A 57,671-nucleotide genomic window follows, 5' to 3' on the forward strand; every position below is an offset into this window, starting at 1 on the left:
GATGAACCGCCCATTGCGGACCCGCATGATGGGTGGTGTGGGGGCTGGAGGTTAGAGACCTCCGGCTACCCGATTATAAGCGAAACCATTTTATTTGCATATTTTTTCAACCTCTTCGTATGCAACAACAAAGTCTGGTGAAATTACAACCTTTTTAAGCAAATTATCCTCGCTTAAATAAGACCAAAGTATGTGATTACTGTCTTCAGATTTTTGAGTAATACTATCTTTATTTTCTCTTAAGTCTTCACAAGAGGGAATATTAGAATACTTATTAAGCAAGATTATTTCTCTTTTTATTATATCTTCATTGCGATCGTCAGATATGCTAGTTGCATATAAATATCCAACAGTTCCGCCAAAGAGAACTCCTAGAGTTAGATAAATTAGTGCTTTCATAGATTATAACTCCTAAGCCATATCAACAAATACCGGAGTATTCATAGGTGACCAACTAAATAATTTTTTTGCATCATCTTCACTTAGGCGAACACAACCATGAGATCCTAATGATTCAATACCAACGACTTTTAAAAAGGATGTAACACTTACAGCATTTGATTGATGGATAGCTTTACCATCATTTGTAAAAAACATCGCATAATCCATTTGTGCATTATATGCACGGCTTCTGTATTTTTGATGCTTTCTGAATATATGGTGTAAAGAAGGCTTTATTGCCGTAGGGTGTTTTTTATCGCCAGAGGCGCAATGAAATTCATGTATTTTCTTTTTTCCATCGTAAGCGTAAAGATTTTGATCATCCAAATCAACGATAATATGTTTCCCTGTAAGTCTTACACCACCAAGGTATAAAATAGTAGAGCCACTTGGACTAACTACTCCATCAGCCTTATTTCTTCCCTGTATACTGGCTTGAAAGTCTGAAATACACTGTGTTAACTCCTGAATAATATTTGGGGAGCAGGAGTTTGGAATTTTTAATCGAAGAAGTTTTTCTCGGTAGTACGGATCTTTTTTTCTATTTTCTAATAATGAAATGACACTCCTTAAGTCTGTATTGCTGTTAGTTCCTCCCTTACCAACTTTGTTGAAAATATAGTTAGCTGTTCCTATATCATGTTTTTTTTGGGTGTTGCACAGTTACCTTGTGACACTTTACTTCATCCTTGTATGAGTTAAAAAATAATCGAATGTATACTAACAGTTACATAAAATAATTACAGCCAGTAACGGAGCTTATAACGAGCCTGTAAATTAACTCATTTTTAAATTTATTTTTATTGATAAATAGACCATAGCTGAGTTCCTATTTTGGTTCAATCGATTACTGTGTTTTTCATAGAATATAAAAGCTGGTTTGGTATTGTTTCAATTGGTGTTTTGGAAGAGATTACGGGTGTTTGAGTGGCTTTTATTTAAGGTGAAAAGGCTTGCACTTCTTAATACATCGCTTTTTGCAGCTTTTCTATTTATGAACAAGGCAATACAATTGCCGCAGCGTAAACTAAAGGCATTCACTTTCATTTGACCCCGTAAGGTCAATTTATTCATCCCTTTATTTACTGTAATATTGCACTTTTTACCTAAAGGAAAGCCGCTCCAATACAGCCAAGTCGTTTGCCATTCTTTAATAAACAGCTATCGTCGACCTATGGGGTTGTCTATTTTTACTTTAATTTAACAAACTAACAAAAATATGCCACTAAATTTATTTTTAGGTTCAGAGTCTGTTTCTTTTTGTACAGGGTTAATTCCCCCGACACATTTATAAATAAAATGTTCGTCTCACACGCTTTGGCAATTCAGCGACTACTGATAAAGCCATGTGCATAGCCCAGTAAAATAATCTTTAGCATTACCGAAGGCGGATACGCGGCAGGCCCGTTTTGTCGTTGTTATACCACGTGTCAAATCCCGATAAATCGAGTTTATTTTCGACGATATAACAAAGGGCATATTCAAAGGTACCTGGCAGAATTTGCTCAGCGAAATTGATAGGAATGAATTTGTTTTGACAGGATAAGTCAGGCTTGACTTATCACCAAAAAAAAGTGCCATAACAGTTTACCATGGGTGAATAATATCTATTAGATCACAGCGAACAGAGGGATTAAAGGTTAAAAAACATTCAATTAAAAATAGTGGTATACGTTCCTCAAAAGAGTAACTCTACCACGTCCGATGCAGTAACTTGTTATGTGTTTTTTCAACTAGATAGTCAAGAAATAGCCTTATAATTGGATTTTTATATATACCTTGTTTATATACAGCATAAACGCTACCACTAGACTGCTCATTAAGAAGCGGCTCCCAATCTCGTAAGCAAACCACAAGCTGCCCACTTTTCACATAGTCAGATACTATCCAGTTTGAAAGCTGAACGACACCAAGACCACACAAGGCTGCCTCCAATAATGGTGTGCCGCCTTTTGATTTAAGATTACCACTAACTAAGACCTTAGTATTACGACGATTTTTTTTAAAATGCCAGTAAGTTCTTTGCCTCTCTTGATTGAGTAATAAGCAATTATGTAATGACAAATCTTCAGGTTTTTCAATATTGTCATTTTTTGACAAGTAATCTGGTGACGCACAAACAAAGGTATGATTTGGGATAATGTTACAAAATTTTAAACTCGAATCTTTCGGTGTTCCTATACGAATTGCCAAATCAATATTTTCCCCTGCTAGATCAACCACCTTATTCTCTAGCTCAATTTCAATTGCTATCTTTGGGTATTTTTTCAAGAATTCAGGGATTATGGGACAAACACTTAACCGACCAAAACTCTCAAACACTGAAACCCTCAAATTTCCTTCAGGCTCTTTATGACTGTCAGTCATAGACATAAGTATAGAATCACAATTAGAGACCAGATCAGAGGCTCCCTCTAAAAAAATATAGCCCTTATCTGTCAGTAATAATTGGCGCGTGCTACGTTTAAATAGCTCGGATTTCAGCTCATATTCAAGATTATCAATGGCACGAGTAACTGATGACGGAGCCATATTTAATACTTTGGCAGCTTTAGAAAAGCTACCCAACTCAACGACCTTTAAAAATATACGAACAGACTTTAACATAATAACCTTTGCGTTTTATGCAAGATTGTTTGGCTTATAGCATATATTCTAATCATTATTTGATAGGCATACAATGTATCGCGTCACTCATTTACACAAGCGAGAAAAAATATGCCGAGAGTACCTTTTGAAAATATACCCGAGAATTTAATGAACTGCATGATGCAAACAGAGAAATACATCAAGAGCTTAAACATTATTGATGAGTCTTTTATGGAGGTTTTGAGATACAGGGTCTCAGTGATAAACCAGTGCGCTTACTGCATTGAAATGCACTTTAAAGAAGCTATTGCTGCGGGTGAAAGTGAATTGCGTATTTACTCATCGTCGGCATGGAAAGAAACGAACTTTTATAACGAATCAGAGCAAGCATTACTGGAATGGACTGAGTCTGTCACAAAGCTCAATGACTCTACAGACCAAAGGCAACAATCGTTTACTAACTTGAAAAAATATTTCAGCCAAGATGATATTTCAAATTTAACCTTATCAATCGTACAAATTAATTCTTGGAATCGTTTGGCAAAACCTTTTGGCTTTGAGGCCGGAAATTATCAAGTTGGACAACATTAGTAGATTCACTATTCGGCGTCATTAATCGCTGCCGGACACATAACACTTTAGTATTTATGCAACACGCAGTTTGTGTTGCATAATCGCTTGTTGGGCTAAGGCGCTACCTGCTCGGTGTGTCAGAGTAGGATCTCCGCGTAGCGGCTTAGTTCACAACTCTCTTGAATGACAGGGGTAATCGCTCTAAATCGACCATTAATTACTATACAAAGACACTGATTGTATTGAATGCTAACTTGCTACGCTTAATTGCTTTTACAGTATGTTATTTAAGTAGAACTTGCTGAGTTTATTTTAAAGTGTGTGATGGCATGGGTAATGAAATAAAAAATAAATTTTTATTAATGAGGTTTAGGTTAAATTATATAAGAGGTTTAACACCCAAATGAGGAATTTGGGTGGCAGTCTTACCAGCCACATCTCGGCACACACGTCACAAACTGTGGCTGCTCCCTTCCGGGCCTGACCAGGTTCGCCTGCTAGTGTTGCGAGAGGACCAATAAGACTACCATTGAGGGCCTTGGTTGGCGCGGGGGGATTATCTCTACTTTTGCTCTGTTATTCAAGGGGTAATCTAAAAAGAAAGTGCGATTGCATACTTCATATACAATCGCGATGCATTTAGCTGTTTTAATGCGTATTAATTGCTCTCTAACTGAGTTTTAATATTACGTAATGCTGCTTTTACTTTTTTCATGTTCTCAGGGCCCATGCGTAAAAGTTGTTTTTGTGCAGCTGGTAATTGCTCCCACTCTGAAAATGCGTATTGATATGTTACTGAATTACGAAGTAATGGTAAGTCGCCCTCAGGTTCTGGCGTATCAAGTAACAAATCAATTGCATCGGTTAGGGTTTGATTAAACTCATCATCGCCGTAACCTATTTCAGTGTATGCACTATTAATAAGCGGTTTATATTCTTCGTACATACGCACTGCTTGAGCGGCACTCATACTGGTGAATACTTTTACATACGGTGTATAACGCTCATAGCTATTAGGATCAATCGTTAAAATATCTCCTTCTGTTACGCTAAAACTCTCTTCTGGCTTAATAACAGGTGTATGCTTTTTGGCGATTTTGCCTTGGGCAATGTTATCTATAAATACAACACCACGGCGAATCACATCGTCGGTTACCATTAAGCTCATCACAGAATCACTTAAGTACTCATCCATTTTAGCAACAACCACCGTGTCACTTTCGTCAAGCGTCACTAATGGTTCTACTTTTGGGGCAGGCTCAACAGCGCGTTGTGTTGGCACTTCAAGTTCTTTAGGTTCCTCTGGTTTTACTGCAGAAGGAGTATCAATAATAGGAGCAATTTCTGGTTTAAGCTCCATTATTGGCTGCTCTTTAACTGGCGGCTCTACCTCTGTGCGTGTTACTTTTTCATCACTTGGTTTAAGTAATACGAAGGCAGCCGCGCATGCTACGACTATTAAAATAATAACGGCAAAAAGAAGATTGTTATTAGGTGGACGTTTTTGAACATCTGACACTTCTGGTTTATCTGACATACGAACTCCATAAAAAATTAAAATGCGATATCACTTAGAATACGCTAAGTGGATTAAATTCATTCTGACACACATACTATGACATTTAATAACACGGCAATAATAGCTCAAAGGTTAAGCGCTAAATTGCAAAGTTAAATAATGTAATGAGTATAAGGGCAGTTATCCTTTGATTCTTCTAGCTTAAAGACTTACAGTGAATAAATAAAGCAAAGACGTAGAACAGTTTAACCACCAATATGAAAATCAAGCAAGTTGATCCCAAAAAACCTAAAATAGCCTTGTTACTTACAGGTGGTGGCGCACGTGCTGCTTACCAAGTGGGCGTACTAAAAGCACTCGCTCATAGCATGCCGCGTACAGCTCCATTACCATTTAGGGTAATAAATGGCACCTCAGCTGGGGCAATTAATTCTGCAGCGTTAGCATGTTACGCCTCGTGTGCGCATTTGGCTGTACGAAAGCTCGAATCTGTTTGGAAAAACTTTTCAACCTCTATGGTGTACAAAAGCGACTTTTTAAGTGTGTTTGGTCATATTGCGCGTAATATTTTAACAAGCTTTCAGTCGGAGCATATTAATCACCCGCCTGCTAGCTTGCTAAATAATCGCCCTCTTCGTAGTTTATTAAACGAAATTTTAGATTTACACCGCATTGAACGCAATTTACATCGTAATTATTTAGATGCGCTGTCTATTACGGCCTCAAGTTATACAACGGGTGACTCGGTTGCATTTTTTCAATCTAATACGCAAACATCTTGGCAGCGTGCTAAACGCGAGGGTCGTGCTACGCGCATTAATGTTGAGCATTTAATGGCGTCGAGTGCCATTCCGATGGTATTTCCTAGCGTAAATATTTATAACCATTACTTTGGTGATGGCTCTATACATCAGCTTTCACCGCTTAGTCCGTCGATTCACTTAGGGGCTGAAAAAATATTTATTATTGGGGTCGATCAACCTAAAGAATTACACCCACCGGGTTATTCTGCGCATTACCCAGGGCTTTCTGCTGTTGCAGGGCATTTACTCGACAGTGTATTTACCGACACTATGCAATCGGATTTAGAACGTTTGGACCGTATTAACCGAACCTTAGGGCTATTACCTGCACGCGATAAACATCAAGAGCTTAAACAAATTGATACGTTTGTAATTAACCCTTCGCAAAATTTTAATGCCATTGCAGCGCAGTATTACAACGATATGCCATGGGCTATTAAAGTATTGCTTCGTACCATAGGTGTAAAAAAACATTCGCAATCGAGCTTAACCAGTTATCTATTGTTTGAAAAACGCTACACCCAGCATTTAATGCAAATTGGTTATGAAGACGGTATGAAAAAATTACCGGAGATACGCAAGTTTTTAGAACTAGATTAAGCCCAAACAGAAACGTTATTCTATTCCGTCGAGCAGGTAGTGCTCTACCCGCTCAACGCGCCTTGGTTTTCCTTGCAGTACTAATATATCGTTAGCCAGTAATAAGGTTTGATCCGATGGAGCGTCTATTTCGCGATCTTGCCTGCGTAACGCTTTTATAAACACTCTTCGTTTTGTTAAATTAAGCTCACTAATACTTTTATTTACAGCAAACGCTTTATCGGGCAAAGCTATAACATGCAGGTATTCTAATCTATCGCTATTATTTTCATCGCTATCAATGTGCTCACCGGAAAAAAAGCTTTGCAAAAATTTATAGCGATTACGGCGCTCTTTACTTACACGCCTAACAATTCGGCTCATGGGTACACCCGACATAGATAAAACATGCGACACTAACATTAAACTTGCTTCTAAAGTTTCGGGCACAACTTCGGTTACCCCCAATTCTTTTAACTTTTCGAGCTGACTGTCATCTCGCGTGCGTATAAGTATTTTAACTTCGGGCGCTATTTGCTTTATAGCGTCTATTACTATTTGTGTTTGCTCAAATTCAGTAAAGGTAATAATGACTAAGCGTGCACGCTCTACCCCTGCACATTTTAAAATGTCTTTTTGTTTAACGTGTCCAAATATTACGGGTTCTCCAGCGGCTTTACCTTCTTGAACAAGTATTGGGTTACTCTCAATAGCGACATATTCTATTGCCTCAGGCTTTAAAAACCGCGCAATGGTTTGCCCAACTCTTGAAAAGCCACAAATAACAACATGATTACTATAAAGCGCGCTACTTTTAGGTTCATTTTCCCATCCCATACTTGCGCGTTTTAATACGCCTAAACGTTTTAAAATAAGCGGTGTTTTATCAATTAAAAATGGTGTAAAGGCCATTGAAAGTACACCCAATGCAATTAAAAATGAGGTTTGATCACTCGTTAATAATTGCTGTTGTCCACTTAAGGCAATAAGTACAAAACCAAACTCTCCCATTTGCCAAAGCATAATTGCACAAGCCAATGCATCTTGTCTTCGCTCCCCCATAAGCTGCGCGCTTATTGCAACAACGGTTATTTTTAAAATTAATAAGCCAAGTAACGCACCAATTATAAATAAGCCATTACTAAACACATATAATAAATCAAGCTGCATGCCGACAGTTACAAAAAATAGGCCCATTAAAATATCGCGAAAGGGCCTTATATCAGCCTCTAGTTGGTGTCTGTAATGACTCTCGCCCAACATCATACCGGCTAAAAAAGCGCCAAGAGCCATTGATAGACCAAACATATATGTTAGCAACGCGGCAAATAACGCAACCAGTAATGTTGTAAGCACAAATAACTCATCGGTGCGTACTAGCGCTATTTCGTTAAATACTTTAGGCAGTATCCATTTGCCTATAGCCCATAACAATAAGCAAACAAATGCGCCTTTAGTTAATGCAAAAGCAAGCGCCCAACTAATGCTTTGTGAATCGCTAGATGCTAATAAAGGAAGGATAATAAGCAAGGGAACAACCGCTATATCTTGAAATAACAATACACCAACGGCTAGTTGTCCACGACGCTGGTTTAGCTCGCCGGTTTCTTTTAATAACTTAACCACCACGGCAGTGGATGAAAGCGCCATAATGATACTAATAGCAAAGCTAGTTAATAAGCTGAAATTTAAGCAATATAAAACAACAATAAGTATCAGGCTGGTCACAACGACTTGTAGTGACCCAAGGCCAAACACAATATTGCGCATCGCCATTAAACGTGAAATAGAAAACTCTAACCCTAAACTAAATAACAAAAATACAATACCAAGCTCTGCCACAAAGTCGATTTCGTGCGTGTGTACCATCCAACCAATACCATGGCTGCCAGCTAAAACCCCTGTTGCTAGATACGCCAAAATAGGCGGCAATCCAATGCGCTTAAAAAACCATACAAAAAGTACTGCAACAACTAATAAGCCAAAAAATTGAACATTAATACTCTGCAAACTGAACCTCACGCTTAAATTAAACCAAGGGACTTACATTAAATATAGCAACCATCTGTTTTTCGGCCAGTTTTAAAATATGGCATAGAAATAGCTTAGTAATTGTAAAGCAACACCCTCGGGGGAGAATTTAATGGAAAACGTCCATATTTTGACACAACGTGTATCAGGTCGCGGTGATTTTTTGCCGTTCTCGGCAGAACACACACGTGTAGATGAACCAACTGAAACACACGAACTTGTTACTGAACTACAAACTAGTTTAGTTATTGAAGATGTTTTAGCTATGTATGCTAAGTTCGCAAAACAATTGCTAAACTTTTCGGGTATACAGTTTCAATCGACGCTTGGCACAGCGCAAACATCAGATAGTGATACAAACAATACACCCTATATTTTTGACTTAACAATAGCAGCAGAACACTTAGGACAACTAATTTACTTTAGTAAATATCCTCTTAGTGCTGTAATTGAAAAAAAATTACGCGTTTTACATACCGCATTAATTTACCCACTTCGAAATGCGATGATGTATAGCCGAGTATTAAAACTTGCGACAAAAGATACCTTAACGGGATTAAATAACCGTAGTCAATTTAATGATATTTTGTCGCAAAAACTCGAAAATTGTCGCCGCTATCAACGTCCTTTTAGCTTAATGCTGCTCGACTTAGATAACTTTAAACAAGTTAACGATAACTTTGGTCATAAAGTGGGCGACGATACATTGAAAGAATTCGCTAAAGTTTTATGTAGCAGTATTCGTGGTACAGACTCAGTATTTAGGTTTGGCGGCGATGAGTTCTCAATTTTAATCGAAGACCCTGAGTTTACAACTAACAAAGTAGTTGCTGAACGGATCATGCGCCTTGTTAGAGAATCAAGTTTAATGTCGCAATATGGCGTAACAACCAGCATAGGTTTTACCTTAGCAAGCAGTCAAGATTGTGATAATGAGATATTTGCTCGCGCAGATAAAGGGCTGTATAAAGCAAAGGCCTCGGGCAGAAACTGTGCTAAAGCATATTAAAATTTAAAAATACATTTAAAATAAAAGAGTCTAACTTCCCCCGTTAGGCTTTTTTATTTTGCTGTATTGTCCTGTTTAAAACTCAGGACAACACACTAAAAAGCATGACTTAACGCTCTGGCTTTATTGGTAAAAATTTATATATAACAAGCACTAAGCAAAAACCAAAAAAGAAACCACTCACTAAGTTAAGTAATGCAGCACTCTTTGCAATTGGCGTGAATAAAACTAAAATTAACGGCGTACTCACTCCTAAAACAAAAAACAGCCCACCTTTACCTAACCAATAAGCCAGTAATAATGCACCACATAATATTCCACCAGCAATAGCGTGACCCAAAGTAATTAGGTTAAGCGAAAACAAGGCATTAGCTAATACCGCGACGATAGCTGTAACTAACATCCCCAGTGGTGCTTTGTTTACTAGTGATAAGCCAACATGTGGTTGTTCTGTCATTATTTACACTCCCAAAAAATACCTGTTTCGTCAAGATGATTGGCACTCATAAAGTAGCCAACCACTTGAACCAATTCGTCATTATAAAAAATTAATGGCACATTAGCACGTAACCAAGGGGCTACTTTTGCATCTTTAAACCAATGTTTTAATGTATTACCACCTGGTTTTTTTTCCGGTTTGATCCGCGCATTGTTACAGTTAAAACGCACAGTAACTTGTTCATGCTTAAACGGCGGTCGAATACCCTTGCCATTTTTTTTTATTAGCAAACGGTCATCATTAAATTTAAGCTCATCACTTACAAGCATTTGATCTTGTAAGATTTGATATGGATTCACAAAATACAAATAGCCTTGATGGCGACGTACTTGCCCACCAGCCAAATCAATAAGCATTTGCGAATCGCTCTTAGCGCATATAGCTTGATTAATAATTTGCTCAAGTTGTTTTTGCGATGGCATAATTTGTGTAAATAATGCAAGCCACGCACGCACTATATTTGCAATGCGCGCAGTGCTGTATTCGCTTATTTTATTAATACACAATGCTTGATGCTGGTTAATACACTTATTTAAATCAAGCTGAGTATATTCATCAAGTAATGTTTGTTGTTGCTGCAGTAGCTCAATACTTCGCGCTGTACATTGCTCAAACCCATTAAAGCGTTCGGCTAATAATGGAATAACTTTGGAACGTAAAAAGTTTCGATCAAAGCGCTCATCTGTATTAGAGTCATCAGTGATATGCTTAATATTAAACTGCGCCGCAAAGGCTTCTATATCACTTCGCTTTACATTCAATAACGGCCTGAAACACACACGCCCACTTTGTAGAAAACGCGCTTGGTGCATAGCGCCAAGCCCTTTTAAACCCGAACCACGCTTTAAGCGCAGTAAAAACGTTTCTACTTGGTCGTTTAAATGTTGGCCCAGTAAAATAATGCTGCCTTGTGGGCTTAGTTCATCAAGTACTTTATAACGGGCGTCGCGCGCTTGGGCTTCAAGGCTCGTGCGCGACTGCTGCTCAATTACCACTTTCGCAGCTTCAAAAGGCACATTGAGCTCAACACATACGTTTTTGCAAAAGCGTTGCCAGTCATCAGCATACTGGCTTAAACCATGGTGAACATAAATAGCCGATACATCAATTACAGGGTTATCTTCTTTTAACGCACGCATTAAATGCAGTAACACCACAGAATCAACGCCACCAGATAACGCAACTGTAAAAACAGTCTTACCTTGCTCAATATAGCTACTTAGTGATTTTTTTAATTGTTGATAAATTGCTGATGTATACATGTGTCCGCACTTTAATATAAAAACTCTGAGTATTTTAAAGTAAAAAAGCCGCATAAGCGGCTTTTTTTAACATTTAATGTGCTTAGCAATAGCCAAACGACATTAAACGCTTGTAACGCTGATCAAGCATTTCTTCAAGCGTAAGAGCTTGTAGGTCAGCTAAATCTCGTTTTAGGCGCACTTTTAAGTTACGTGCCATAGCATCGTAATTACGGTGCGCACCACCTAGTGGCTCATCAACTAAGTTGCTGATTAAATCTAGTTCTTTGACGCGCTCTGCGGTTACACCCATTGCTTCTGCTGCAAGGGGTGCTTTGTCGGCGCTTTTCCAAAGAATAGACGCACAACCTTCAGGCGAAATTACAGAATAAGTACTGTACTGCAACATATTAACTCTGTCGCCAACACCAATCGCTAATGCACCGCCTGAACCACCTTCACCAATAACTGTACATATTGTCGGCACTTTAAGTGTCGCCATTACTTTTAAGTTACGTGCGATTGCTTCAGATTGGCCACGCTCTTCAGCGCCTACACCTGGGTATGCACCCGGCGTGTCGATAAAGGTCATGATTGGCATTTTAAAACGCTCAGCCATTTCCATTAAGCGTAATGCTTTACGGTAACCTTCTGGCTTTGGCATACCAAAGTTGCGTTTAATTTTTTCAGCAGTGTCGCGGCCTTTTTGTTGGCCAATAACCATTACTGGTTCGCCATCTAAACGCGCTATACCACCTAAAATAGCCGGATCGTTAGCAAAAGTTCGATCACCAGCAAACTCGTCAAATTCCGTGAAAATACGCTCGATATAATCTCGAGTATAAGGACGCAACGGGTGACGTGCCAACTGTGATACTTGCCAAGCGCCAAGTTCAGAGAATATCTTCCCTTTTAACTGGTCGCTTTTCTCTTTTAATTTGCTGACTTCCTCTTCTAATCCAAGGTCTAATTCGCCAGCGCGGCTTACATTTTGTAATTCTTCAATTTTCGCTTCTAATTCTGCAATCGGAAGCTCAAAATCAAGATAATTGAGGCTCATGCTCTAAACTACCTAATTAGTTAAATTCCAGTTCTACATCTTGCGCCGCCATTAGCGATAACTTATGAATTAAGTCATCACTTGGCGTAACACACCATTCGATCCCAAGAGTTAATTGTGCCAACGCATCTGGACGTTGGTAATAAACCTTGATCGGACACGTTCCCATTTTGTAGGGTTCGAGTACTTTTTGTAATTTATCGAAGAAACCAGCCTCGATTTGCACCATGTTCAGCGTCATTTTAATCGCTTTAATACGCTTTTCACGCGCCTGAGCAATGGTGTTTATTTCTCTGGCGGTCATTGTAATACCACCAGAGAAGTTATCAAAGCTGACCTGTCCAGATATTACCAAGATATTATTAACTTGGAGCATATCTTGATACTTTTCAAACTCGTCTGAATACAAGCGTACATCAATGCGTGCACTCTTGTCATCTAAAGTTACTAAGGCCCAACGATTTCCTTTTTTATTAATTAACACCCTAGAAGCAATCACTAAACCAGCCGCTGTGGCAAACACATCGCGATTAGTAGGCTGTAAATCAACTATTTTCCCACTGGTGTAATGCTTAAGTTCACGGCGGTATTGATTTATCGGATGCCCTGTTAAATAAAGGCCTAGGGTCTCTTTTTCACCATCCAACCATTCGTTATCAGTGAGGCCTATGGCTTTAATAAAAGCTTGTTCAACTTCATCAGGCTCAGTGGCTAATAAACCAAACAAGTCACTTTGCCCTAATAGCTCAGCTTTGTTGTGTTGGTCGGCCGCACGCATTGCACTTTTTAAACTAGCCAATAACGTAGCACGTCCAGGTTGTGTTTTTTCAGGCCCAAGATTATCAAGTGCGCCTGAGTAAATTAATTTTTCGGTCACACGCTTATTTAAGCGTTTTAAGTCAACGCGGGCACAAAAATCAAATAAATCTTTAAATGGGCCGCCTTTTGCACGCGCTTCTAGGATTGCATCAACCGGTGCTTCACCCACACCTTTTATCGCGCCAATGCCGTAAACAATTTCACCTTCAAGGTTTACTGTAAACTTAAACTCACCTGCATTTACGTCTGGCGGTAATAAGGTGAGTTTCATGTTTTCACATTCATCCACCAAAATAACTATTTTGTCGGTGTTATCCATATCGGCCGACATTACCGCAGCCATAAACTCTGCCGGATGATGGGTTTTCATCCACAATGTTTGATACGAAACCAGTGCGTAAGCTGCCGAGTGAGATTTATTAAATCCGTAACCTGCGAACTTTTCTACCAAGTCGAAGATTTTTATCGCAAGCTCGCCGTCGATGCCGTTATTTCTTGCGCCATCTTCAAACGTTGAACGCTGCTTTGCCATTTCTTCGGGTTTTTTCTTACCCATTGCACGGCGCAGCATATCGGCGCCACCTAGCGTGTAACCTGCTAGGACTTGCGCAATTTGCATTACTTGTTCTTGATACAAAATAATGCCGTAGGTTGGATCAAGTATTGGTTTTAAGCTTTCGTGCTGATATTGCGCATCTGGGTATGAGATTTCTTCTCGGCCCAGCTTTCGGTCGATAAAGTTATCTACCATGCCTGATTGCAGCGGACCTGGGCGGAACAAGGCCACAAGTGCAATCATATCTTCAAAGCAATCGGGCTTAAGTCGGCGTACTAAGTCTTTCATACCGCGCGATTCTAGCTGGAATACAGCAGTCGTTTCGGCGCGAAGTAGTAGCTCAATACTTTTTTTATCATCCAGTGGAATAGTGTTTATATCGACAGGGTCTTTACCTTGGCGCTCCATGCGCACGTTGGTCATATCGACCGCCCACTGCAAAATAGTCAGTGTACGTAAACCCAAGAAATCGAACTTAACTAAGCCTGCAGTTTCTACATCATTTTTATCAAACTGTGTGACCGGAAACTTACCTTCGTCATCGCAATAAAGTGCGGTGAAATCGGTAATAGTGGTTGGCGATATTACTACGCCACCCGCATGCTTACCGGCGTTACGTGTACACCCTTCTAGGATGCGACACATGTCGATTAAATCTTTTACTTCGTTATCGCCATCGTAGGCTTCTTGCAAGCGCGGTTCTATATCAAACGCTTTAGCAAGTGTCATCCCAGGATCGCCTGGAATCATTTTTGAGATACGATCAACGAATCCATAAGGATGCCCAAGCACTCGCCCTACATCGCGTATTACCGCCTTTGCAGCCATAGTACCAAAGGTAATAATTTGCGATACCGCATCTCGACCATACAAAGCCGACACGTGATCAATTACTTCGTCTCGTCTATCCATACAAAAGTCGACGTCGAAATCGGGCATTGATACACGTTCAGGATTCAAAAATCGCTCAAAAAGCAAGTCGAATTCAAGTGGATCCAAATCGGTAATTTTAAGCGCGTACGCAACTAACGAACCCGCACCTGAACCACGACCAGGTCCAACCGGAATATTGTTATCTTTACTCCACTGGATAAACTCCATTACGATTAAGAAGTAACCTGGGAATCCCATTTGGTTAATTACGCCAAGCTCTATATCAAGCCGCTCATCGTATTCAACGCGTTTTACTTTTCGCTCTTCTTCATCGGGGAATAAAAACTGTAGACGTTCTTCAAGGCCGTCTTCTGACACTTTAACTAAAAACTCATCAATCTTAAGTGAGCCAGTTGGGTAATCAGGTAAAAAGTATGTCCCTAATTGCACAGTTACATTACAACGTTTAGCGATTTCTACGGTGTTTTGTAGCGCTTCTGGAATGTCGCTAAACAGCTCAGCCATTTGCTCTGGTGTTTTTAGGTATTGTTCTTCAGAGAACCGTTTAGGCCTGCGTTTATCATCAAGTGTGTAACCGTCAAAAATAGCAACACGAATTTCGTGCGCTTCAAAGTTTTCAGGTTTTAAAAATACCACTTCGTTGGTGGCTACAACAGGTAACTGCTCTTTAGCTGCAAGCTCTACCGCCATGTGTAAGTAATCTTCTTCAAGCGGGCGATTGGTGCGAACAAGCTCAAGGTAGTAGTTATCGCTAAAATGCTGCTTATAAAAACTAACAACCGATTCAATTACACTCGGATTATTTTTTAATAACGCCTTACCTAAATCACCGTCTTTAGCGCCTGAGAGAATAATTAAGCCTGCTTTTAGCTCAACTAACCACTCACGGTCAATCACAGGGCGATGAAATACATGCCCACGTTGATACGCTTTAGATATTAATAAGGTAATGTTTTTATAGCCGTCGTTGTCTTTGGCTAATATGGTTAAACGGCTTGGCTCGTCAGGAAATTCTGGGCTACGAACCCAGAAATCAGCACCCACTATAGGTTTAATACCGGCATTATGTGTTGCGCCATAAAAGCGCACTAAACCACAAAAGTTCATTTGGTCGGTAATCGCAATCGCGGGCATTTGCAGCTCTTGCGCTTTTGCGACTATTGGCTTTGTTTTAGCAAGGCCGTCAACCATCGAAAAATCTGAATGAACTCTTAAATGAACAAAATCAGGAGCAGCCATGCTTAGCCCTCACCATTGGCTTGCGTCAATACACGCTGCACAGGTTTAAAGCTTTTACGATGCTCGTCAATCGCGCCGTACTGCTCAAGCGCTGCAAAATGCGCTTTAGTTGGATACCCCTTATGCCCTGCAAAACCATATTCAGGGTGGCGTTTATCAAGCTCAAGCATTTCGTCATCGCGCGCTACTTTAGCTAAAATAGACGCGGCTGAAATTTCTGCCACTAGGCTATCGCCTTTAACAACAGCTTGCGCTGGCATAGTGAGTTTTGGCAAGCGATTACCATCTATAAATACAAATTCAGGTTGCGTACTTAATGCCTCCACTGCGCGAGTCATGGCAAGCATAGTCGCGTGTAAAATATTTAATTCATCAATTTCTGTTGGACTGCAGCGACCATACGCGTAACACAATGCTTTTTCTTTAATTTCAATTGCCAGTGCTTGGCGTTTTTTATCCGTTAATTTTTTAGAATCAGCTAAGCCAGCAATAGGTTTAGTGGGATCTAAAATAACGGCGGCAGTAACTACATCACCAACAAGCGGGCCGCGCCCAACTTCATCTACACCGGCAATTAGGGTTACATTTGGTCTATCAATTTGCATTTATTAACTCCGCCACAGCGTTGGCTGCTTGTTCACTGGCATTTAATCTAATTTTTTCGTGAATGGCTAAAAAGCGTGCTTTTAGCGCTTTGTTATCAGTATTGAGCATAGGGGTAAGTGCGTTTGTTAAGTTAGTCACATTACACTCGGTTTGTAAAAACTCAGGCACTAGCTCTTCGTCGGCTAATAAATTAGGCAGCGAAAAGTACTTAATATTAAACGTAAATAAAGTTTTAAAAATCCAATAGCTCAAAGGCTTTATTTTATAGCCCACAACCATTGGCTTTTTATAAAGCATGCCTTCAAGTGTTGCAGTGCCCGACGCTAATAAAATAGCATCGGCAGCTTGCATCGCTAATTTTGATTGCCCATCAAGCAGATTAACATTAAGGTCAGGCGCGGTGGCGTTTAATATTTCAGTAAACTGCGCTTTGCGCTTTTCGTTTACCAGTGGCACCACAATTTTAAGATTTGGGTTTTGCGCTTGCAGCTTTTCAGCTGTTTTGATGTAAGTTTCACTTAGTAAACCAACCTCAGAGCCTCGACTACCAGGTAGCAATGCCAGTACTTTGTCATCAAGGCTTAAGCCGAGTTCTTCACGCGCTTTGCTGTCGTCGTGTTCAAGTGCTATGTCATCAGCCAAGGTATGACCCACAAAAGTACACGGTACTTGATGCTTATCATAAAATTCTTTCTCAAAAGGCAACAATGCAAGAACTAAGTTAGTCGCTGCACTTATTGTATGAATTCGCTTTTCGCGCCACGCCCAAACAGATGGACTTACGTATTGCACCGTTTTAATACCCGCATCTTTGAGCGGCTTTTCTACTCGTAAGTTAAAGTCGGGTGCATCAATACCTATAAATACATCAGGTGGGTTATCTACAAAATGCTGCACGAGTTGTTTACGTATTTTGAGCAAACGCGGTAAACGCCCTAACACTTCAACAAGCCCCATTACCGAAAGCTCATCCATGTCGTAAAGTGTTTTACAACCCTGCGCTTGCATTTTAGGCCCCGCTATCCCTTCAAAAATAGCGTCCGGAAAGTGTTTTTGAAGGGCTTTAATTAAGCCTTCACCTAAAATATCGCCCGACAGTTCACCTGCCACAATACCAATTCGTAGTTGTTTTTTATCTTTATTCATTTGATTTTATTTCACAAGTAAACCAGGCGTTCATGCTTGTTAGTTTACCGTGTTTTACTGTTTGATTAAACGCTTTAAATAACTGGTTTTTTATCACCTAAGTTAAGCCTTTATGTTGTTTGTTTTTAATACTGATGTAGCATAGGAAATATATTAAGTTTTACTAATATACATATTGACAAAAATTGCACAAACGTAAATAATATTACAAACTTTCAGTAACTACTGAAAGTTCATTAAATATTAACTTTGCCAATTAAACATTGCCCTGTTAATCCGTCACTCTCAAGGAGCCAATAATGATAGATGAAACCTTTGTGGATCTATCGCGATTACAGTTTGCTGTTACCGCTCTCTTTCATTTCTTATTCGTACCGTTAACGATAGGTATGACCTGGATTTTAGTTATTATGGAATCGGTTTATGTTATGACCGGTCGCGAAATTTATCGCGATATGACTAAGTTTTGGGGAAAATTGTTTGGTATTAACTTTGCAATTGGTGTGGCGACAGGCCTAACCATGGAATTTGAGTTTGGTACTAACTGGTCTTATTACTCCCATTACGTAGGTGATGTTTTTGGGGCCCCCCTGGCTATTGAAGGTTTAATGGCATTCTTTTTAGAATCGACCTTTGTAGGTATGTTCTTTTTAGGCTGGGACAGACTCTCTAAACGCCAACATTTAGGTGCAACCTTTTTAATGGCCATTGGTACTAACATGTCGGCGCTGTGGATTTTAATTGCCAACGGTTGGATGCAAAACCCAGTAGGCGCTGAATTTAACTATCAAACCATGCGCATGGAAATGACCAGCTTTGCAGAGCTTGTGTTTAACCCTGTAGCCCAAGTTAAGTTTATTCATACTGTATCGGCAGGTTATGTAGCTGCATCTATGTTCGTTCTAGGCATAAGCAGTTGGTACATATTAAAAGGCCGTGATTTAGCATTCGCTAAACGTTCTTTTTCAGTCGCATCAGGCTTTGGGTTAGCGTCAATTTTATGTGTAATTTTACTCGGTGACGAATCAGGCTACGAAGTAGGCGAAGTCCAAAAAGTGAAACTTGCCACAATTGAAGCCGAATGGCACACAGAAGAAGCTCCAGCTGCGTTTACCGCATTTGGTTTTCCTGATTCAGAAGAGCAAGTAACACATGCGGCGGTTAAAATACCTTACGCACTTGGGTTAATTGCTACGCGCTCACTAGATGAGCAAGTAACGGGTATTAACGACCTAGAAAAACAACATGAAGTACGTATTCGCAACGGTATGGTTGCTTATGAATACCTTACAAAACTCAGAAACGGTGAAGATACGCCAGATAATATTGCCAAATTTAATACTCTAAAAGATGATTTAGGTTATGGCTTGCTACTTAAGCGCTACACACCTGATGTTGTAGATGCTACTGAAGAGCACATTCAAAAAGCAGTTAAAGACTCTTTTCCTAAAGTAGGGCCTATGTTTTGGTCATTTAGGATTATGGTTGCCTGTGGTGTAGCCATGCTTGGTGTATTTATATTGGCTTTTTACTACAACGCACACCGTGTGATTGAGCAAAAACGCTGGTTGTTATGGGCTGCCGTATTGAGCATTCCACTACCTTGGATAGCGATTGAATTTGGCTGGATAGTTGCTGAGTATGGCCGTCAACCTTGGGCTATATCTGAAATACTGCCGACCTTTTTAGCCACGTCGTCACTAACAGTAAACGATATTTTAATTAGCTTAACTGGGTTTGTTATTTTCTATGCTGGTTTAGCCATTGTGGAAGGCTGGTTGATGATCCGCTTTGTTAAGCAAGGACCAAGCTCGCTACATACTGGTAAGTATCATTTTGAATTACCAAACAAAACTGATCAAACTGAAGGAGAGCAATCATGATTTTTGATTATGAAACATTAAAAATGCTTTGGTGGTTGATCATTGGTGTACTGCTTATTGGTTTTGCTATTACCGATGGCATGGATATGGGCGTTGCTATGTTACTTCGCCTCGTTGGTAAAACAGATTCAGAGCGCCGCACAGTAATAAATACTATTGGCCCGCATTGGGATGGTAACCAAGTATGGTTTATAACTGCAGGCGGCGCGTTATTTGCAGCGTGGCCTATGGTTTATGCTGCCGCATTTTCGGGCTTTTACTTTGCCATGATGCTAGTACTCTTTGCGTTGTTTTTTAGACCACTTGGGTTTGATTACCGCAGTAAAGTAGATTCAAAACGCTGGCGCAATAACTGGGATTGGGGTTTGCTTGCAGGCAGCGCGATTCCAGCATTAGTTTTTGGTGTTGCGTTTGGTAATTTATTTTTAGGCGTACCGTTTAATATTGATAACCTTATGCGTGTTAGCTACCAAGGTTCATTTTTTGGCTTGCTTAACCCATTTGGATTACTTGCAGGTTTAGTGAGTATTACCATGTTAGTTGCGCATGCGGGTATGTGGTTACAACTTCGTACGGCAGATGCAGTAGCAGAACGTTCGGGTCAATATGGTCGCTATTCTCTGATTGTGTTTATCGTGTTATTTGCTGCAGCTGGCTTTTGGGTTGCTAATTTAACGGGATACCAAATTGTATCTATGGCTGATACACAAAGTCATGCAGATCCTTTAGCTAAGGTTGTTACGACTGCTCAAGGCGCATGGTTAAGTAATTACAGTACCCGTCCGTGGACAATGACCTTCCCTATTTTAGCCTTTGCAATGGCATTAAGTGCACTTGTGTTTTCTAAATTAAATAAACCAGCACTTGGGCTTATTTCAACAAGCTTAATGTTAATTGGCGTAATTATGACGGCCGGTGTTTCACTGTTTCCATTTATTATGCCATCTAGCAACAACCCTAATATTAGCTTAACAATTTGGGATGCGGTATCGAGCCATAAAACGCTCAATATAATGTTTATTGCAGTGTGTATTTTTGTACCACTAATTTTGTCCTACACCACTTGGTGTTACGTAAAAATGTGGCGCAGAGTAACGGTAGAAGAAATTGAAAATAACACTCACGGTAGCTATTAAGGAGACTAAACTATGTGGTATTTCGCTTGGATTTTAGGTGTGCTTTTGGCCTGTACCTTAGGTGTAATAAATGTAATGTGGTATGAGTTTCATCAAAATAAAAACAGTATTGCTGATGATGAGCAAGTTATGCATAATTTATTAAATGAAAATAACTCGACCAAAGATGACGACTAACCCCCGACCAGATCGCGCGCAGCAGCAATCACTGCGCGCTTTTTTAAAGCGTCAAAGTAAACCCGCTGCAGTGTGGTTAAAGTTAAGCATTGCACTGGGTACTTTTAACGCATTACTGATGATTGCTGGTGCTTATTTACTGGCTCAAGCTATTCATAATGTAATGTTTGAAGGTAATAACTTAGCCCAAGTTACTTATTTACTATGGCCCTTAGCAGGCATTATTTTATTACGCGCAGTGCTTTTGGCGCTAAGTGAACGTTTGAGTGCATTTGCTGCACTTAAAATAAAATCGGCTATGCGCCAAACACTTTTAAATAAGCTCAGTTTACTTGGGCCAAGCTATATAGAACAACACGGCCAAGGCGCTACATTAAATACCCTGCATAATGGCGTAGAAGCACTCCACGACTATTATGCTAAATACTTACCCGGTGTTGCTTACAGCGCGCTTATTCCGCTGGCAATATTGGTTGTTATTTTTCCGACAGATTATAAAGCTGGGCTGATATTTTTATTAACCGCCCCGCTCATTCCCTTTTTCATGATTTTGGTAGGCTCAAAAGCCGAGGCTTTAAACCAAAAACGCTGGAAGCAACTTGCTGTACTAGGCAATTACTTTTTTGACCGCGTACAAGGTTTAACTCAACTCAAGCTATTTAATGCAACACGTACCGAGCTTAAACAAATAGCTAAAATTTCAGACGACTTTAGACACGCGACACTCGATGTTTTAAAAATCGCGTTTTTATCATCATTTGCACTTGAGTTTTTAGCTACCATTAGCGTGGCACTCGTTGCAGTAATTATTGGTTTTAGACTGTTTTTTGGCACTCTTGATTTTGCTACTGGCTTTGTGGTGCTACTTTTAGCGCCTGAATTTTATTTACCACTGCGCCAGCTGGGTAGCCATTACCATGCACGTTTACAAGGCATTAGTGCGGCGGCCGATATGGTTGCGATTTTAAATGCCCCACTGCCAAGTGACGTAAATGCGTCAGTAACTACCAGCCCACCTGAAAACAATTTAACTTTAAATACAATTAATTCAATAAGTATTACCGACCTTAATTTTATATACCCAGATAGTAACGAAGGCATTAAAAATATAAATTTAACACTGCCAAATAAAGGCTTAATTGCAGTTGTGGGCAGTAGTGGCTCAGGTAAAAGTACATTGTTTGATTGTCTATTAGGGTTTCACCCTGAGGTAATTAAGCAGCTATCTATTAATGAGCAGAGTTTAAGTGCAACCGATATTACTTACTTGCAAAATAATATTGCATGGATACCACAAAAAGCGACGCTGTTTTACGACACCATTGCTGCCAACATAAAATTGGCCAAACCCACTGCCACACAGCAAGAGCTTGAACATGCAGCAGAGCAAGCTGGTGTGCTTGAATTTATAAATACCCTACCCGATGGTTTTAACACACTGATAGGTGAGCAAGGCGAAGGACTTTCTGGCGGTCAAAAACAACGTATTGCACTGGCTCGCGCATTTATAAAACAAGCACCAGTCTTAGTGCTTGATGAACCCACAGCGCACCTTGATAGCCAAACAGAGCTGCTTATTCAAGATGCTATTAATGAATATGCTAAAAACAACTTAGTGTTAGTTATTGCCCATAGATTAAATACCGTTAAACATGCCAGCAATATCATTGTGATGCACGATGGAAAAATAGCTGAGCAAGGTCACTTTGAAACACTTGCAGCGCAAAATGGTGCATTTGCTAACTTACTAAAAACGGCTGAACAAGGAGTGGCGCATGCGTAATTTTATCCGCTTATTAAAGCTTTGTGCTCCTCATTACAAAGCTATGCTATTGGGTACATTTTTAGCAACGATTACGGTATTAGCTAATGTGGGCCTGTTGGCTATATCTGGCTGGTTTTTAGCATCAATGGCCGCTGCTGGTATTGCGGGTGTACAAATGAATTATTTTACTCCTGCCGGCACGATTCGTTTTTTAGCTATTGTGCGAACTGCATCGCGCTATGGCGAACGCCTAGTTACTCATAACGCCACGTTTTTATTACTAAGTGAAATACGTACCAATGTATTTGCAACGTTAAGTAAGCTTAACAATGTTGATTTAGCAATGAGCCGCAGCGCTGATTTAGTTAACCGATTACAAAACGATGTAGACGCACTCGACAAATTTTATTTAAACGTTTTACTGCCTATGTTGGTTGCCCTTTTAAGTGTGCCAATCATCATGCTGTTTATGTCGGCCTATAATGGTAACGTCGCCCTTATTTGCTTTACTGGCATTGTACTTATTGGTGTGGTTATACCTGCCCTACTCAGCGCAAAGCTCACTAAAAACAGCCATAAAGAAACACAACTTAGTGCACAACTTCGCTCCGAGCTTTCAGATACACTCACAGGCTTTAGAGAGCTTAGTATTTATCAAGCCCGTTCGCAGCAGCTTAATAAGTGCGACGAATTAAGCGAGCAGTACAATCAGCAATTATTTATTCGCCACAAAGCACTGGCAAACTCAGATGGGTTGAGCTTGTTGGTTGTTCAATTAGCCATGCTTGCTAGCATAGTAACCATAGTGCCACTGGTTTACGCCAATACGATGGTAAATGTAGAGCTTGCTATGTTGAGTTTATTTGTACTGGCAAGCTTTGAAAGCGTATTGCTACTACCTAACGCATTTATAGAGCTTCCAAGTGTTTTAAAAGCAGCAGAGCGATTGTTTACACTTGAAGATAAAGCCGCTAGCTCACAAGTTAAAGATACACATGTAGACGTTAATAAAAGCTTTAGCTCGCAAAACCACACGTTAACACTTAACAATATTAGCTACCAATATGGTGAACAAACAGCACTTACTAATATCAGTTTTGAACTAAAGCCCCAGCAAAAGGTAGCGATTGTAGGTAGAAGCGGCAGTGGTAAAACGACGCTTGTAAATTTACTTACTGGTTTATGGCCTTTGCAACAAGGCAGCATAGCGCTAAACAATCAAAATAGCGTTGTTGACTTATATTCGTTAAATAATGATATACGCGCAAATGTTATAAATATACTCGCCCAGCAGCACCATATTTTTGATGGCACATTAAGTGAAAACTTACGTTATGCCGCGCCAAATGCAACTAAAGAGCAAATGATTGAAGCGCTCGCATTAGCTCAATTGAGCCCATGGTTTAATGAGCTAAAAGAAGGTTTAAAAACACGATTAGGTACTGGCGGGCGTAACGTATCGCAAGGTCAATCTAGGCGTATAGCCATTGCCCAAGCATTACTTAAAAACCCTGCTATTTTAGTTCTTGATGAACCAACTGAGGGTCTTGATAATCAATCTAAGCAAGGGGTAATGCAAGCAATAATGCATGTTATGAATAACGCCAGCGTGCTGACAATTACGCACGACCCCGCTCTACTTGCTCAAATGGATAATGTTGTATGGTTAGAAGACGGCAAAGTAGTTGCGCAAGGCTCTCATAAAGAGCTCAGTGGCACTTATCCCAACTATGTGGCGCTCACTACTCGGTTTTAGTTAAAGTCACCTGAACTTTGGATAATAAATCCTTTAACCAGGATTCAGGTTAAATAACAATTCCATTTTTAGTTTTTCAGTTGAACAGTACCGCTTAAACCAACCTGCATAAATTTTTGAGCAATTTAACAAATTAAATTGCCCCTGAGCAAAACCGTACGGGCAGCACATGTTTGGCATTTATTCTACGTTATCGCCTATTTATGGGGAACACCGCACTACATAGGCCCTGTCTTGTCTAAACACCAAGCTTACTGCTGCGAGTTCAGCCTCGAAAGATAAACAGGCCCAAAATGAAGTATTTCTTAGTTGATTACAAAAAAAAGGCTGTGATTACAAATATACACACTTTCTTAAATGCATGATATTTATATGTTATTTTATTGTAAATTAATTATTACAAAAAAGATCGCTCCATCTAATCCTTTTTACTTATTGTTATTATTATTATTTAAAGTGAATATGCCACCGGTGGCATTTGTGGTTCAAGAATAAAACTTGTTAATGATCACTGCAGTCTTAAATACAAAAGTTTTACACTGAAAACCATTTTAATTGGAGTTAAAATGAAAAAAACTAATATTTTAAAATACTCTTTACACACAACTGCAATATTAGCCGCAATTTATGGCGGCAGTGCCCTAGCTGCAAATGCATCTGGATATGCTTCAACAAACGGTAATACAACAGGTGGTGCCGGTGGTGATGTTGTATATGCAACAACAGGAACTCAAATACACCAAGCTTTATGTAATCGTGCATCGAGTGATACACCAATTATCATTCAAGTTGAAGGCACAATTAATCATGGTAATACAAGCAAAGTATCTGGTGATAGCTGTAACACTGGTCCTGACTTAATTGAACTAAAAGAAATTAGTAACGTTTCTATTATTGGTGTTGGCAGTGGTGCTTTATTTGACCAACTCGGTATCCATATTCGTTCTTCCTCAAACATTATTATTCAAAATGTTCATGTCCGAAATGTAAAAAAATCAGGCTCACCAACCTCAAACGGAGGTGATGCAATTGGTATGGAATCTAATGTTCGAAATGTATGGGTTGACCATGTAACACTTGAAGCAAGTGGTGGTGAAAGCAGTGGCTATGATGCACTTTTTGATATGAAAAATAATACAAAATACGTAACTTTATCTTATAGTATTTTGCGTAATTCAGGTCGAGGTGGTTTGGTTGGCTCAAGCGACAGCGATGATGCTAATGGCCCAGTAACATTTCATCATAACTACTATCAAAATATAAATTCACGAACACCTTTACTCAGACACGCAACAGCCCATGCTTATAATAACTACTATAGTGGCATACAGTCATCTGGGATGAATCCACGCATAGGTGGTAAGATGCGTGCTGAAAATAACTACTTTCAAGACTCTAAAGACCCACTTGGTACTTTTTACACTAACGATATGGGATATTGGCAAGTAAGCGGTAATATCTGGGACAATATTGATTGGTCTGAAGATGAAAGTAAGCTTCACCCTGCAGGCCCAAATCCTTCATCAACTACTTCTATTAGCATACCTTATAACTATCAACTGGATAATACTCAGTGTGTTCCTGCAATTATTGCAGCAACCGCAGGTGCAAATAAGGGCTTAAAAGAGTCCAATGGTGAATGTGGTACGACTGAGCCCACAGATCCAACTGAGCCTACTGATCCAACAAATCCACCTGAGCCGACTCCTTCAGGGGAAAATCTTGCTTTGGCTGCAGGTGTAGATGGCAGCTCTAAAGCCAGCGGTACAAGTTATGGTAATGTTAAAGATGGAGATACATCCACTTACTGGTCGCCAAATTCATCTACTGGCACAATAAATATTAAAAACTTAAATACGACAATTAATGCAGTAAAGATTATTGAAGCGTCAGGTGCTCAAGGAAATATTACTTCATGGTCGCTGGTTAATTACGATACAGGTACAACGCTCGCTAATGGCGGGGCTGTACCTAATGTAATCACCTTTTCGAGTGTAAATTTGTCAAAAGTCAGTTTTGTTATTAACTCTTCAAACTCAACACCGAGAGTTGCTGAATTTGAGGTTTACAATGGCTATAACGACTCAGGTAGTTCAGTCACTAATACCCTAGTTAATGGCGTATACAGGGTTACACCTAAGCACAGTGCTAAATCACTTGATGTAGCTAATTGTGCAAATAGCAATGGTGCTAACATATCGCAATGGTCATGGTTAAATAACGATTGTCAAAAATTCAATATATCAACGGTCGATGGTATTTGGCATAGAATTTCACCAGTTAATGCTCCATCGAAGGGCCTGGATGTAGCCGCTAATTCAACGGTTAATGGTGCAAACATTGCTCTGTACACATATACCGGTAGTTATAATCAACAATTTAGATTCCAAGCCGCTGGTACAGGAAAATGGCGGATAATAAATCGTAATAGTGAACTTTGTTTTGATGTTGAGGGAAATAAAGCAAATGACGGGGCAAATCTATTGCAATGGGCTTGCAGCGCTGGATCTGAAAATCAAATGTTTGAACTAACGCGACAGTAAACTTTAAATAATAAAAAACCACCTTCGATTTCTCTAAGGTGGTTTTTTTAATTAAGAAGCCGTTATCTTACAATACCGCGCTCAGAACCTTTAACAAAGTCGATCATCAACTGCACTGCAGGATATTTTGCAGCATCTTCACTAAGCGACTCAATAGCTTCTTCAGCACCTAGGCTCTTACGATAAAATGCTTTATATGCACGGCGTACAGCCATAATTTCGTCACTTTCAAAACCACGGCGTTTCATGCCTTCTTTATTGATAGCTGCAGGGCCTGCTGGCATACCAATGGTAGTAACAAATGGTGGTACATCTTTGTTAACACCAGAATACATGCCAATAAATGCATGTGCGCCGATTTTACAAAACTGATGAACTCCCGAATTACCACCTAAGATAACCCAATCGCCTACATGTACATGACCAGCCACACTTGCGTTGTTAGCAAAAATTACGTTATCGCCAATTACCGCGTCATGTGCAACGTGTGTATAAGCCATAAACAAATTATTACTACCAATTTTAGTAACGCCTTGGTCTTGAATCGTACCTCGGTGAATAGTGGCACATTCACGGATAACGTTGTTATCACCCATGATTAATGTGGTTGGCTCGTTGTTGTATTTTTTGTCTTGGCAGGCTTCGCCTACAGACGCAAATTGAAAAATATGATTGCCAGCGCCAATAGTTGATGGCCCTTTAACAACAACGTGAGACTCAATAATACAGTTATCACCGATAACAACATCATTGCCAATATAACTATACGGACCAACTGAGACATTGTTGCCTAGTTTAGCGCCAGGTTCGATTATTGCTGTAGAATGGATCACTATTAAAACTCTCTTCTAGCACACATAATTTCGGCACTACATACTATTTTGCCGTCGACTCTTGCTTCTGCCGAAAATTTCCAAATGTTGCGACGTTCCTTTAAGAACTCAACATGAAGATGCATTGTATCACCAGGAATTACCGGTTGCTTAAAACGCGCATTATCGACTGCTGCAAACAAGTAAAGCTCGTTTTCGCTACGATTTTCAACCGTTTTAAAACCAAGTAAGCCCGTTGCCTGAGCCATTGCTTCTAAAATTAACACACCTGGAAAAATAGGCTGATTTGGAAAGTGCCCAGTAAAAATAGGTTCGTTTATAGAAACATTTTTAATAGCATGTAAAGATTTACCAGGAGTAAAGTCAATAACACGATCTATTAATAGCATCGGATAACGGTGCGGTAATAAAGCTAAAATTTCTTGAATATCAAGGCTATTTAATTCGTTTGCCAAAATAGCATCCTTATTAGTGTTCAACGTTTATGACTTAGCCAATGCTTCAAGCGCTTTAAGACGAGATTTCATATCTGAAAGGTTACGCAAGTGAGCTATTGATTTACGCCATTCTTTGTTTGTTGTATGGGGCATACCAGATGAGTAAATACCTGGTTCGGTGATTGATTTTGTCACCATACTCATGCCGGTAATTATAACACCATCACATACAGACATGTGACCATTAATTGCAACCATGCCACCTATTTGACAGTTTTTGCCAATGGTAACGCTTCCAGCAAGTACAGTGCAGCCCGCAATTGCGGTGCCTGAATTAACTTCAACGTTGTGCGCTATTTGACATTGATTATCGATAATAACATTGCTATGGATGATGGTGTTGTCCAGTGCGCCACGATCAATTGTTGTGCTAGCACCCACTTCAACTTTGTCACCTATGATCACAGAACCTAGCTGGGGTATTTTAACCCACTGCCCGCGTTCGTTCGCATAACCAAACCCATCGCTACCTATAACACTATTTGCTTGAAACAAACAATCTGTACCAATTTCGACATCGTGATAAATAGTCACACTAGACCAAAGCTTAGTGCCAGAACCAATTTTAACACGTTCCCCGATAAAACTGTTCGGACCAATTTGCGCGTTGTCACCTATCACTGCATCAGCTTCAATGACTGCGTTAGCACCAATAGCCGCGCTGTCACTAACAATCGCTGTTGAATGGACAGTGGCACTTGGATGAATACCCGTCGAGGCTGAGCGTGGCGTAGTATCCATAAATTGCGCTAATTTAGCGTAACTTACATACGGATTAGCAACAATAATTTTACTGCCATTAAAGTACTGTGCATCGGCTTGGCTTACTATTACAGCACTAGCTTGAGTAGTCTCAAGTTGCGAGCGATATTTTGAGTTCGCTAAAAATGCAATATGCCCAGAATGGGCATTTGCAAGTGTCGCTATTTTTTTTATTTCTAAAGCGCCATCACCCTGAAGTTCGGCGCCTAGAAGTTCCGCAATTTGCGAAAGCGTATAATTTTGCATGGAGTGATTATTTCTTACTAACAGCGGCTACAACTTTAGATGAAAGATCGGTAACTTCTTTAGGGTTAAAGTAAATTGTCGTGTCTTTTACTTTAACTTCATCAAAGTCGCCATCTTTAGCAATTTCTTCAATTGTTTTAATAATAACACCCTGAACTTTAGCAAGTTCTTGGTTTTGGCGTGCTTTAATTTCTTGCTCTAAAGGACGACCTTGTTCAGCAAGGTTTTTTTGCATACCTTGAATTTTGTCACGTAGTGCATCTTTTTGAACTTGGCTCATCGTTGTGCTTTCACGCTTAAACTTTTCAGCTTCAAAGCGAATATCACCTTGTAACTTTTCAAGTTCTTGACGGCGCTCAGCAAACTCGGTTTGTAAAGACTGTTCGATTTTTGCCATTTGAGGAATTTGTTTATAAATTTCCTGCATATCTACGATACCTACTTTATGTGCAAGTGCACTCGCAGAAGTTCCCATAATAAGTGTTGCTAAAACAGCTACTGCTGTTGATTTAAATAATTTTTTCATAAAAAGCTCCTTTAAAAAGTGTTACTAATATTAAAACTGATGGTTTTCGTATCGTCATCTTCTTCTTTTTGCAATGGATACGCAAAACTTATCAGCATAGGACCCATTGGAGAGATCCACTGTAATGATAAACCGGTTGAAATCCTAAAACGCAGCGGATCTGAATAATCGTCTAATTTGGCACGCTCATCAACACCTAAGTTTTGAAAGCGATCTACATTAAATTCAGTATCCCAAACGTTTGCCGCATCAACAAAGAAACTCGTACGGACAGAACTGGTATTTTCTTCATCTAAGAATGGCGTAGGAACAATTAGTTCCATTCCAGCTACCGCTTTAGCATTACCACCAATTCGACCTTGAGGTATTAATACATCAAACTCAGACGCACCGCCTATAGTGCCTGTTGTAGCACCGTCTGAGCCCGGTGTACCCGGAATAGACTGCGGTATACGCGATACAGCACGTGGTAATATTGTATTACGGTCAAAGCCACGAAGTTCCATTTCAGTTATACGAAAGTATTCTTGAAATGGTAATGTTTGATCATAACCATTTGTTGAACCGTAACCGTTACCATAACCAAGCGCTGCACGCGTTGAAAATACCCAACGGTGGTCATTTGATATAGGCCAATAAAAACGTGAATCGTAATTCAGTTTAAAGTACTGAAGATCAGAATTTGGCGTTGTCGCAGTTAGGTTAAGTGTTTGACGTGAGCCCGCTGTTGGAAATAAACCACGGTTAACAGTAACGCGCGACCAACCTACACTTAGCTCATATTTATTAAAATCGAAACCAGCATCTGGGTTTTCCGGATCTAAGAATGTTTCACGCAATACTCGTGTTTGCTCATACTCAGCAATATCCGATAGCTCTTCTTTAATCCAGCGCACACCAAAGTTAATACGATTAATCGCATCAATTGGGAAACCTATATTTGTACCGATACCGTAACTTTTCGATTTGTAGTCAACAAGGCTAAAGGCACTCGCATCATAGTTACTGTAAAAAATACTACTACCTTGTGATACACCATCAGGCGTAAAGTAAGGGTCAGTGTACGATAAACTTACACGTTCAGAACCCTTAGAGGTATTAATATTGAATCCAATTTGGTTACCAGTACCTAAAAAGTTAGATTCTGTCACACCAATATTAAATTGTAAGCCTTGGTAAGAACCATATGCCAAACCGGCATTAAAGCTACCGGCTGATTGCTCTTTTACTGTAAAATCAACATCTACTTGATCATCCACACCAGGGACTGGCACTACATTAAAATCAACTTTTTCCATGTAGGCCAAACGTTGAATTTGTAGTTTTGAACGCTCTAGGTTTTGATTAGATAACCAAGCGCCTTCAAGTTGTGTCATTTCACGGCGAAGTACTTCATCAGCCGTATTTTGGTTACCACCAACAATAATACGACGCACATAAACACGTTTACCCGGATTAACCGACAACGTTAGCTGCACTTCTTGCTTTTCGTCGTCAATCTCTGGAATAGTACGTACTTCAGCATTTGCGTAGCCAAAACGTGCTAAGTAACTTTTAATAAACTCTTCAGAAGACGTTACTACTGAACCGTTATATAACTCGCCTGCACGAAGTGGAATAACACTTTTAATTAAGTCTTCGCGGCCAAGTAAGTCACCAATAAAATCAAAACCCTTAACTTTGTATTTTACGCCTTCAGTTAAGTTGGCTGTAACATATACTGACTCACGTTCAGGACTTACTGACACTTGTGTTGAATCGATATTAAATCGTAGGTAACCACGGTCTAAATAAAAGCTGCGAATTTTTTCTAAATCGCCTTCAACCGTTTGCTTTTGGTAACGGTCGCTGCCCATAAATTGCCACCACGGTAAATCTTGTTGTGACTCGGCAAGCTTTAATAAGTCTTCATTAGAAAAAAGTTCGTTACCAACCAAGTTTATTTGGCGGATGGAGGCGGCATCACCTTCATCAAACTCTAATTTAAGCTTAACGCGGTTACGTGGTAATTTAGTTACACTAATATCAACTTTAGCGTTGTATTTACCAATACTGTGGAAGAACTCAACTAACCCTTTTTCGATATTATCGATAACAGTTTTATCAAGCGGTTCACCTTGGCGAATATCTTGTTGTTCAAGCGACTCATTAAGTTGCTCGTCTTTTATATCTTTATTGCCTTCAAACTCAATAAAGCTAATCGTAGGACGTTCTGTTACTTTAAAAATAACATTATTGCCATCACGAAGTGCTTTTATGTTGTCAAAGTGACCAGAGCGGTAAAGTGACTTTATTGTTTTTGAAATCGTATAGTCGTCAACATTATCGCCCACATTGATAGGAATATGCGTTAATGCAGCACCCAGTGCTACGCGCTGTAAGCCTTCAACTTTAAGATCTTCAACAATAAAGGAAGTTTGGCCCAGTGCTGCAAAGCTTGCACCCAATAAACTTGAAACTGCCAAATGTTTTTTTATAGCCATTTTATTATCTTTATCCTATACAACTGTATTACCGCTTAGCACCTAAAATTAATGATGCTTTACAATCGTGTTCTAATTAGTAATTGTCACGCTGTAGCTACAAACGTGATACATCATTGAACAAAGCGAAACATGTTAGAAAAATGAGTAGCAAGGCTCCCACTTTAAAACCAAACTCTTGTGTCTTTTCAGAGACTGGCTTTTTACGAAAAAGTTCAATTATGTAATACATTAAGTGTCCACCATCAAGCACTGGCAAGGGTAATAAATTAAATACACCCAAGTTAACGCTAATCAAGGCTAAGAAGCTTAAAAATGCAACTAAGCCGTAGCTTACGCTAGTTCCAGCACCGACTGCAATGCCCACGGGACCACTTAAATTTTTAACAGAAACTTGGCCTGTAATTAAATTACCTATCATGTCAAAGCTAAGAGTAATCAAGCGCCATGTTTCTTTTGTTCCTCGGACAATGCTGTCAAGAGGGCCGTATTGTCTAGTCTCTACATACCCTTCTGGCCATTGTTGAACAACCGGTGCTACGCCCAAAAAGCCCTGTTCAATACCGCTATTATCAAGGCGGCTTTGCGGGGTTACTGTAATGCTTTTTATACTATCTTGTCTTTTTACACTAAATTGTAAAGATTTGTTAGCCGATTGCGTAATAAGATTAACTAATTGCTGCCAACTGCTTATTGTTTCGCCATTTACAGCCAAAATAGTGTCATTAACCTTCAAATCTGCTTGTTTTGCTGCTGAATTTTCAGTCACAGCGGCAATAGTCAGTGTTGCCTGAGGTCTAAATGGAACAATACCTAACGAACTCAGTGGCGGAACATCTTGCTGATCAAGTTTCCAACCATCTAAATTAAGCGTTTTAATACGTGGTTGTAGATTTTTATCACGAACCGTAACCTCAACGCTTTCCTCACCTAAGCTCGACATTAGTGCAAATGTAGCATCTTGCCACGTTGTTATATCGTCATCGCCAATTTTAATAATATGCTGGCTTGGCATTATGCCCGCCTGCTCCGCTCGACTCCCTTCAGTAACGCTGCCAACAACTGGCTTAACCGATTGCACACCCACCATATACATGGCAGCAAGTGCAAAAATAGCAAACAAAAAGTTTGCCATAGGACCCGCTGCAACAATAGCAATACGCGCTTGAACCGATTTAGCATTAAACGATAAGTGACGTTGGTTTTGTGGTACTTCATCAACGCGCTCATCAAGCATTTTTACATAACCGCCTAGTGGTATTGCTGCAATTACGTATTCAGTATTATATTTATCGTGCCATTTTATAAGTGGTTTACCAAAACCAATTGAAAAACGCAGCACTTTAACGCCCATTTTGCGCGCAACCCAAAAATGGCCGTACTCATGTATGGCCACTAAAATACCAAGCGCTAAAATAAATGAGCCTAGGTTCCAAAAAAAATCAAACATATTAATGCGCCACTTTTGTTATAAATTGCAAAGCGCTAATCCGCGCTAATTTATCGCACTCTAAAATTTCATCTAAGCTTTGCACATTGGTGTACGTTGCAGCTTCAAGTGTTTGTGCATTTATTTTGTATATATCGGTAAAACCAATTTTACCATTTAAGAACGCGTTTACTGTTATTTCATTCGCTGCATTTACTGTCGTTGTAGCACCTTGCCCTGCACTACATGCATCAACCGCAAGTTGTAAATTAGGATAACGGGCGTAATCAGGCTTGGTAAATGAAAAGTCTGTAATATCAGAGAAATTGAGAGGCTTTACACCCGCATTAATTCGCTCAGGATATGCAAGTGCATGGGCAATAGGAGTGCGCATATCAGGGTTACCCATTTGCGCTAAAATAGAACCGTCGTGGTACTGCACCATTGAATGAATAATGCTTTGCGGATGAATAACTACATCAATATCACTGGTGTCACAATTGAATAACCACTTGGCTTCAATAAACTCCAAGCCTTTGTTCATCATAGTGGCCGAATCTACTGATATTTTTTGACCCATAGACCAATTAGGGTGAGCGACTGCTTCGCTAACAGTGACATCTTTTAACGTATTTATATCACGGGTTAAAAATGGGCCACCAGAACCGGTAAGCAAAATTTTACTTACGCCATGTTGCTGTAAATTTTGATCTCCTTTGGCATTTTGTAACGAAGAAGGTAGACATTGAAAAATAGCATTATGTTCGCTATCAATTGGTAGTAAAGTTGCTTTATGTTGTTTAACTTTGTCAATAAACAACTGGCCAGACATCACAAGTGATTCTTTATTGGCAAGCAGTACTTTTTTACCTGCTTCTACTGCACTTAATGTTGGCAATAAACCAGCTGCACCTACAATTGCCGACATAACAACATCAACATTAGGATAAGCACACACGTCACTCATAGCTTGCTCGCCATGCCTTACTTTAGTTTTACACTGAGTATTAGTTAAATACGATGACAACTGCTCAGCAGCCGTTTGCGAAGCCATAACTGCATATACAGGTTCATGCTCTATGCATAACGCAGCCATTTTTTTTGCATTTTGTCCGGCGGTTAAAGCAAAAACATCAAATAGTTCTTTATTTAGCGATACAACATCTAATGTGCTTAAGCCAATAGACCCTGTTGCACCTAAAATAACCAGTTGTTGCTTTGGGCTCATAAACTCAGCGTCCATGCATAACACATAACAAACATTGGAGCCGCAGCGGTTAAGCTATCAATTCTATCTAAAATCCCACCGTGACCAGGTAAACAATTACCACTGTCTTTTAAGCCAGCTTCGCGTTTAAACATGCTTTCGAGTAAGTCACCTACAGCAGAAAACAACGCAATCAAAGCGGTCATAATGGCGTATACAGGCCAAACAACTAAATCAACATCGGTGAAATGACAAAATATTAAGACAAAAACAACAGCAGCAACGACACCACCGGCGAGCCCTTCAATTGTTTTATTTGGGCTCACTTTAGGCATCAATTTATGCTTACCAAAACTTTTCCCGGTAAAGTAGGCACCCACATCAGCGCTCCACACAATACCTAAAACGACTAAAATCAGCATAGAACCAAAATGAGCCGATTCAGCATACTGCGCACTGCGTAAGGTATTAAGTGCAAGCCACAATGGCACAAGCGTTAGTAAACCAGCGATGCCTCGCATCACAAGGCCTTCATTCCAAGCTTTCGCCATAGCGGGATAACGCCATACTAAATAACTGGCAACAATCCACCAAGCAAATGCAAGTGTAAATAAATAATTTGCATCACCCACTAATTTACCATTTTGCCATAAAGCTTCAATTGGCCAATGTAAGTTGAGCACTGCGAGTAAAGCCGCAACTAAAAGCACAAAAGCACTTCTTTTGAGTTTGTCACACAGGCCCATAAATGCAGACCATTCCCATGCACCTAATAATACTATTGCACCTGCAAAATAACTAAATAAAGTAAGCGGTGTATAAAAAACCAATGCTAATGCTAAAGGCGCTAGCACGAGCGAGGTTAAAATGCGTTGTTTTAACAAAATTGTGACCCTTATTCTATTTAGGTTTGAGCGAGTAATTGTTTTATTTGTTCGCCCGTACAACCAAAACGTCGCTCTCTGGCAACGTAACACGCAATGGCCTCAGCAAATGCTGCTTCATTAAAATCAGGCCAAAGTGTGTCGGTAAAGTAAAGTTCTGCGTAAGCGGCTTGCCATAATAAAAAGTTACTAATACGAACATCGCCACCAGTGCGAATAAGTAAATCAGGTTCTGCCTGATCTGCCATGCTCATATGCTGCGCTAAACGCTCTTCGGTAATATCTTCGGCGTTAAGTGTGCCTTTTTCTACTTGCAACGCAAGTTGCTTAGCTGCATTAGCCATATCCCAACGACCACCATAATTAGCTGCAACATTTAAGTGCAGCCCGGTGTTATTCTCAGTCAACGCTTGTGCGGAATATACTTTACTACGCAAGCTCTCCGAGAATCGTGATAAGTCTCCAATAATGGTCAGTTTTACATTGTTTTTGTGAAGCTTTTTAACTTCTTTTGTTAAAACAAACAAAAAAAGCTCCATTAACGTATTCACTTCATCCTCAGGTCGGCGCCAGTTTTCACTGCTAAAAGCAAATAAAGTTAACGATTGTATCCCTAACTTAGTGCAAAACTGAACAGACTGACGAACGGCATCCACGCCTTTTTTATGCCCGTATACACGAGGTCTATTTCTAGCTTGCGCCCAACGTCCATTACCATCCATTATGATGGCAACATGTTTAGGTAAACATTGCTGTGAAATTGTGTCAGCGTCTAGAACCATAAATATTGAATATTCCATAAAAAAACGCCGCCTAGTATACCCCAGACGGCGTTTCAAAACTAATAATTTTAGTTGCCTAGATTTCCATCAATTCAGTTTCTTTGGCAGCTAATAGCGTATCCATTTCTTTAATAAACTTATCAGTAAGTTTTTGAATCGCATCATCTGATTGACGCGCTTCATCTTCTGATATGTCTTTATCTTTTAATAACGCTTTCACATCGCCATTAGCATCGCGACGAATATTACGAATAGCAACACGACCACCTTCAACTTCAGCGCGTACAATTTTGATTAAGTCTTTACGACGCTCTTCTGTAAGTGGAGGAAGTGGTACACGAATAACAGTACCTGCTGACATAGGGTTTAAGCCTAAGTCAGACGCCATAATCGCTTTTTCAACAGCTTGCGCCAAAGACTTATCAAATACACCAATAGCAAGTGTACGAGAATCTTCAATTGTCACGTTAGCAACTTGGTTTAAAGGCGTTGGTGCACCGTAGTACGACACCATAATGCCATCTAAGATAGCTGGATGTGCGCGGCCAGTACGAATTTTAGATAATTGGCTACCTAGTGCAGTTACACTTTTTTGCATGCGCGCTTGCGCGTCTTTTTGAATATCGTTAATCACGGTTTAATCCTAATTATTTGATTATTTCATCTGAGGCTTGTGAAGAAATAAGTGTTCCTTCTTCTTCACCCATAATTACGCGTTTTAGCGCGCCTGATTTATTCATGTTAAATACGCTCAACGGCATATTGTGATCGCGGGCTAGAGTAAATGCCGCTAAATCCATAACTTTTAATTCTTTATCGATGATTTCATTGTAGCTTAAGTGGCGATAAAGCGTCGCTTCTGGGTTTTTTACAGGGTCATCACTGTACACGCCATCCACTTTCGTTGCTTTAATTACAGTATCCGCTTCAATTTCGATACCGCGTAAACACGCTGCAGAATCAGTCGTGAAGAATGGATTACCCGTACCCGCTGCAAAAATAACAACGCGGCCCGTTTTTAATAAGCTAATTGCTTCAGCCCAGTTATATGCATCACACACACCATTTAATGGGATAGCCGACATTAAACGACAATTTACAAATGCACGATGCAGCGCGTCACGCATTGCAAGGCCATTCATAACTGTTGCAAGCATACCCATATGGTCACCAACAACGCGATTCATACCTGCTTCTGCAAGCGATCCACCGCGTAAAAAGTTACCTCCACCAATAACTAAACCCACTTCTACGTCGAGCTCTACTAGCTCTTTAATTTCTTGTGCCATACGGTCTAAAACTTTAGGATCGATGCCGAAGCCTTCGTCTCCCATTAAAGCTTCACCACTTAATTTGAGAAGAACACGTCTAAAAATAGGTTTACGATTGATAGTCATAGTATTGGGGCCAACTTTTATTGAATTATGGATAAAAAATAACCGCGCTTATGTTAAACATAAAAGCGCGGTTATTTTAAAGAATTTCTAGCTGTGAAGCAAAACCAAATAGTACTTTAATTGCATCTAATTTCCTTTTGCATCACAAATAGTTAATCTTACTGACCTTTAGCTGCAGCAATTTGAGCAGCAACTTCAGCAGCAAAATCTTCTTCTTTCTTCTCGATACCTTCACCAACTTCTACACGTACGAAGCTAGTAACTGTTGCGTTTTTCTCTTTAAGAATATCGCCAACAGATTTTTTAGGTTCCATGATGAAAGCTTGACCAGTAAGAGAAACCTCACCAGTAAATTTCTTCATACGACCAACAACCATCTTCTCAGCGATTTCAGCAGGCTTGCCTTCATTCATCGCGATTTCGATTTGTACTTGCTTTTCTTTTTCAACAACATCAGCAGGCACATCAGAAGGTGTTAAGTATTCAGGGCTAGATGCAGCAACGTGCATTGCAACATGCTTAAGTGTTTCTTCATCAGCAACACCAGCAACAACAACACCGATACGATCGCCATGGCGGTACTCAACTAGGTTTTCACCAGTTACGTACTGCAGGCGACGTACGTTGATGTTTTCGCCAATTTTAGTAACTAGCTCAACACGGTCTTCTTCAAACTTAGCTTGTAAGTCTTCGATAGAGATTGTGTCAGCAATTGCAGCGTCAGCAACTTTGTTAGCAAATGCTAAGAAGCTTACGTCTTTTGCAACGAAGTCAGTTTGACAGTTAACTTCTACTAGTACTGCAACACCCGCATTTTGCTTGATGATGATAGTACCTTCAGCAGCAATGTTACCTGCTTTTTTAGCAGCTTTAGCAGCGCCACTTTTACGCATGTTTTCAATCGCTAACTCGATGTCGCCATCAGTCTCAGTTAACGCTTTTTTACAATCCATCATGCCAGCGCCTGTGCGCTCGCGTAATTCTTTAACTAGGGCAGTAGTTACAGCCATTAGTAAATCCTCAAATCTGAAATCTGGTTTAGATAAGCGGGTTACCCGCTCTACAAGAATAGCAAGTCTTCACCTTAAAAAGATGAAGACTTGATGACAGCTAATTACTCAGCTTCAACGAAATCGTCTTTCTCAGCTTGAGCAACGATGTTATTCTCGCGACCTTCAGTGATAGCAGCTGCAACAGCGCTAGTGTAAAGGCTTACAGCACGGATAGCATCATCGTTACCAGGAACGATGAAATCAACGCCGTCTGGATTAGAGTTAGTATCAACGATTGCAACAACTGGAATACCTAGGTTGTTAGCTTCACGGATAGCAATGTGCTCGTGGTCAGCATCGATAACGAAAAGCGCGTCTGGAAGACCGCCCATGTTTTTGATACCACCAAGGCTTTTTTCAAGCTTGTCCATTTCGCGGTTAAGCATTAACGTTTCTTTCTTAGTTAATTTCTCGAAAGTACCGTCTTGGCTTTGTACTTCAAGGTCTTTAAGACGCTTGATTGATTGACGAACTGTTTTCCAGTTAGTCAACATACCACCTAACCAACGGTGATTAACGTAATACTGGTCGCTTGCAATAGCTGCTTCTTTAACTGCTTCGCTTGCTGCGCGCTTAGTACCAACGAAAAGAACTTTACCTTTGTTTGAAGCAGCACCAGTTAAAAACTTAAGTGCGTTATTGAACATTGGTACTGTTTGCTCAAGGTTGATGATATGAACACGGTTACGTGTACCGAAGATGAAAGGCTTCATCTTAGGGTTCCAGTAACGTGCTTGGTGACCAAAGTGAACACCAGCTTGAAGCATATCGCGCATTGAAACATTTGCCATTTTATAGATCCTCTATAGTTGTTTAGGGTTAGGCCTCCACATATCCCATAGCACCAACACCGAAGTAATTAAACTTCAAATGCACCCAAGTGTATGTGACGATACGTGTGTGTGTTAAAATCAAATTGTGTTTGCCTTAAATACAAAAAATCATTTAAGAATTTATTTGTAAAAAGACGGCGCGCTTTATACCATATTAAAATTAAATACTCAACGTCGCGTGCAAAATTTGTTCGACGATAAATGTTAAAAACTCAACTTTGGAGCCTCAATGAGCGCTATTATCAAGACCCCTGAAGAAATAGAGAAAATGCGCGTAGCTGGGCGCTTAGCGGCCGATGTACTTGAAATGATCGGCCCTCATGTAGTGCCAGGTGTTACCACCGATGAGCTAAATACACTTTGTCATGATTATATTGTTAATGTGCAACAAGCAATCCCTGCTCCATTAAATTATCATGGCTTTCCAAAATCAGTTTGTACGTCAGTTAATCATGTTATATGTCACGGAATTCCAAATGACAAAGCATTAAAAGAAGGCGACAGCGTAAATATTGACGTAACTGTCATTAAAGACGGTTACCACGGCGACACATCTAAAATGTTCCACGTTGGTACACCAAACATTCAAGCTAAGCGTCTTGCAGAAGTAACACAAGAAAGCTTATACCTTGCTATTAAAATGGTAAAACCAGGTGTGCGCTTAGGCGATATTGGCTCAGCGATTCAAAAATATGCAGAAAGCTTTAACTACTCAATCGTACGTGAATATTGCGGTCACGGTATTGGCGCAGGGTTTCATGAAGAACCACAAATAATGCATTATGGTAAAGCCGGCACTGGCGAAGCCTTAAAAGCAGGTATGTGTTTAACTATTGAACCTATGGTTAATGCGGGTAAACGCCAATGTAAGCTTCTTAAAGATGATTGGACAGTAGTAACACGCGACCGTAGTTTGTCTGCACAGTGGGAACATACTTTATTAGTGACCGAAAATGGTGTTGAAATTTTAACGCTACGATCGGATGATACTATCGACAGGATAATAGAACACTAATAAGACCGAAACACTTGATAAGAAAAATCTTATCCGTGTGAAAGGTTAAACAAGGAGCCAGCCCACGTGGCATTACCCAACAAAGTAAAAAAGTTGCTTAGCGATGCTGAGCAACTTAGTGATTATCGCGATTGTTCTAGCTATTTTTATAAATGGCTACATAACGAATTTTCTAAGCAACCGGTTGGGAATTTAATTAATGCCCGGGCTGAGTTTATTGACCGCCTATTAATTAAGCTCTTTCATGTTTATGAGTTATCGCACGAACCTGATTTAGCGCTAATTGCTGTGGGCGGATATGGACGCGGCGAACTTCATCCTTATTCCGATATTGATTTTCTACTTTTAGTCACTGAACAACCCAGTGAAGAAATATGCGAAAAAATAGGCCAGTTTGTCACTATGCTGTGGGATCTCAACTTAGAGATTGGCCATAGCGTGCGTACCATTGAGCAAGCTATTGAGCAAAAACGTGAAGACGTCACCTTTGCCACCAGCTTGCTCGAAAGTCGGCTTATTTTTGGCAACCATATCGAGTTCGAAAAACTTAAAACCTTTGTACTAGAAACCCCTGTTTGGGGTTCTAGCGACTTTTTTGTTGCCAAAGTACAAGAGCAAAACTTACGTCACAGAAAGTGCCACGGCACTGCGTATAACCTTGAACCAAACATTAAAGAAAACCCCGGTGGCCTTCGCGACTTACAAACCATCATTTGGGTTGCTAAAAAACACTTTAGAGCCGAAACACTGCAAGAGCTAATTAGCCACGGTTATCTAACTCACGAAGAGTTTCAAGAGCTATCAGAGTGCCTAGAAAACCTATGGAACATTCGTTTTGCTCTTCATTTGGCTGCAGGGCGTTCAGAAAACCGTTTATTGTTTGATCATCAACCCCAAGCCGCCGAAATTTTAGGTTTTGGCAGCGATGGTAAAGCCTCGGTTGAGCGTATGATGAAACGCTTATTTAGAATAATGAGCCGCGTACGCGAGCTTAACCAAATGCTGCTTTCGTATTTTGAGCAAAGCATTTCACCACAAAATAGTGAAAATGTTGTAGAAGTACTCGACAGAAATTTTGAACGTGTTGGCCATCAAATACGCGTAAAAGATCCATCCGTATTTTTTAGACGTGACCAGCTCTTTGTATTGTTTGAGCACATCGCCGACAACCCCGAAATCACCCATATTTACCCAAGTACTATTCGTACTATTCGACAAGTACGCCGTCGTTTATTGGGTGATTTACAAGATTATGCAGCCTGTCGTGAAGCATTTTTACGCTTAGTCAAACACCCTAACGGTATGGGACGCGCATTTACGTTAATGCACAAACACGGCATGCTTGCCGCCTACTTACCGCAGTGGCGTAATATATTTGGGCAAATGCAGTTCGATTTGTTTCATGCTTATACCGTAGATGAGCACACTCACAAATTAATCAAAAACATTTACCAATACTTTGATAAAACAGGCATTAGCGAGTTTCCTATTTGCAGTGAAATAGTCACTCGCATGGATAAACCGGAGCTACTGTATTTAGCCGGTATATTTCACGACATCGCTAAAGGCCGAGGGGGCGATCACTCAGAGCTTGGCGCTGTTGATGCTATAGCCTTTGCTAAATTACATGGTTTTTCATCGGCTGATGCAAAATTAGTAGCATGGCTTGTAAGTAACCATTTACTTATGTCGGTTACCGCGCAGCGTAAAGACATTAACGACCCTGCTGTAATAAAAGACTTTGCAACACGTATTAAAACAGAGCGCCAACTCGACTATTTATATTGTTTAACCGTTGCCGACATACGTGCAACCAACGACAACTTATGGAACGATTGGAAAAACACCCTACTGCGTGAATTGTACTTGCACACGCAACGCGCGTTGCGCTTAGGGCTCGAAAACCCAATGGATCAACGCGACCAAATTCGCGATAAAAAGCACCAAGCTAAACAACGTCTACTTAACTTGGGCTATCAAGAGGAAAAAATTGATTTAATTTGGAGTCGTTTTAAAGCCAATTACTTTACCGCCTTTAGCGAACAGCAAATATCGTGGCAAAGTGAGCATTTATTAAGTAGCACCGATTTAAGCCAACCCAGTGTAATTGTATCTAACAAAGCCATGCATGGTGGTACACAAGTATTTGTATACAGCCCCTACTCTGGTGCACTATTTGCGAGATTAGTGAGTGTCATTGGATCTAAAAAAGCACAAATACAGCACGCACAAGTACTGACCACCAAAGACGGTTACGTCCTGTTTAGCTTTGTCATACTTGAAGTAAGTGGCGACCCTATTGCAAGTGGTCGAGCGCAATCAATTAAACGCGGACTTGAGCAAGCATTGAGCGATCCACGTAAAAAAATTCGCTTTAAGAAGAGCCGTTCTCAACGCTTTAAAGATTTTAATATTAAACCTAAAATTGTGTTGCGCCCACATGCACGAAAAGACCGTAGCTTAATAGAAATTCAAGCCGTCGATATACAAGGTTTACTAACCAAAATAGCCGAAGTTTTCCAAGCGCATTTACTGCACATTCACGCTGCCCGTATTACCACGGTGGGTGAACGTGCAGAGGATTTCTTTGTTGTATCTAATAACGAATACCAAGCGCTGACTGATGAAGAGCAAGCAAAAATTCATCAGGCATTACGTAAAAAATTCAACGCCGAAACAGAATAGAGGACACACATGTCAGATTTAAAAACGATGATCGAAAACGCATGGGACAACCGCGATAGCATTAGCCCAAGCACAGTATCAAGCGACGTAAAACAAGCCATTATTGACGCACTTGATTTACTTGATAGCGGCGCAGCACGCGTTGCTGAAAAAATATCGGGTGAATGGGTTGTACACCAGTGGCTTAAAAAAGCAGTATTACTGTCGTTTCGTATTCGCGACAACCAACCAATGAACGACGGCGTAAACCAGTTTTACGACAAAGTACCGCTTAAATTTAGCGACTACACGCCAGAGCAATTTCAGCAAGGTGGTATGCGCGTAGTACCAAACGCGGTAGCACGTAAAGGCAGCTTTGTAGGTAAAAACGTCGTACTTATGCCATCGTACGTAAACATTGGCGCATACGTTGACGACGGCACCATGGTTGATACATGGGCAACTGTAGGCTCATGTGCACAAATTGGTAAGAACGTACATTTATCAGGTGGCGTTGGCATAGGCGGCGTTTTAGAGCCTCTACAAGCTAACCCAACCATCATTGAAGACAACTGTTTTATTGGCGCACGTTCTGAAATTGTGGAAGGCGTAATTGTTGAAGAAGGCGCAGTAATTTCAATGGGTGTTTACATCAGCCAAAGCACTCGTATTTATGACCGCGAAACCGGCGAAACTCACTATGGCCGCGTACCAGCAGGCGCCGTAGTTGTACCAGGCGCACTACCGTCAAAAGATGGCACTCACAGCCTGTACGCTGCAATCATCGTGAAGAAAGTAGATAAGCAAACACGTGAAAAAGTAGGCATAAACGCCCTACTACGCTCAATTGATGAGTAAAAAATCGATAAGCTTTTAGCTGATTTGTGTTAAACATAGGTTGGGTTGAGTGAAACGAAACCCAACTATACTTTGAAGTTAAGTGTTTTAGCTAAACTTTAATTGTATATAGAAAGCTCTAAGCCCTTTGGGTTTAGAGCTTTTTTTGTTATCTATACGTTTTCTATTATTATATCTATAAAGTTTGAATCGGTTTAAATGGAGAGTTGATCATATGGGTACTGAAGAAAGTAACGAGCTAGTCTATCACTACACATCTTTGGATGCTTTTATCTCTATTGTGAATAGCAGAACTTTTAGGTTTGGCGACGCAAGAACAATGAATGACTATACAGAGATAGAGCATAATATTAATCTTCTTTTAAATTTAGAAAAACAAAAACCTGAGTTAATGGAAAAATTAAATATTTCAAATGAAGGGTTTAATAAAGGCATCGAAAATATTCAGTTTTTCAAAAAATATATTGAAAATCACTACATACATATAATGAGCTTTAGTAATAATCCTGATACTTTAAGCCAGTGGCGGGGATATGCAGATAGCGGTAAAGGAATATGCTTTGGTATGAATTTATCTGCATTACGGCACTGCTGTCTAAATAGTATTTACCGCATTGCTGGGAATTGCATTTATATACAAGAACAATTAAACAAAGAAGCTCAAAACTTGTTAAAATTAGCCTCTACTTTTGATAGTAATGATTGTGAATTTGAGGCTAGAAGTAACTTTCTTGATGACTTTATCGCATTTATAACAACAGGTAAAAATGAGGATTTCATAGACGAAGGTGAAGTAAGGTTAGTTTCTTTCATTGAAAAACTGCCACCACCTCAAGATGTGAAATTCATAAACTCTAATGGCTTTATTAAAAGCTATCTTGAAGTAAGTTTTCCAATAAATATAATTGACACAATTATACTTGGACCGTGTTGTAAATTTACTACTGAAGACCCCGTCTTTAATGATATGTTAGACAATTTATTTTTTAATAAAAAACTCTACGAGTTAGGAGTTGATACTAACCCATATAAGCCTAAAGTTTTAAGTTCAAAGGCAACTTTCAGATAACCATAGGGCCTCGTTTCACTCAACCCAACCTACGCCGATAAAAACAATACAGAGCTGCTGCTCATTGTTAGCAACAACCTCCCAAAACCAAAAAAGCACTTATAAAATAAGTGCTTTTGGGTTTGCTCAATTAATTTTTAATTACAGCGCGTTAAATACGTCGTCTGTTTTAGCTGCGCAAATAAAGTCGTTTTTGTGCAGACCTTTAATTGAATGGCTCCACCACGTTACAGTTACTTTGCCCCACTCGGTTAATAAACCAGGGTGGTGGCCTTCATCTTCTGCCATGTCGCCCACTTTGTTAGTAAACGCGATAGCTTGTTTAAAATTTTTAAATTTATAAACACGCTCAAGCTGCATAATGCCGTCGCGTACTTCTGGTACCCAGTCTGGGATTTTAGTAATTAATTGTGCTAACTCTTCGTCAGATACTTTTGGCGCATCTACATGACAGGCTTCGCATTTTTGTGCACTTAATGAAGACATTCTAAATCCTTACTTTTAGCTTTTTTAGCATTAATGTTTAACTGGCTAATTTTTCTTTTGGTGGAAATTTTGGGTCATGCAAACCAAGCTCTTTAGCTCGCTCAACCAAAGTCATAATATCCATTTGCGATATATCAAACAGATCATGAATCGAATTTATGGTGTAGTACTGTGGTTGCATAATATCAATACGGTACGGCGTACGCAGTACATCAAGCACGTTCATTGGGCTAATTTCTGGCGTATTTGAGTATACATACTGAGTCTCCCCTGGGCTTGATAAAATGCCGCCGCCGTAAATACGCAGGCCATCTTCGGTTTGCATTAAACCAAATTCGACTGTAAACCAGTATATACGCGCAAGGTATACACGGTCCTTTTTCTGCGCTGCGTAACCTAATTGCCCGTACTTATGCGTAAACTCGGCAAAGTCAGGGTTAGTTAGCATGGCGCAATGGCCAAATATTTCATGAAAAATATCTGGCTCTTGTAGGTAGTCAAATTCTTCGCGGCTACGAATAAATGTAGCTACCGGAAACTGCTTGTTTGCCAGTAATCTAAAAAACTCATCAAAGTCGATAAGCGCAGGTACTGGTGCAACTTGCCAACCGGTAGTGGCTAGTAACACTTCGTTTAGCTCGCTTAACTGCGGAATACGGTCGTGCGGCAGGTTAATCTTTTTTAACCCTTGCATGTACTCGTTGCAGGCTTTGCCTTCAATGCATGCAAGTTGGCGTGCTACAAGCTCAGACCAAATTTTATTTTCTTCATCACTCCAGTGTATAACACCATTTTCGTCTGGTGTTTTGGATGTGTATTTACTTGCTTTAGCCATAAGTACCTTCTTGGGTGTGAGCCCTAAATCGGTGTCAGTGTGATACTCAAACCTGTTGAATATCGAATGACTCCATACTATGCAAAAGTGAAGAAAAGTTTAATAGATAGGCTAACATCAGTATTTAGCGTGATCACTTAGATCGTAAAGTTAAAATTACACTCATGGCACATTAAAAATACAGACCTTTAAATAAAGGCCTGTAGCTTATTTTTAAGTGTATACAATTAAATACACCTAACCAATTTTAGTAAAAGCTTGGTCTAAATCACTAATAATGTCGTTAACATCTTCAAGCCCCACCGAGAGTCTGATCAGCCCATCACTTATTCCAGCGGCAGCTCGCTCCTCTGGCGTATAAGGCGAGTGAGTCATAGATGCAGGATGCTGAATCAGTGTTTCAGCGTCGCCGAGGCTTACTGCAAGTGTACAAAGTTTCATACTATCAATAAATTGTGCGCCATCTTGTAGCGTGCCTTTTATTTCAAACGCAATAACACCACCAGCGGCTTTCATTTGGTTACCAATAAACCTATAACCTGGGTGCGATTTAAGCCCCGGGTAATATACGGTGCTTACTTGTGGATGCGCTTCTAGATATTGCGCTATTGTTTGTGCGCTTTGACAATGGCGCTCTATTCTAATAGCGAGTGTTTTTAGGCCTCGATTAATTAGCCATGCATCGTGCGGGCTTATGGTTGCACCAATGTCTTTTAGTACGGTCATTTTAATGTGTGTTATGTGCTCAAGCGATCCACATACAATACCGGCGACTACGTCTCCGTGGCCGTTTAAGTACTTGGTCGCACTGTGCATTATAATGTCGATACCGTATTTTTTGGGTGATTGCAGTAGCGGCGTTAAAAAGGTGTTGTCGACTACACTAATTAAACTGTGCTCTTTAGCAACTGCGCCAATCAGTGCCAAATCAATAACCGCCATAGTGGGATTAATTGGCGTTTCTACAAATATCATTTTTGAATTAGGTTTGATAGCAGCCCGTAGTTCGTCCTCGTTGGTCATATCAACAAAAGTGACTTCGATTCCCCAGCGCGGCAACATATGCGAGAAAAATGCAAAGGTACAACCATACAAAGCACTTGAGGCAACAAGGTGATCTCCCTGCGATAAAAAACTCAGTACTGAGGCAGATACAGCCCCCATACCTGTTGCGGTTGCAGCAGCTGCTTCACAACTCTCTAATTGAGCAACTTTTTGTTCAAGCTCTGTGGTTGTAGGATTTCCTAAGCGCGTATAAATATAGCCAGGTTCGTCGCCTGCAAAACGCGCAGCACCTTGAGCGGCATTTTCAAAATGAAAGGTAGAGGTTTGATACAAAGGAGAAGTGAGTGCGCCGTGCGGGTCGTTTGCTTTTTGTGGTCCGTGAATACACTGGGTGTTTATATGATGCTTGCTCATTGTAGGCTCATTTTTTGATTATTATGTTTTTGCGATTCAACAATCAAAACGTATGCGCTTACAAACAGCAAGCATGCCGGATGCTCAGATGGCTATTTGTGTAAAAACCGTGCAGCGCACGTTTGTACACAAATATTGCCACTGCTAATCTAGTGTGTTGACTCCGCCTTTTTGCGGCTCATAATTTTACCTGCGATGCTTTGCACAGTGCCTTTTAACAAGCTGCGTTTATTTTCAAGCCGTGGTAATGGGCGACTAAGCTCCATTGCTTTGTAACCAATACGCGCTGTAAAAATACCAGCACTAACCCCTTGCGCAGCTCGTCCCGAAAGCTTACCTAAAAGCTCAGCACTTAGTGCAGTTGCAGCAAGGTCAGATACAAGCTCTGCACTGCCAACAAACATTACTTGTTTTATCAGCATACGGTATAACTTTATGCGGCTCGCGTAACCAAAACCAATGCCGTAAATTTTACCAATTTGTTCTATTAATTTAGTACCGCGCCAAAGCACAGCCATCATATCCACCAGCGCAAGTGGGCTTAGGGCAACTAGTAGAGCTGATTCAGTCGCAAAACGATTTATAAGCTTTTTAGCTCTGGTGTCTTGGGTTATTAATAAACTGTTGGCGTACAGGGTCATTATTTCTTTGTCGCTGTGATGCATCGCTACTTGATTTTTAAAGGTTTCAAAGTTATCAAGCTCCTGATGTTTATTGAGTTTTTCGAGCCAAGGTAATGCACCGCCTACTTGCTCGCTGTTTAAAAGCCTGTCGGCTTCAACTCGGTGCAGTTGGTTACGCTTTAAACTGCGCAACATTCGGTACTCTCGCCACAATAAGCGCCCAATTAGCAGCACGCCACTTACAACTGCGGTTAGATAAACACTGCCTAAAATAATTGACTGCTCGAAAGCAAATAATAACGAGTACGCAAATTCTAAAAGCACCAGTACTATAAAACTAAGAGCAAAAACACCTTTAAGCGTTTGCCACTTTGACTTTTTATAAACAGGCTCCAGATCTATTTCTGGCTCTAGTGCTTCATCTTCCAGTTCTTCGTAATCACTTTGCCCGTGCTGAATAATTTTTGCAGGTGCTAAAACGGGTTCGTTTTGCTCAATGCTTTGCGTATCTATACGACGCCCTGCTTGAAATGGTTGGTTTGACTCACTCATGTTAATTTGTCTCCTAGCAGGTACTGCATGACATGATCTAATCGAATATGTTTGAGTTGCTTATCGGGGCTCGGTATTGGAGAAAACGATAAAAACTCAAATCCCTGTGCTGGCCACTCATTTTTATTAAGCATCCGCGAGGGAGGTTGCGGCGGTAAATACGTAAGCCAATCAGGTTCGTGTAATGGTTTACCGTAAATACAGTCAAGCGTTTGGCCTTTGTCGGCAATTTGGCGCGGCTGTGTTGCTGTAATTGACGACATAGCCATGGTTTCTATTTGCACACCATCAAACTTTAAATGATTGCTTTGCTCATGCACGAGCGAATCAAGTAGCAATGCTAAATCTTTATGATGCTTAGCACTTATATGATCTGATTTATTAGCTGCAAATAATATTTTGTCTATGTTGGGCTTAAATAAGCGTTTAAAAAAGCCTGACTCACCATAGTTAAAGTGTGCGAGTAATTGGTTTATTACACTGCTTTGCTCTTGGAGTGTTTCGTGCCCTTCGTTTAGCGCACTAAGTACATCTACAAGTACGATTTGGCGATCGAAGTGTCTAAAATGCTCATTATAAAATGGTTTTACAACTTCTTTTATATAGGCGTTAAAACGCTTAATTAAATGCGCTAAATTAGAACCCGCAACGACATCGTCACTGTTTATTTCACCCGATACCGGAAAAAACAATAACAATGGCGCGCCTTGTAAGTCTCCAGGCATAAGCATGCGCCCAGGTTGTAACATGGCAAGTTTGGTGTCTTTTTTAAGCCCTACCAACATGCTTTGATAAAGCTGAGCAATATGAGCAAGTGCGTTTTCATCAACGGGAGCGTTTAAGTCAAGTTGCTCAACGGCCATTAAAAAATCACTTGATGTGTTTACGCGCGAAGGCTGAGTTAATAACGGATATTGCTGCTCGCACCATTGAGAATAGCTTTGCTCAAGCATAGGTAAATCAAGGAGCCATTCACCCGGGTAGTCAATAATATCTAAATAAAGCGTTGATTGCGGCGAAAAGTGGCCGCGCAGCCCTGCATTACTTTGATACTTTATTGCCAAGCGCAGCGTATTAATCCGCTCGGTAGATGCAGGCCATGTAGGCATCCCATCGCTTGGTAATAATGAATTTAGCGCACGCGTATAATTAAACGTAGGGACTTTTAACGCCTCTTGCGGCACAACTTTAGTGGCCACATGGCGGTGCTCGCGCATTACATCAAAAAAAGGTAAGTTTTTATCGTCAGCTTGGGTTGTTAAGTGTTTAACAAGCGCGGTAATAAAGGCTGTTTTACCACTACCACTTAGGCCAGTTACGGCAAGTTTTACGTGTTGATCTAAACTGCGATGAAGGGCTTTTTGTGCTTTGCCTTTAATACTTTTAAAGGTCTTTTTTGCAAATGATTGGCTCATAAAGTGTCTTGCACCTAATTTGCCGTAATTTATCACGCTGCAAATAAGGTGCTATTAAATCCTTTAAAGTTTGTTAATTTCACGGCTCACCGTAAACTCGCTTGAAGTTACATGGCGCTCCATATCTTGAAGGCGAGTATCTACACGCGTTAAACGCTCTTTTAAATCTTGCAATGCGCGGCGCGGTGGCTCGCCTTTTTGCCATACTTTAAATTTTACTTCTAGCGGATCGTCAGTTTTAGTTGAGCTTTTTGTTTGCGCCGCTGCGGGCTCTTTTTTATCTAAAATGAACCAGGCTGCAATATACGCTACCACAAATAATGGGCCACCCGTTAGCAGTACCGCACTAACAAATATAATGCGAACTAACCATAATTCCATATTAAAGTAGTCACTTAATCCCGCACATACACCGGCTACTTTACCGCGTTGAGGGTCTCTTAATAATTCGCGTTTGGCACTCATACTTTGCGTCTCCATTGTGGTGACTCTTGATCAAGCAATGCTTCAAGTGTTTCTAATCGATCAGCCATTTTTTCAGCTTTGTGTGCAAGCTCAAGTAATTGGCGATGTTCGTGTTCACTTAAACCTTGGTTTACTTGTTTTTTGCTGCGGTAGTGTAAAATTAGCCACAGCGGAGCAACAAAAATCATAAACAAAATAAATGGTGCAACTAATATCTCTGGATCAAACATAATCCTCTCCTGACAATCCGTTTTGATGTTTTTAAGCAGTGGGGCACTTTAAGTGCCCCTTTATAAATTATTTATCAGCTAACTTCTTTTTAAGTTCGGCTAGCTCATCATCTATTTTTTCATTTTTTTGTAGATTAGCAATTTCATCCGCTAACGTCTTTTTACCTAAATCGTACGACTCAATTTGAGATTCTAGTCCATCAATTTTGGTTTCGTAACGTTCAAAGCGGTTAAGTGCTTCTTCTACTTTTGAGCTATCAAGTGTCTTTTTCACTTCAAGGCGCGACTCAGCCGAACGTTGGCGAAGTATAATTGCCTTTTGACGAGATTTCGCATCTGCTAGCTTTTCTTGTAGTGTCGTTACTTCTTGCTGTAATTTCTCAATATGAGACTCTACATGTTCAAGTTCACTAGCGACTGAAGCAACGGCATCTGCCGACTTTTGCTTTTCAAGTAGGGCTGAACGCGCTAAATCGTCGCGGTCTTTACTTAAAGCCAGTTCGGCTTTATCTTGCCAATCACTTACTTGTGCTTTAAGCGTATCTAAGCGGCGTACAATTTCTTTTTTCTCAGCCAATGTTTTAGCTGATGTAGAACGTACTTCAACAAGCGTGTCTTCCATTTCTTGAATAATCAGACGAACCATTTTTTCTGGGTCTTCTGCTTTATCTAAAATGGCGTTGATATTAGAATTAACAATATCTGCAAAACGTGAAAAAATTCCCATAACATTTACCTCTGTAATTAAAACTTAGTTAGTCTGCTATAACTAGTATCAATATGCTTGCCAACTTTTTAAAAGATAAAATACACTTTATTTTCATTAAGTTAAACTAAATATACAAATTTCTTTAGTTCTCCCTAATTATGAAATACACTAACAGTTAGTAAAAATGACCAAGAGTTAGGAAATATGAGCCAATATCGCCAACAGGATAATTTACTCGGCCAATCAGATAGCTTTCTGTCTGTATTAGATCAGGTATCGCAACTGGCTAATTTAGATAAACCGGTACTTATTATTGGTGAACGCGGCACAGGTAAAGAGCTAATAGCAGCACGCTTACACTTTTTATCAAAACGCTGGGATCAAAACTACGTAAAGCTTAACTGTGCAGCGCTTAACGAGAACCTACTCGAAAGTGAATTATTTGGCCACGAAAGCGGTGCTTTTACGGGGGCAAGCAAACGACACGAAGGTCGTTTTGAACGCGCTAACAGCGGCACACTGTTTTTAGATGAATTAGCTAATACCTCAGCTATGGTACAAGAAAAACTGCTGCGCGTTATAGAATACGGTGAGTTTGAACGTGTTGGCGGCAAACAAACTGTAAAAGTAGATACCCGCTTAGTGTGTGCGACAAACGAAGATCTTCCTTATTTGGCCGAGCAAGGTGAATTTAGAAGTGATTTACTCGATCGCCTTGCCTTTGATGTAATTACCCTGCCACCACTGCGCGAACGCCAAGACGATATTATGCTTCTTGCTGAGCAGTTTGCGATGAATATGGCGCGCGATTTAGAGTGGGAACTGTTTAGCGGTTTTACCCGAAGCGCAACAGAAACACTGCTTAGTTATGATTGGCCCGGCAATATTCGTGAACTTAAAAATGTGGTTGAACGTAGTTTGTATCGCCATGGCAGTGAACATATCCCCGTTCACCAGATTATTTTAGACCCATTCGATAGCCCATTTAGACCAAAAGCGCGCATTAAAGCACCTATAGCGGCCCAAACTGTTAATGTCGAGCCTATTGTTGTTGCGCCGCCGATTGCTCAAGCAAGCAGTAATATAGCCGTTGATATTCAATTTCCGTGTAGTTTAAAAGAGCGTTCAAACGACTTTGAAATAAACATGATTAATAAAGCACTCGAACATAGCCAATTTAATCAAAAGAAAACTGCAGAAGTACTTGGTTTAACGTATCATCAATTACGTGGTTATCTTAAAAAATACAATTTGTTGGATCAACAATAGTTAGAGGTTATGCGGGTGCATAAATTATTACTTACTTTACTAGCGGTCACCTTAGTAGGTTGCATTGATAACAAAGAAGAAATCATAGAAGAAAAAAACCAAGGCTTAGTTTATTGCGCTGAAGCTAACCCTGTGTCGTTTAATCCACAAGTTACGACCACCGGTTCTACTATTGATATTATTGCCAACCAGCTATACGACCGCCTAATTAGCATTGACCCTGTTACGGCAGAGTTTCAAAGTGAGCTGGCAACCGATTGGAAAATAAGTAAAGACGGTAAATCTATTACCTTCACATTGCGCAAAGGTGTGAAATTTCATACAACCGCTTATTTTACCCCTACTCGGGATTTTAACGCCGACGACGTTATATTTACCTTTAGCCGACTATTCGATGTCTATAATCCATATCACTTTGTGGGCGATGCCAATTACCCGTATTTTCAAAGTGTGGGGATTGATCAACTTATTCGTAAAATTGTGCGTGTTACTGATCATCAAGTTCGTTTTGAATTGTTTAATCCTGAAAGCAGCTTTTTAGCTAATATGGCCACCGACTTTGCCGTGGTGCTTTCAGAAGAATACGCCATGAAACTTAAGAAAAATAATCAAGAAAACTTATTTGATCAGTACCCTATTGGCACCGGCCCATATATTTATAAAGAATATCGCCGAGATCACCTCGTACGCTTTTACCGAAACCCACTTTATTGGAAGCACCACGTCGCACTTGAACAATTGGTTTACGACATAACGCCTAACGGCACTACGCGTATAGCAAAAATGCTGACTAAAGAGTGCGATGTAACGGCTCATCCAAGTAGTGCGCAATTGAGTATTTTAGCGCAACGCGACGATATAAACGTTGAAAAAGAAACAAACTTAAACATAGGTTATTGGGCGTTTAATACAGAACGTGCCCCGTTTGACGACTTGCGCGTACGCCGAGCACTCGCGCATGCAATAGATGTAGATAAAATAATGCAGGCGGTTTATTACGGTAATGGTACTCGCGCACAATCTATTTTGCCGCCAACCTCTTGGGCGTTTGAACCACAAGAAGATATACCTACGTTTGATCCAGAACTTGCTAAAAAGTTACTAATTGAAGCAGGCTTACCTGATGGCTTTGATATGACTATTTGGGCGATGCCCGTAAGCCGTATTTATAACCCTAACGCGCGTAAAATGGCTGAGCTTATGCAAAGTGATTTACGCAAAGTGGGCGTTAATGTAAGCATTGTAGAGTATGAATGGAATACGTTTATTCAACGTATTGGCGAGCACAGGCATGATAGTGTATTGCTTGGTTGGGCCGCTGATACACCTGATCCGGATAACTTTTTTAGCCCTCTTTTAAGTTGCACTGCAACCTTTACCGGTAAAAATCCTGCTAACTGGTGCAATCCGCAATTTGATTTATTACTTACAAAAGCGCTCGATACGACTGATTTAAACATGCGAAAAAAATACTACGATGATGCACAAAGCTTAATTGTTGACGAGCTGCCATTGCTGCCTATTGCACATGGCTTACGTTTTCAAGCCAGTAGCGCAGACGTTGAAGGTATAACGCTTGGCCCATTTGGTGCAATTTCACTAGCTAATGCGAGGAAAAAATAATGATCTTAGATTATATTTTACGTCGTTTAGGTTTATTGCTTTTTATGACCCTAATGCTGAGTGTTTTTACATTTTCAATTAGTTATTTGTTCCCAGGCGATCCATTAAGTAATTTAAGTGGTGTACCAAGTAGTAACTTTGCTCAACACAGTGAGCTTGAAGATAAATATTTATATAACAGTAACTATTTTGTTCAATATATAGCCTTTTTAGGACGAATATTCCAAGGCGATTGGGGGCTTTCTTTTGCATCAGGTGACAATGTATTTAGCCATATTGTTGATTTATTACCCGCTACACTGGAACTAAGTGTTTATGCATTAATTGTATCGATTGTCGTTGGCGTACCCGCTGGCATTTTAGGTTCTGCGTACTATAAACGTTGGCCTGATAAACTTATAAATTCAACCACTATGGTTGGTTATTCCATGCCCGTATTTTGGTTAGCACTATTGCTTATTATGGTTTTTTCTCTCAAACTGGGCTGGTTTCCGATGTCGGGAAGAATGGGGTTACTTTATGAGATCCCCGCCAATACAGGCTTTATTTTAATTGATATTGCACTAGCTGGATTTCCATATAAAGGAATGGCATTTTTAGACGCCCTGCGCCATTTAACACTACCCACAATTGTGCTCGCCATGTATCCGACCACCGTATTAGTGCGCTTTACTCGTGAGTCTATGCTTAAAGTTATGGACCAAAGTTTTATTAAAACCGCAAGGGCTAAAGGCCTTAACCGCAGACAACTTATAATTCATCATGCACTGCGTAATGCGCTATTACCGGTAATTAAACAAATTGGTTTGCAATTTAGTACGCTAATAACGCTTGCGATGATTACTGAAGTTATTTTTTCGTGGCCCGGCATTGGCCGCTGGCTTATCGATAGTATTTATCAACGCGATTATCCAGCTATACAAGGCGGCTTAATGGCAGTGTCACTATTTGTTATATTAGCCACTATTATTGCAGAGCTTACTTATACGCTATTCGATCCACTCTCGCGGAATCAAGCCCATGGCAAAGTTTAATATATTTTCTGAAGAGTCGAATAAATCGCCACTTGCACGATTTTGGCGTAAATTTAAAAATAATCACCCTGCGTTAGTTGGCTTGTGGATATTTGTAGCATTTGCTTTACTTGCCGCCAGTGCTCCACTTTTAGCACCGTACGGTGTTAACCAACAGCATAGTGATGCATTACTTATTCCGCCTTCGTGGCGGGAAATGGGTGATGTACGCTTTATTTTAGGTACTGATGACTTAGGTCGCGATGTACTTTCGCGTTTAATGAATGGTGCAACTTACACATTTGGCCTCTCTGTTGTCGCCGCGCTTATTACAACTATTATTGGTGTATTAGTAGGTACATTTGCAGGTATCAGCCGAGGTATTCGCTCAAGTTTTTTAAATCACTTACTTGATATAACGCTCTCTATACCTTCTTTGTTACTGGCTATTATTATCATAGCAATTTTAGGCCCAGGCTTAATGAACACGGTATGGGCAATTATTTTAGCGCTATTACCACAATTTATTCATTCAATCAGAAACCTAATTGTTGATGAACTAAACAAAGATTATATTACCGCGTTTAGGCTCGATGGTGCGTCTAACTGGCATATTATATCACGCGGTATCTTTCCTAATATTTATGAGCACATTGTGGTTATATTCACGATGGCGCTCTCCACTGCAATTTTAGATATTTCTGCATTAGGTTTTTTAAAGCTTGGTGCTCAGCCACCTACCACTGAATGGGGAGCTATTTTAGCCGAAAATTTAGGGCTAATTTATTTGGCACCATGGACTGTTGCGCTGCCAGGCGTACTGTTATTTTTAGCTGTGTTATCGACTAATTTAGTAGGCGATGGCCTGCGACAAGTGTTAAAAGCACGTAAGGCTGATTAAATGCAATTACTTGATGTTCGAAATTTAACCATTGAGCTGCGTACCTCAGAAACGATAATTAGAGCCGTTGACAAGGTAAGCTTTAGCTTAAAAGAAGGCGAAGTACATGCCCTTGTAGGTGAGTCTGGTTCTGGTAAAAGCTTAATTGCAAAAGCAATTGTGGGTGTACTAAACGAACGCTGGAATATTACTGCCGACCGTATGCATTGGCGTGGTGTTGATTTAATGCGCTTAACACCCGAGCAACGCCGTAAAACGGTAAGCCAAGATATTGCCATGATCTATCAAGACCCTAGCCGTTGTCTTGACCCTACAGCAAAAATGTTTGATCAAATAGCCGAAACCTTACCTGAAAACCCAACAAAGGGGTTTTTCTTAAAACGTAACCGCGAGCGAAAAGACAGAGTAAAAGCGCTTATTCATAAAGTGGGCATTAAAAATCATGAAGCCGTGCTGGATAGCTATCCACATGAGCTCTCAGAAGGCGTATGTCAAAAAGTAATGATTGCAATGGCCATAGCCCGCACACCAAAGCTTTTAATCGCTGATGAGCCCACTACGGCACTAGAAAGTACCACTCGCGCACAGGTATTTAGGTTGTTGAAAAGTTTAAACCAGCTAAAAAACATGTCGATTTTGATGATTTCTCACGAATTAGAAGAAATTGCACATTGGTCACATGGGATTCATGTTTTATATTGCGGGCAAATGGTTGAAGCTGGCCCAACTC

General features: G+C 40.2%; 51 protein-coding genes and 1 other RNA gene (1 of these 52 running past the window's edge). 18 read left to right on the forward strand and 34 right to left on the reverse strand.

All coding sequences use genetic code 11. The features are described 5' to 3' along the window. Positions 1-90: 90 nt before the first annotated feature. The 4 genes from NRL14_RS03710 to NRL14_RS03725 all read right to left on the reverse strand — a co-directional run bounded on the left by NRL14_RS03710 (position 91) and on the right by NRL14_RS03725 (position 3,048). Positions 91-399 carry a hypothetical protein gene (locus tag NRL14_RS03710; protein ID WP_033014984.1) on the reverse strand — a complete coding sequence of 103 codons (309 nt, stop codon included), beginning with the start codon at positions 397-399 and terminating at the stop codon, positions 91-93. Positions 400-411: 12 nt separating this feature from the next. After that, on the reverse strand, positions 412-1,104 hold the full coding sequence (locus tag NRL14_RS03715) for a L,D-transpeptidase (RefSeq protein WP_149606293.1): 693 nt from the start codon (positions 1,102-1,104) through the stop codon (positions 412-414). A 662-nt stretch (positions 1,105-1,766) separates the two neighbouring features. Next, on the reverse strand, positions 1,767-1,820 hold the full coding sequence (locus tag NRL14_RS03720) for a hypothetical protein (protein ID WP_242401453.1): 54 nt from the start codon (positions 1,818-1,820) through the stop codon (positions 1,767-1,769). Between the two features lie 313 nt (positions 1,821-2,133). Beyond that, positions 2,134-3,048 (reverse strand): LysR family transcriptional regulator, encoded by a 915-nt coding sequence (locus tag NRL14_RS03725; protein WP_306724046.1) that lies wholly within the window; start codon positions 3,046-3,048, stop codon positions 2,134-2,136. Positions 3,049-3,159: 111 nt separating this feature from the next. Here NRL14_RS03725 and NRL14_RS03730 point away from each other — a divergent pair, with 111 nt between their 5' ends. Then, entirely contained in the window at positions 3,160-3,621 is a 462-nt protein-coding gene (locus NRL14_RS03730) for a carboxymuconolactone decarboxylase family protein (RefSeq protein WP_045984446.1), read from the forward strand. A gap of 405 nt (positions 3,622-4,026) precedes the next feature. Here NRL14_RS03730 and ffs read toward each other — a convergent pair. Beyond that, positions 4,027-4,123: signal recognition particle sRNA small type (gene ffs / locus NRL14_RS03735), an RNA gene on the reverse strand. A 138-nt stretch (positions 4,124-4,261) separates the two neighbouring features. Then, positions 4,262-5,140 carry a DUF3014 domain-containing protein gene (locus NRL14_RS03740; RefSeq protein WP_033028543.1) on the reverse strand — a complete coding sequence of 293 codons (879 nt, stop codon included), beginning with the start codon at positions 5,138-5,140 and terminating at the stop codon, positions 4,262-4,264. Between the two features lie 239 nt (positions 5,141-5,379). On the opposite strand from NRL14_RS03740, the gene NRL14_RS03745 reads away from it, so the two are divergent. After that, on the forward strand, positions 5,380-6,525 hold the full coding sequence (locus NRL14_RS03745) for a patatin-like phospholipase family protein (RefSeq protein WP_007376790.1): 1,146 nt from the start codon (positions 5,380-5,382) through the stop codon (positions 6,523-6,525). A 15-nt stretch (positions 6,526-6,540) separates the two neighbouring features. Here NRL14_RS03745 and NRL14_RS03750 read toward each other — a convergent pair whose 3' ends face one another. Continuing rightward, complete coding sequence (locus NRL14_RS03750) at positions 6,541-8,514, reverse strand: monovalent cation:proton antiporter-2 (CPA2) family protein (protein ID WP_306724047.1); 1,974 nt, start codon at positions 8,512-8,514, stop codon at positions 6,541-6,543. A gap of 133 nt (positions 8,515-8,647) precedes the next feature. On the opposite strand from NRL14_RS03750, the gene NRL14_RS03755 reads away from it, so the two are divergent. Then, positions 8,648-9,544: a GGDEF domain-containing protein gene (locus NRL14_RS03755; protein ID WP_008133903.1), complete on the forward strand. Its 897-nt coding sequence runs from the start codon at positions 8,648-8,650 to the stop codon at positions 9,542-9,544. A gap of 109 nt (positions 9,545-9,653) precedes the next feature. On the opposite strand, the gene NRL14_RS03760 is transcribed toward NRL14_RS03755, so the two are convergent. From NRL14_RS03760 to lpxB, 6 genes are all read right to left on the reverse strand, one after another. Beyond that, positions 9,654-10,001: a hypothetical protein gene (locus NRL14_RS03760; RefSeq protein ID WP_306724048.1), complete on the reverse strand. Its 348-nt coding sequence runs from the start codon at positions 9,999-10,001 to the stop codon at positions 9,654-9,656. Continuing rightward, a complete protein-coding gene (gene tilS / locus NRL14_RS03765; RefSeq protein WP_306724049.1) occupies positions 10,001-11,305 on the reverse strand; it encodes a tRNA lysidine(34) synthetase TilS in 1,305 nt (434 codons plus the stop codon). The genes NRL14_RS03760 and tilS overlap by 1 nt, the downstream gene beginning before the upstream one ends. An 82-nt stretch (positions 11,306-11,387) precedes the next feature. Next, on the reverse strand, positions 11,388-12,344 hold the full coding sequence (gene accA / locus NRL14_RS03770; protein ID WP_008133897.1) for an acetyl-CoA carboxylase carboxyl transferase subunit alpha: 957 nt from the start codon (positions 12,342-12,344) through the stop codon (positions 11,388-11,390). A 16-nt stretch (positions 12,345-12,360) separates the two neighbouring features. Continuing rightward, a complete protein-coding gene (gene dnaE / locus NRL14_RS03775) occupies positions 12,361-15,852 on the reverse strand; it encodes a DNA polymerase III subunit alpha (RefSeq protein WP_306724050.1) in 3,492 nt (1,163 codons plus the stop codon). A 2-nt stretch (positions 15,853-15,854) separates the two neighbouring features. Continuing rightward, positions 15,855-16,457, reverse strand: a complete 603-nt coding sequence (gene rnhB / locus NRL14_RS03780; RefSeq protein WP_149613513.1) for a ribonuclease HII — start codon at positions 16,455-16,457, stop codon at positions 15,855-15,857. Then, positions 16,447-17,604, reverse strand: a complete 1,158-nt coding sequence (gene lpxB / locus NRL14_RS03785) for a lipid-A-disaccharide synthase (protein WP_306724051.1) — start codon at positions 17,602-17,604, stop codon at positions 16,447-16,449. The genes rnhB and lpxB overlap by 11 nt, the downstream gene beginning before the upstream one ends. 299 nt (positions 17,605-17,903) lie before the next feature. Between lpxB and NRL14_RS03790 the strand changes: the two genes are divergently transcribed. The 6 genes from NRL14_RS03790 to NRL14_RS03815 all read left to right on the forward strand — a co-directional run bounded on the left by NRL14_RS03790 (position 17,904) and on the right by NRL14_RS03815 (position 26,864). Beyond that, positions 17,904-19,487, forward strand: a complete 1,584-nt coding sequence (locus NRL14_RS03790) for a cytochrome ubiquinol oxidase subunit I (RefSeq protein WP_306724052.1) — start codon at positions 17,904-17,906, stop codon at positions 19,485-19,487. Beyond that, a complete protein-coding gene (cydB, locus tag NRL14_RS03795) occupies positions 19,484-20,623 on the forward strand; it encodes a cytochrome d ubiquinol oxidase subunit II (protein WP_306724053.1) in 1,140 nt (379 codons plus the stop codon). Before NRL14_RS03790 ends, cydB begins: the two co-directional genes overlap by 4 nt. Positions 20,624-20,635: 12 nt before the next feature. Then, a complete protein-coding gene (gene cydX, locus NRL14_RS03800) occupies positions 20,636-20,800 on the forward strand; it encodes a cytochrome bd-I oxidase subunit CydX (RefSeq protein ID WP_306724054.1) in 165 nt (54 codons plus the stop codon). Beyond that, entirely contained in the window at positions 20,790-22,583 is a 1,794-nt protein-coding gene (gene cydD / locus NRL14_RS03805; protein ID WP_306724152.1) for a thiol reductant ABC exporter subunit CydD, read from the forward strand. Before cydX ends, cydD begins: the two co-directional genes overlap by 11 nt. Next, positions 22,576-24,321, forward strand: coding sequence for a thiol reductant ABC exporter subunit CydC (gene cydC, locus NRL14_RS03810; protein ID WP_306724055.1), 1,746 nt, complete (start codon positions 22,576-22,578; stop codon positions 24,319-24,321). The genes cydD and cydC overlap by 8 nt, the downstream gene beginning before the upstream one ends. A gap of 566 nt (positions 24,322-24,887) precedes the next feature. Beyond that, a complete protein-coding gene (locus NRL14_RS03815) occupies positions 24,888-26,864 on the forward strand; it encodes an RICIN domain-containing protein (RefSeq protein ID WP_306724056.1) in 1,977 nt (658 codons plus the stop codon). Between the two features lie 62 nt (positions 26,865-26,926). Here NRL14_RS03815 and lpxA read toward each other — a convergent pair whose 3' ends face one another. The 13 genes from lpxA to rpsB form a co-directional block, all read right to left on the reverse strand. Further along, positions 26,927-27,697, reverse strand: a complete 771-nt coding sequence (gene lpxA / locus NRL14_RS03820) for an acyl-ACP--UDP-N-acetylglucosamine O-acyltransferase (RefSeq protein WP_008133881.1) — start codon at positions 27,695-27,697, stop codon at positions 26,927-26,929. A 2-nt stretch (positions 27,698-27,699) separates the two neighbouring features. Further along, positions 27,700-28,152: a 3-hydroxyacyl-ACP dehydratase FabZ gene (fabZ, locus tag NRL14_RS03825; RefSeq protein ID WP_007376807.1), complete on the reverse strand. Its 453-nt coding sequence runs from the start codon at positions 28,150-28,152 to the stop codon at positions 27,700-27,702. 27 nt (positions 28,153-28,179) lie between these two features. Beyond that, a complete protein-coding gene (gene lpxD / locus NRL14_RS03830) occupies positions 28,180-29,202 on the reverse strand; it encodes a UDP-3-O-(3-hydroxymyristoyl)glucosamine N-acyltransferase (protein WP_096792705.1) in 1,023 nt (340 codons plus the stop codon). Positions 29,203-29,209: 7 nt separating this feature from the next. Then, complete coding sequence (locus tag NRL14_RS03835; RefSeq protein ID WP_007376809.1) at positions 29,210-29,728, reverse strand: OmpH family outer membrane protein; 519 nt, start codon at positions 29,726-29,728, stop codon at positions 29,210-29,212. An 11-nt stretch (positions 29,729-29,739) separates the two neighbouring features. Continuing rightward, positions 29,740-32,211 carry an outer membrane protein assembly factor BamA gene (gene bamA / locus NRL14_RS03840; RefSeq protein WP_306724057.1) on the reverse strand — a complete coding sequence of 824 codons (2,472 nt, stop codon included), beginning with the start codon at positions 32,209-32,211 and terminating at the stop codon, positions 29,740-29,742. 97 nt (positions 32,212-32,308) lie between these two features. After that, positions 32,309-33,661 (reverse strand): sigma E protease regulator RseP, encoded by a 1,353-nt coding sequence (rseP, locus tag NRL14_RS03845; protein ID WP_033039699.1) that lies wholly within the window; start codon positions 33,659-33,661, stop codon positions 32,309-32,311. A 1-nt stretch (position 33,662) separates the two neighbouring features. Further along, positions 33,663-34,868, reverse strand: a complete 1,206-nt coding sequence (ispC, locus tag NRL14_RS03850) for a 1-deoxy-D-xylulose-5-phosphate reductoisomerase (protein ID WP_007376812.1) — start codon at positions 34,866-34,868, stop codon at positions 33,663-33,665. Further along, on the reverse strand, positions 34,865-35,731 hold the full coding sequence (locus NRL14_RS03855; protein ID WP_306724058.1) for a phosphatidate cytidylyltransferase: 867 nt from the start codon (positions 35,729-35,731) through the stop codon (positions 34,865-34,867). Before NRL14_RS03855 ends, ispC begins: the two co-directional genes overlap by 4 nt. Positions 35,732-35,751: 20 nt before the next feature. Continuing rightward, positions 35,752-36,531, reverse strand: a complete 780-nt coding sequence (locus NRL14_RS03860; RefSeq protein ID WP_007376814.1) for an isoprenyl transferase — start codon at positions 36,529-36,531, stop codon at positions 35,752-35,754. Positions 36,532-36,589: 58 nt separating this feature from the next. Further along, positions 36,590-37,111, reverse strand: a complete 522-nt coding sequence (frr, locus tag NRL14_RS03865; protein ID WP_370587472.1) for a ribosome recycling factor — start codon at positions 37,109-37,111, stop codon at positions 36,590-36,592. Positions 37,112-37,160: 49 nt separating this feature from the next. Then, complete coding sequence (pyrH, locus tag NRL14_RS03870; protein WP_008133874.1) at positions 37,161-37,910, reverse strand: UMP kinase; 750 nt, start codon at positions 37,908-37,910, stop codon at positions 37,161-37,163. 158 nt (positions 37,911-38,068) lie between these two features. Continuing rightward, on the reverse strand, positions 38,069-38,920 hold the full coding sequence (gene tsf / locus NRL14_RS03875) for a translation elongation factor Ts (RefSeq protein ID WP_007376818.1): 852 nt from the start codon (positions 38,918-38,920) through the stop codon (positions 38,069-38,071). Between the two features lie 104 nt (positions 38,921-39,024). Then, complete coding sequence (gene rpsB / locus NRL14_RS03880; RefSeq protein WP_007376819.1) at positions 39,025-39,753, reverse strand: 30S ribosomal protein S2; 729 nt, start codon at positions 39,751-39,753, stop codon at positions 39,025-39,027. 271 nt (positions 39,754-40,024) lie between these two features. Here rpsB and map point away from each other — a divergent pair, with 271 nt between their 5' ends. The 4 genes from map (at position 40,025) to NRL14_RS03900 (ending at position 45,401) form a co-directional block, all read left to right on the forward strand. Beyond that, the gene (gene map, locus NRL14_RS03885; RefSeq protein WP_007376820.1) at positions 40,025-40,810 is read left to right on the forward strand and encodes a type I methionyl aminopeptidase; all 786 of its coding nucleotides are present in this window, start codon (positions 40,025-40,027) and stop codon (positions 40,808-40,810) included. A gap of 66 nt (positions 40,811-40,876) precedes the next feature. Then, a complete protein-coding gene (glnD, locus tag NRL14_RS03890) occupies positions 40,877-43,495 on the forward strand; it encodes a [protein-PII] uridylyltransferase (RefSeq protein WP_306724060.1) in 2,619 nt (872 codons plus the stop codon). A 9-nt stretch (positions 43,496-43,504) separates the two neighbouring features. After that, the gene (gene dapD, locus NRL14_RS03895; protein WP_306724061.1) at positions 43,505-44,332 is read left to right on the forward strand and encodes a 2,3,4,5-tetrahydropyridine-2,6-dicarboxylate N-succinyltransferase; all 828 of its coding nucleotides are present in this window, start codon (positions 43,505-43,507) and stop codon (positions 44,330-44,332) included. Positions 44,333-44,546: 214 nt separating this feature from the next. After that, a complete protein-coding gene (locus NRL14_RS03900) occupies positions 44,547-45,401 on the forward strand; it encodes a DUF2971 domain-containing protein (RefSeq protein ID WP_306724062.1) in 855 nt (284 codons plus the stop codon). A gap of 141 nt (positions 45,402-45,542) precedes the next feature. On the opposite strand, the gene NRL14_RS03905 is transcribed toward NRL14_RS03900, so the two are convergent. From NRL14_RS03905 to pspA, 8 genes are all read right to left on the reverse strand, one after another. Then, the gene (locus NRL14_RS03905; RefSeq protein ID WP_002958326.1) at positions 45,543-45,887 is read right to left on the reverse strand and encodes a 4a-hydroxytetrahydrobiopterin dehydratase; all 345 of its coding nucleotides are present in this window, start codon (positions 45,885-45,887) and stop codon (positions 45,543-45,545) included. Between the two features lie 37 nt (positions 45,888-45,924). Continuing rightward, positions 45,925-46,722 carry a phenylalanine 4-monooxygenase gene (gene phhA / locus NRL14_RS03910; RefSeq protein ID WP_002958327.1) on the reverse strand — a complete coding sequence of 266 codons (798 nt, stop codon included), beginning with the start codon at positions 46,720-46,722 and terminating at the stop codon, positions 45,925-45,927. Between the two features lie 237 nt (positions 46,723-46,959). Further along, the gene (megL, locus tag NRL14_RS03915) at positions 46,960-48,141 is read right to left on the reverse strand and encodes a methionine gamma-lyase (protein ID WP_306724063.1); all 1,182 of its coding nucleotides are present in this window, start codon (positions 48,139-48,141) and stop codon (positions 46,960-46,962) included. Positions 48,142-48,290: 149 nt separating this feature from the next. Next, on the reverse strand, positions 48,291-49,316 hold the full coding sequence (locus tag NRL14_RS03920; protein WP_306724064.1) for a YcjF family protein: 1,026 nt from the start codon (positions 49,314-49,316) through the stop codon (positions 48,291-48,293). Then, positions 49,313-50,731 carry a YcjX family protein gene (locus NRL14_RS03925; protein ID WP_306724065.1) on the reverse strand — a complete coding sequence of 473 codons (1,419 nt, stop codon included), beginning with the start codon at positions 50,729-50,731 and terminating at the stop codon, positions 49,313-49,315. Before NRL14_RS03925 ends, NRL14_RS03920 begins: the two co-directional genes overlap by 4 nt. Positions 50,732-50,794: 63 nt before the next feature. Continuing rightward, positions 50,795-51,196: an envelope stress response membrane protein PspC gene (gene pspC, locus NRL14_RS03930; RefSeq protein ID WP_008134760.1), complete on the reverse strand. Its 402-nt coding sequence runs from the start codon at positions 51,194-51,196 to the stop codon at positions 50,795-50,797. Continuing rightward, positions 51,193-51,426 (reverse strand): envelope stress response membrane protein PspB, encoded by a 234-nt coding sequence (pspB, locus tag NRL14_RS03935; RefSeq protein ID WP_306724066.1) that lies wholly within the window; start codon positions 51,424-51,426, stop codon positions 51,193-51,195. Before pspB ends, pspC begins: the two co-directional genes overlap by 4 nt. A gap of 67 nt (positions 51,427-51,493) precedes the next feature. Next, a complete protein-coding gene (pspA, locus tag NRL14_RS03940) occupies positions 51,494-52,153 on the reverse strand; it encodes a phage shock protein PspA (protein WP_007376832.1) in 660 nt (219 codons plus the stop codon). Positions 52,154-52,339: 186 nt separating this feature from the next. Here pspA and pspF point away from each other — a divergent pair, with 186 nt between their 5' ends. The 5 genes in view from pspF to NRL14_RS03965 are tightly spaced (at most 15 nt apart) and all read left to right on the forward strand, a layout consistent with a single transcriptional unit that may run on beyond the window. Beyond that, positions 52,340-53,404, forward strand: a complete 1,065-nt coding sequence (gene pspF, locus NRL14_RS03945) for a phage shock protein operon transcriptional activator (protein ID WP_007376833.1) — start codon at positions 52,340-52,342, stop codon at positions 53,402-53,404. A gap of 15 nt (positions 53,405-53,419) precedes the next feature. Then, positions 53,420-55,027 (forward strand): ABC transporter substrate-binding protein, encoded by a 1,608-nt coding sequence (locus tag NRL14_RS03950; RefSeq protein WP_306724067.1) that lies wholly within the window; start codon positions 53,420-53,422, stop codon positions 55,025-55,027. Continuing rightward, positions 55,027-56,061: an ABC transporter permease subunit gene (locus tag NRL14_RS03955; RefSeq protein WP_007376835.1), complete on the forward strand. Its 1,035-nt coding sequence runs from the start codon at positions 55,027-55,029 to the stop codon at positions 56,059-56,061. Before NRL14_RS03950 ends, NRL14_RS03955 begins: the two co-directional genes overlap by 1 nt. After that, positions 56,048-56,941: an ABC transporter permease subunit gene (locus NRL14_RS03960; RefSeq protein ID WP_007376836.1), complete on the forward strand. Its 894-nt coding sequence runs from the start codon at positions 56,048-56,050 to the stop codon at positions 56,939-56,941. Before NRL14_RS03955 ends, NRL14_RS03960 begins: the two co-directional genes overlap by 14 nt. Further along, positions 56,942-57,671, forward strand: partial view of an oligopeptide/dipeptide ABC transporter ATP-binding protein gene (locus tag NRL14_RS03965; protein WP_007376837.1) — the 5' portion only. The gene runs 263 nt beyond the window's last position; 730 of the gene's 993 nt are visible here — the first part of the coding sequence; the start codon lies at positions 56,942-56,944; its stop codon lies beyond the right edge, outside the window.

This window comes from Pseudoalteromonas sp. 20-92 (assembly GCF_030847595.1).
GTDB classification, from domain to species: Bacteria; Pseudomonadota; Gammaproteobacteria; order Enterobacterales; family Alteromonadaceae; genus Pseudoalteromonas; species Pseudoalteromonas fuliginea.

Coding starts and splice junctions, on each gene's coding strand:
- NRL14_RS03710 (WP_033014984.1), bottom strand. CDS start 399: ATGAAAGCACTAATTTATCTAACTCTAGGAGTTCTCTTTGGCGGAACT.
- NRL14_RS03725 (WP_306724046.1), bottom strand. CDS start 3,048: ATGTTAAAGTCTGTTCGTATATTTTTAAAGGTCGTTGAGTTGGGTAGC.
- NRL14_RS03730 (WP_045984446.1), top strand. CDS start 3,160: ATGCCGAGAGTACCTTTTGAAAATATACCCGAGAATTTAATGAACTGC.
- NRL14_RS03740 (WP_033028543.1), bottom strand. CDS start 5,140: ATGTCAGATAAACCAGAAGTGTCAGATGTTCAAAAACGTCCACCTAAT.
- NRL14_RS03745 (WP_007376790.1), top strand. CDS start 5,380: ATGAAAATCAAGCAAGTTGATCCCAAAAAACCTAAAATAGCCTTGTTA.
- NRL14_RS03755 (WP_008133903.1), top strand. CDS start 8,648: ATGGAAAACGTCCATATTTTGACACAACGTGTATCAGGTCGCGGTGAT.
- NRL14_RS03760 (WP_306724048.1), bottom strand. CDS start 10,001: ATGACAGAACAACCACATGTTGGCTTATCACTAGTAAACAAAGCACCA.
- tilS (WP_306724049.1), bottom strand. CDS start 11,305: ATGTATACATCAGCAATTTATCAACAATTAAAAAAATCACTAAGTAGC.
- accA (WP_008133897.1), bottom strand. CDS start 12,344: ATGAGCCTCAATTATCTTGATTTTGAGCTTCCGATTGCAGAATTAGAA.
- dnaE (WP_306724050.1), bottom strand. CDS start 15,852: ATGGCTGCTCCTGATTTTGTTCATTTAAGAGTTCATTCAGATTTTTCG.
- rnhB (WP_149613513.1), bottom strand. CDS start 16,457: ATGCAAATTGATAGACCAAATGTAACCCTAATTGCCGGTGTAGATGAA.
- lpxB (WP_306724051.1), bottom strand. CDS start 17,604: ATGAATAAAGATAAAAAACAACTACGAATTGGTATTGTGGCAGGTGAA.
- NRL14_RS03790 (WP_306724052.1), top strand. CDS start 17,904: ATGATAGATGAAACCTTTGTGGATCTATCGCGATTACAGTTTGCTGTT.
- cydB (WP_306724053.1), top strand. CDS start 19,484: ATGATTTTTGATTATGAAACATTAAAAATGCTTTGGTGGTTGATCATT.
- cydX (WP_306724054.1), top strand. CDS start 20,636: ATGTGGTATTTCGCTTGGATTTTAGGTGTGCTTTTGGCCTGTACCTTA.
- cydD (WP_306724152.1), top strand. CDS start 20,790: ATGACGACTAACCCCCGACCAGATCGCGCGCAGCAGCAATCACTGCGC.
- cydC (WP_306724055.1), top strand. CDS start 22,576: ATGCGTAATTTTATCCGCTTATTAAAGCTTTGTGCTCCTCATTACAAA.
- NRL14_RS03815 (WP_306724056.1), top strand. CDS start 24,888: ATGAAAAAAACTAATATTTTAAAATACTCTTTACACACAACTGCAATA.
- lpxD (WP_096792705.1), bottom strand. CDS start 29,202: ATGCAAAATTATACGCTTTCGCAAATTGCGGAACTTCTAGGCGCCGAA.
- NRL14_RS03835 (WP_007376809.1), bottom strand. CDS start 29,728: ATGAAAAAATTATTTAAATCAACAGCAGTAGCTGTTTTAGCAACACTT.
- bamA (WP_306724057.1), bottom strand. CDS start 32,211: ATGGCTATAAAAAAACATTTGGCAGTTTCAAGTTTATTGGGTGCAAGC.
- rseP (WP_033039699.1), bottom strand. CDS start 33,661: ATGTTTGATTTTTTTTGGAACCTAGGCTCATTTATTTTAGCGCTTGGT.
- ispC (WP_007376812.1), bottom strand. CDS start 34,868: ATGAGCCCAAAGCAACAACTGGTTATTTTAGGTGCAACAGGGTCTATT.
- NRL14_RS03860 (WP_007376814.1), bottom strand. CDS start 36,531: ATGGAATATTCAATATTTATGGTTCTAGACGCTGACACAATTTCACAG.
- frr (WP_370587472.1), bottom strand. CDS start 37,111: ATGCAAAAAAGTGTAACTGCACTAGGTAGCCAATTATCTAAAATTCGT.
- pyrH (WP_008133874.1), bottom strand. CDS start 37,910: ATGACTATCAATCGTAAACCTATTTTTAGACGTGTTCTTCTCAAATTA.
- tsf (WP_007376818.1), bottom strand. CDS start 38,920: ATGGCTGTAACTACTGCCCTAGTTAAAGAATTACGCGAGCGCACAGGC.
- rpsB (WP_007376819.1), bottom strand. CDS start 39,753: ATGGCAAATGTTTCAATGCGCGATATGCTTCAAGCTGGTGTTCACTTT.
- map (WP_007376820.1), top strand. CDS start 40,025: ATGAGCGCTATTATCAAGACCCCTGAAGAAATAGAGAAAATGCGCGTA.
- dapD (WP_306724061.1), top strand. CDS start 43,505: ATGTCAGATTTAAAAACGATGATCGAAAACGCATGGGACAACCGCGAT.
- NRL14_RS03900 (WP_306724062.1), top strand. CDS start 44,547: ATGGGTACTGAAGAAAGTAACGAGCTAGTCTATCACTACACATCTTTG.
- NRL14_RS03905 (WP_002958326.1), bottom strand. CDS start 45,887: ATGTCTTCATTAAGTGCACAAAAATGCGAAGCCTGTCATGTAGATGCG.
- phhA (WP_002958327.1), bottom strand. CDS start 46,722: ATGGCTAAAGCAAGTAAATACACATCCAAAACACCAGACGAAAATGGT.
- megL (WP_306724063.1), bottom strand. CDS start 48,141: ATGAGCAAGCATCATATAAACACCCAGTGTATTCACGGACCACAAAAA.
- NRL14_RS03920 (WP_306724064.1), bottom strand. CDS start 49,316: ATGAGTGAGTCAAACCAACCATTTCAAGCAGGGCGTCGTATAGATACG.
- NRL14_RS03925 (WP_306724065.1), bottom strand. CDS start 50,731: ATGAGCCAATCATTTGCAAAAAAGACCTTTAAAAGTATTAAAGGCAAA.
- pspC (WP_008134760.1), bottom strand. CDS start 51,196: ATGAGTGCCAAACGCGAATTATTAAGAGACCCTCAACGCGGTAAAGTA.
- pspB (WP_306724066.1), bottom strand. CDS start 51,426: ATGTTTGATCCAGAGATATTAGTTGCACCATTTATTTTGTTTATGATT.
- pspA (WP_007376832.1), bottom strand. CDS start 52,153: ATGGGAATTTTTTCACGTTTTGCAGATATTGTTAATTCTAATATCAAC.
- pspF (WP_007376833.1), top strand. CDS start 52,340: ATGAGCCAATATCGCCAACAGGATAATTTACTCGGCCAATCAGATAGC.
- NRL14_RS03955 (WP_007376835.1), top strand. CDS start 55,027: ATGATCTTAGATTATATTTTACGTCGTTTAGGTTTATTGCTTTTTATG.
- NRL14_RS03960 (WP_007376836.1), top strand. CDS start 56,048: ATGGCAAAGTTTAATATATTTTCTGAAGAGTCGAATAAATCGCCACTT.